Annotated in this window: 58 protein-coding genes and 1 riboswitch (1 of these 59 cut by a window edge); of the genes, 38 read left to right on the forward strand and 20 right to left on the reverse strand. The window is 44.4% G+C overall.

Annotated elements, in window-relative coordinates:
• Positions 1-114 precede the first annotated feature (114 nt).
• From L1076_RS02735 to L1076_RS02750, 4 genes are all read right to left on the reverse strand, one after another.
• Positions 115-729: a LysE family translocator gene (locus L1076_RS02735; RefSeq protein WP_105067979.1), complete on the reverse strand. Its 615-nt coding sequence runs from the start codon at positions 727-729 to the stop codon at positions 115-117.
• 108 nt (positions 730-837) lie between these two features.
• On the reverse strand, positions 838-1,752 hold the full coding sequence (locus L1076_RS02740) for a LysR family transcriptional regulator (protein ID WP_045404627.1): 915 nt from the start codon (positions 1,750-1,752) through the stop codon (positions 838-840).
• On the reverse strand, positions 1,742-2,119 hold the full coding sequence (locus L1076_RS02745) for a nuclear transport factor 2 family protein (RefSeq protein ID WP_038877641.1): 378 nt from the start codon (positions 2,117-2,119) through the stop codon (positions 1,742-1,744). The genes L1076_RS02740 and L1076_RS02745 overlap by 11 nt, the downstream gene beginning before the upstream one ends.
• Positions 2,116-2,571 (reverse strand): Lrp/AsnC family transcriptional regulator, encoded by a 456-nt coding sequence (locus L1076_RS02750; RefSeq protein WP_038877644.1) that lies wholly within the window; start codon positions 2,569-2,571, stop codon positions 2,116-2,118. The genes L1076_RS02745 and L1076_RS02750 overlap by 4 nt, the downstream gene beginning before the upstream one ends.
• A gap of 176 nt (positions 2,572-2,747) precedes the next feature.
• Here L1076_RS02750 and yjeH point away from each other — a divergent pair, with 176 nt between their 5' ends.
• Entirely contained in the window at positions 2,748-4,010 is a 1,263-nt protein-coding gene (gene yjeH / locus L1076_RS02755) for an L-methionine/branched-chain amino acid transporter (RefSeq protein WP_237303089.1), read from the forward strand.
• An 11-nt stretch (positions 4,011-4,021) separates the two neighbouring features.
• Here the strand turns inward: yjeH and L1076_RS02760 are convergent, their stop codons facing one another.
• Positions 4,022-5,455: a PLP-dependent aminotransferase family protein gene (locus L1076_RS02760; protein ID WP_237303090.1), complete on the reverse strand. Its 1,434-nt coding sequence runs from the start codon at positions 5,453-5,455 to the stop codon at positions 4,022-4,024.
• 80 nt (positions 5,456-5,535) lie between these two features.
• Between L1076_RS02760 and L1076_RS02765 the strand changes: the two genes are divergently transcribed.
• Entirely contained in the window at positions 5,536-6,192 is a 657-nt protein-coding gene (locus tag L1076_RS02765; RefSeq protein WP_038867344.1) for a pyridoxamine 5'-phosphate oxidase family protein, read from the forward strand.
• Here the strand turns inward: L1076_RS02765 and L1076_RS02770 are convergent.
• Both L1076_RS02770 and L1076_RS02775 read right to left on the reverse strand, forming a co-directional pair.
• Positions 6,173-7,495: an ATP-binding protein gene (locus L1076_RS02770; protein ID WP_237303091.1), complete on the reverse strand. Its 1,323-nt coding sequence runs from the start codon at positions 7,493-7,495 to the stop codon at positions 6,173-6,175. The genes L1076_RS02765 and L1076_RS02770 overlap by 20 nt on opposite strands.
• 2 nt (positions 7,496-7,497) lie before the next feature.
• Positions 7,498-8,190: a response regulator transcription factor gene (locus L1076_RS02775; RefSeq protein ID WP_039974976.1), complete on the reverse strand. Its 693-nt coding sequence runs from the start codon at positions 8,188-8,190 to the stop codon at positions 7,498-7,500.
• Positions 8,191-8,561: 371 nt separating this feature from the next.
• On the opposite strand from L1076_RS02775, the gene L1076_RS02780 reads away from it, so the two are divergent.
• Both L1076_RS02780 and L1076_RS02785 read left to right on the forward strand, forming a co-directional pair.
• Positions 8,562-10,097, forward strand: a complete 1,536-nt coding sequence (locus L1076_RS02780) for a hypothetical protein (protein ID WP_186176477.1) — start codon at positions 8,562-8,564, stop codon at positions 10,095-10,097.
• Between the two features lie 12 nt (positions 10,098-10,109).
• The gene (locus tag L1076_RS02785; protein WP_045404813.1) at positions 10,110-10,799 is read left to right on the forward strand and encodes a hypothetical protein; all 690 of its coding nucleotides are present in this window, start codon (positions 10,110-10,112) and stop codon (positions 10,797-10,799) included.
• A gap of 70 nt (positions 10,800-10,869) precedes the next feature.
• On the opposite strand, the gene L1076_RS02790 is transcribed toward L1076_RS02785, so the two are convergent.
• On the reverse strand, positions 10,870-11,871 hold the full coding sequence (locus L1076_RS02790; RefSeq protein ID WP_038867338.1) for an AraC family transcriptional regulator: 1,002 nt from the start codon (positions 11,869-11,871) through the stop codon (positions 10,870-10,872).
• 107 nt (positions 11,872-11,978) lie between these two features.
• On the opposite strand from L1076_RS02790, the gene L1076_RS02795 reads away from it, so the two are divergent.
• The 6 genes from L1076_RS02795 to L1076_RS02820 all read left to right on the forward strand — a co-directional run bounded on the left by L1076_RS02795 (position 11,979) and on the right by L1076_RS02820 (position 19,748).
• Positions 11,979-12,305: an MFS transporter gene (locus L1076_RS02795; RefSeq protein ID WP_005433326.1), complete on the forward strand. Its 327-nt coding sequence runs from the start codon at positions 11,979-11,981 to the stop codon at positions 12,303-12,305.
• Complete coding sequence (locus L1076_RS02800) at positions 12,305-13,528, forward strand: biotin/lipoyl-binding protein (protein WP_237303092.1); 1,224 nt, start codon at positions 12,305-12,307, stop codon at positions 13,526-13,528. The genes L1076_RS02795 and L1076_RS02800 overlap by 1 nt, the downstream gene beginning before the upstream one ends.
• 101 nt (positions 13,529-13,629) lie before the next feature.
• On the forward strand, positions 13,630-14,952 hold the full coding sequence (locus L1076_RS02805) for an AarF/ABC1/UbiB kinase family protein (protein WP_045404639.1): 1,323 nt from the start codon (positions 13,630-13,632) through the stop codon (positions 14,950-14,952).
• A gap of 74 nt (positions 14,953-15,026) precedes the next feature.
• A complete protein-coding gene (locus tag L1076_RS02810; protein WP_038867331.1) occupies positions 15,027-16,373 on the forward strand; it encodes a magnesium transporter in 1,347 nt (448 codons plus the stop codon).
• A gap of 849 nt (positions 16,374-17,222) precedes the next feature.
• The gene (codB, locus tag L1076_RS02815) at positions 17,223-18,461 is read left to right on the forward strand and encodes a cytosine permease (protein WP_042600193.1); all 1,239 of its coding nucleotides are present in this window, start codon (positions 17,223-17,225) and stop codon (positions 18,459-18,461) included.
• 9 nt (positions 18,462-18,470) lie between these two features.
• On the forward strand, positions 18,471-19,748 hold the full coding sequence (locus tag L1076_RS02820) for a cytosine deaminase (RefSeq protein WP_237303093.1): 1,278 nt from the start codon (positions 18,471-18,473) through the stop codon (positions 19,746-19,748).
• A gap of 50 nt (positions 19,749-19,798) precedes the next feature.
• On the opposite strand, the gene L1076_RS02825 is transcribed toward L1076_RS02820, so the two are convergent.
• A complete protein-coding gene (locus L1076_RS02825; RefSeq protein ID WP_009704791.1) occupies positions 19,799-19,981 on the reverse strand; it encodes a hypothetical protein in 183 nt (60 codons plus the stop codon).
• Positions 19,982-20,516: 535 nt separating this feature from the next.
• Here L1076_RS02825 and L1076_RS02830 point away from each other — a divergent pair.
• The 10 genes from L1076_RS02830 to L1076_RS02875 all read left to right on the forward strand — a co-directional run bounded on the left by L1076_RS02830 (position 20,517) and on the right by L1076_RS02875 (position 28,479).
• Entirely contained in the window at positions 20,517-21,287 is a 771-nt protein-coding gene (locus tag L1076_RS02830; RefSeq protein WP_104046335.1) for a hypothetical protein, read from the forward strand.
• A gap of 106 nt (positions 21,288-21,393) precedes the next feature.
• Positions 21,394-22,047 carry an HD domain-containing protein gene (locus L1076_RS02835; RefSeq protein ID WP_237303094.1) on the forward strand — a complete coding sequence of 218 codons (654 nt, stop codon included), beginning with the start codon at positions 21,394-21,396 and terminating at the stop codon, positions 22,045-22,047.
• Between the two features lies 1 nt (position 22,048).
• Complete coding sequence (locus L1076_RS02840; RefSeq protein ID WP_237303095.1) at positions 22,049-22,786, forward strand: helix-turn-helix transcriptional regulator; 738 nt, start codon at positions 22,049-22,051, stop codon at positions 22,784-22,786.
• Between the two features lie 10 nt (positions 22,787-22,796).
• The gene (locus L1076_RS02845) at positions 22,797-23,156 is read left to right on the forward strand and encodes a hypothetical protein (RefSeq protein ID WP_105067968.1); all 360 of its coding nucleotides are present in this window, start codon (positions 22,797-22,799) and stop codon (positions 23,154-23,156) included.
• A 182-nt stretch (positions 23,157-23,338) separates the two neighbouring features.
• Positions 23,339-25,195, forward strand: a complete 1,857-nt coding sequence (locus L1076_RS02850; RefSeq protein WP_237303096.1) for an MFS transporter — start codon at positions 23,339-23,341, stop codon at positions 25,193-25,195.
• Between the two features lie 59 nt (positions 25,196-25,254).
• The gene (locus L1076_RS02855; protein ID WP_039974990.1) at positions 25,255-25,872 is read left to right on the forward strand and encodes a cob(I)alamin adenolsyltransferase/cobinamide ATP-dependent adenolsyltransferase; all 618 of its coding nucleotides are present in this window, start codon (positions 25,255-25,257) and stop codon (positions 25,870-25,872) included.
• Positions 25,873-25,994: 122 nt separating this feature from the next.
• Positions 25,995-26,135, forward strand: a riboswitch (FMN riboswitch).
• 174 nt (positions 26,136-26,309) lie between these two features.
• On the forward strand, positions 26,310-26,966 hold the full coding sequence (ribB, locus tag L1076_RS02860) for a 3,4-dihydroxy-2-butanone-4-phosphate synthase (protein ID WP_005433496.1): 657 nt from the start codon (positions 26,310-26,312) through the stop codon (positions 26,964-26,966).
• A gap of 109 nt (positions 26,967-27,075) precedes the next feature.
• Positions 27,076-27,621 (forward strand): glutathione peroxidase, encoded by a 546-nt coding sequence (locus tag L1076_RS02865; RefSeq protein WP_039974991.1) that lies wholly within the window; start codon positions 27,076-27,078, stop codon positions 27,619-27,621.
• An 11-nt stretch (positions 27,622-27,632) separates the two neighbouring features.
• Complete coding sequence (locus L1076_RS02870; protein ID WP_054755206.1) at positions 27,633-28,079, forward strand: DUF3429 domain-containing protein; 447 nt, start codon at positions 27,633-27,635, stop codon at positions 28,077-28,079.
• A gap of 154 nt (positions 28,080-28,233) precedes the next feature.
• On the forward strand, positions 28,234-28,479 hold the full coding sequence (locus L1076_RS02875; protein WP_005433479.1) for a hypothetical protein: 246 nt from the start codon (positions 28,234-28,236) through the stop codon (positions 28,477-28,479).
• Positions 28,480-28,539: 60 nt separating this feature from the next.
• On the opposite strand, the gene L1076_RS02880 is transcribed toward L1076_RS02875, so the two are convergent.
• On the reverse strand, positions 28,540-29,139 hold the full coding sequence (locus L1076_RS02880; RefSeq protein ID WP_054755204.1) for a thiol:disulfide interchange protein DsbA/DsbL: 600 nt from the start codon (positions 29,137-29,139) through the stop codon (positions 28,540-28,542).
• An 82-nt stretch (positions 29,140-29,221) separates the two neighbouring features.
• A complete protein-coding gene (locus L1076_RS02885) occupies positions 29,222-29,599 on the reverse strand; it encodes a hypothetical protein (RefSeq protein WP_045404657.1) in 378 nt (125 codons plus the stop codon).
• 193 nt (positions 29,600-29,792) lie between these two features.
• On the opposite strand from L1076_RS02885, the gene L1076_RS02890 reads away from it, so the two are divergent.
• Both L1076_RS02890 and L1076_RS02895 read left to right on the forward strand, forming a co-directional pair.
• Positions 29,793-30,098 (forward strand): isoamylase early set domain-containing protein, encoded by a 306-nt coding sequence (locus L1076_RS02890; protein WP_038867314.1) that lies wholly within the window; start codon positions 29,793-29,795, stop codon positions 30,096-30,098.
• A 229-nt stretch (positions 30,099-30,327) separates the two neighbouring features.
• Entirely contained in the window at positions 30,328-31,047 is a 720-nt protein-coding gene (locus L1076_RS02895) for an SDR family oxidoreductase (protein WP_038877685.1), read from the forward strand.
• An 85-nt stretch (positions 31,048-31,132) separates the two neighbouring features.
• Here the strand turns inward: L1076_RS02895 and L1076_RS02900 are convergent, their stop codons facing one another.
• Positions 31,133-31,786 (reverse strand): GntR family transcriptional regulator, encoded by a 654-nt coding sequence (locus tag L1076_RS02900; protein WP_010451199.1) that lies wholly within the window; start codon positions 31,784-31,786, stop codon positions 31,133-31,135.
• Positions 31,787-31,934: 148 nt separating this feature from the next.
• Here L1076_RS02900 and L1076_RS02905 point away from each other — a divergent pair, with 148 nt between their 5' ends.
• The 3 genes from L1076_RS02905 to L1076_RS02915 all read left to right on the forward strand — a co-directional run bounded on the left by L1076_RS02905 (position 31,935) and on the right by L1076_RS02915 (position 36,217).
• On the forward strand, positions 31,935-33,290 hold the full coding sequence (locus L1076_RS02905; RefSeq protein ID WP_054755203.1) for an FAD-dependent oxidoreductase: 1,356 nt from the start codon (positions 31,935-31,937) through the stop codon (positions 33,288-33,290).
• A 10-nt stretch (positions 33,291-33,300) separates the two neighbouring features.
• Positions 33,301-34,425 (forward strand): mandelate racemase/muconate lactonizing enzyme family protein, encoded by a 1,125-nt coding sequence (locus L1076_RS02910; protein ID WP_045404660.1) that lies wholly within the window; start codon positions 33,301-33,303, stop codon positions 34,423-34,425.
• A 187-nt stretch (positions 34,426-34,612) separates the two neighbouring features.
• Positions 34,613-36,217, forward strand: a complete 1,605-nt coding sequence (locus tag L1076_RS02915) for a BCCT family transporter (protein WP_038877692.1) — start codon at positions 34,613-34,615, stop codon at positions 36,215-36,217.
• Between the two features lie 101 nt (positions 36,218-36,318).
• On the opposite strand, the gene L1076_RS02920 is transcribed toward L1076_RS02915, so the two are convergent.
• Both L1076_RS02920 and L1076_RS02925 read right to left on the reverse strand, forming a co-directional pair.
• Positions 36,319-37,554: a hypothetical protein gene (locus tag L1076_RS02920; protein WP_237303097.1), complete on the reverse strand. Its 1,236-nt coding sequence runs from the start codon at positions 37,552-37,554 to the stop codon at positions 36,319-36,321.
• 227 nt (positions 37,555-37,781) lie between these two features.
• The gene (locus tag L1076_RS02925; RefSeq protein ID WP_054755200.1) at positions 37,782-38,969 is read right to left on the reverse strand and encodes a hypothetical protein; all 1,188 of its coding nucleotides are present in this window, start codon (positions 38,967-38,969) and stop codon (positions 37,782-37,784) included.
• 582 nt (positions 38,970-39,551) lie between these two features.
• Here L1076_RS02925 and L1076_RS02930 point away from each other — a divergent pair.
• The 6 genes from L1076_RS02930 to L1076_RS02955 all read left to right on the forward strand — a co-directional run bounded on the left by L1076_RS02930 (position 39,552) and on the right by L1076_RS02955 (position 45,339).
• A complete protein-coding gene (locus L1076_RS02930; RefSeq protein WP_042604941.1) occupies positions 39,552-40,265 on the forward strand; it encodes a response regulator in 714 nt (237 codons plus the stop codon).
• A complete protein-coding gene (locus tag L1076_RS02935; protein WP_237303098.1) occupies positions 40,265-41,551 on the forward strand; it encodes an ATP-binding protein in 1,287 nt (428 codons plus the stop codon). The genes L1076_RS02930 and L1076_RS02935 overlap by 1 nt, the downstream gene beginning before the upstream one ends.
• 133 nt (positions 41,552-41,684) lie before the next feature.
• Complete coding sequence (locus L1076_RS02940; protein WP_038877700.1) at positions 41,685-42,077, forward strand: glycine zipper family protein; 393 nt, start codon at positions 41,685-41,687, stop codon at positions 42,075-42,077.
• A 171-nt stretch (positions 42,078-42,248) separates the two neighbouring features.
• Positions 42,249-42,605 (forward strand): diacylglycerol kinase, encoded by a 357-nt coding sequence (locus L1076_RS02945; protein WP_054755197.1) that lies wholly within the window; start codon positions 42,249-42,251, stop codon positions 42,603-42,605.
• Between the two features lie 21 nt (positions 42,606-42,626).
• Entirely contained in the window at positions 42,627-44,279 is a 1,653-nt protein-coding gene (locus tag L1076_RS02950) for a phosphoethanolamine--lipid A transferase (protein ID WP_237303099.1), read from the forward strand.
• A 127-nt stretch (positions 44,280-44,406) separates the two neighbouring features.
• Positions 44,407-45,339, forward strand: coding sequence for a Gfo/Idh/MocA family oxidoreductase (locus L1076_RS02955; RefSeq protein ID WP_104034380.1), 933 nt, complete (start codon positions 44,407-44,409; stop codon positions 45,337-45,339).
• On the opposite strand, the gene L1076_RS02960 is transcribed toward L1076_RS02955, so the two are convergent.
• A complete protein-coding gene (locus tag L1076_RS02960) occupies positions 45,340-46,263 on the reverse strand; it encodes a helix-turn-helix domain-containing protein (RefSeq protein WP_237303100.1) in 924 nt (307 codons plus the stop codon).
• Positions 46,264-46,383: 120 nt separating this feature from the next.
• Here L1076_RS02960 and L1076_RS02965 point away from each other — a divergent pair, with 120 nt between their 5' ends.
• From L1076_RS02965 to L1076_RS02985, 5 genes are all read left to right on the forward strand, one after another.
• Positions 46,384-46,902: a cysteine hydrolase family protein gene (locus L1076_RS02965; RefSeq protein WP_104038456.1), complete on the forward strand. Its 519-nt coding sequence runs from the start codon at positions 46,384-46,386 to the stop codon at positions 46,900-46,902.
• A gap of 106 nt (positions 46,903-47,008) precedes the next feature.
• Positions 47,009-47,731: a hypothetical protein gene (locus L1076_RS02970; RefSeq protein WP_104038455.1), complete on the forward strand. Its 723-nt coding sequence runs from the start codon at positions 47,009-47,011 to the stop codon at positions 47,729-47,731.
• 172 nt (positions 47,732-47,903) lie between these two features.
• Positions 47,904-48,056: a hypothetical protein gene (locus L1076_RS02975; RefSeq protein WP_005535284.1), complete on the forward strand. Its 153-nt coding sequence runs from the start codon at positions 47,904-47,906 to the stop codon at positions 48,054-48,056.
• 12 nt (positions 48,057-48,068) lie between these two features.
• The gene (locus L1076_RS02980; RefSeq protein ID WP_045404674.1) at positions 48,069-49,283 is read left to right on the forward strand and encodes an MFS transporter; all 1,215 of its coding nucleotides are present in this window, start codon (positions 48,069-48,071) and stop codon (positions 49,281-49,283) included.
• A 193-nt stretch (positions 49,284-49,476) separates the two neighbouring features.
• Entirely contained in the window at positions 49,477-49,908 is a 432-nt protein-coding gene (locus tag L1076_RS02985; protein ID WP_009704819.1) for a YccF domain-containing protein, read from the forward strand.
• A gap of 113 nt (positions 49,909-50,021) precedes the next feature.
• Here L1076_RS02985 and L1076_RS02990 read toward each other — a convergent pair whose 3' ends face one another.
• The 3 genes from L1076_RS02990 to L1076_RS03000 form a co-directional block, all read right to left on the reverse strand.
• Complete coding sequence (locus L1076_RS02990) at positions 50,022-50,672, reverse strand: hypothetical protein (protein ID WP_237303101.1); 651 nt, start codon at positions 50,670-50,672, stop codon at positions 50,022-50,024.
• 87 nt (positions 50,673-50,759) lie between these two features.
• Entirely contained in the window at positions 50,760-51,716 is a 957-nt protein-coding gene (locus L1076_RS02995; RefSeq protein ID WP_237303102.1) for a hypothetical protein, read from the reverse strand.
• Positions 51,717-51,901: 185 nt separating this feature from the next.
• Entirely contained in the window at positions 51,902-52,837 is a 936-nt protein-coding gene (locus L1076_RS03000) for a LysR family transcriptional regulator (protein WP_054755402.1), read from the reverse strand.
• A gap of 664 nt (positions 52,838-53,501) precedes the next feature.
• Between L1076_RS03000 and L1076_RS03005 the strand changes: the two genes are divergently transcribed.
• A complete protein-coding gene (locus L1076_RS03005) occupies positions 53,502-54,119 on the forward strand; it encodes an NAD(P)H-dependent oxidoreductase (RefSeq protein WP_039975008.1) in 618 nt (205 codons plus the stop codon).
• Complete coding sequence (locus L1076_RS03010; RefSeq protein WP_039975009.1) at positions 54,116-56,071, forward strand: monovalent cation:proton antiporter-2 (CPA2) family protein; 1,956 nt, start codon at positions 54,116-54,118, stop codon at positions 56,069-56,071. Before L1076_RS03005 ends, L1076_RS03010 begins: the two co-directional genes overlap by 4 nt.
• A 77-nt stretch (positions 56,072-56,148) precedes the next feature.
• On the opposite strand, the gene L1076_RS03015 is transcribed toward L1076_RS03010, so the two are convergent.
• Together L1076_RS03015 and L1076_RS03020 are read right to left on the reverse strand one after the other, a co-directional pair.
• Complete coding sequence (locus L1076_RS03015; protein ID WP_054755194.1) at positions 56,149-56,442, reverse strand: hypothetical protein; 294 nt, start codon at positions 56,440-56,442, stop codon at positions 56,149-56,151.
• A gap of 152 nt (positions 56,443-56,594) precedes the next feature.
• A protein-coding gene (locus L1076_RS03020) for a LysR family transcriptional regulator (protein WP_054755193.1) crosses the window boundary here: on the reverse strand, positions 56,595-57,110 show its 3' portion. It continues 351 nt past the right edge of the window; the window shows 516 of its 867 coding nt (coding positions 352-867); the start codon falls outside the window, past its right edge; the stop codon is at positions 56,595-56,597.

Raw genomic sequence — 57,110 nt, forward strand, 5'->3', positions numbered from 1 at the left:
TCTTTGCTGACATCCTATCTCGTTAAGAGTTAGGATGTTTTTTTGTCTGCCATATACAAGAAAGGCTACCATCGCGGTAGCCTTTCTGCTTTTTAAACAATGCGTTCAGCTTAATTAAATCGTCACAACCACTCGCACAGCTAATAGCATCAAAACGATGCCGGATAGTCGGTCAATCAGCACTGCCTTTGAGCGAATACGGTCAACAACATGCGAGTTAGACAGCACCAAGGTAATAAAGGTGTACCACAAACCATCGACAACAAATGGCGTCGCGACGATGATCATTTGGTTGCTTAGATCGTTACCAAGTGCAACAAATTGGCTGAACAATGCAATAAAGAACAGTGCGATTTTCGGGCTTAGAATCGAAATAAGAAAACCTTCTCGCGCCGATTGTAAAACCGTCGTCTCTTCACCAGATTCTAGCTTCGCTGCTACACCACCTTTTGAACGTAAAGCATTGAAACCGAGATACGCCAAGTAAGCTGCACCTGCCAAACTGATCGTCTTAAATAGCAACGGGCTTTGTTGAAGTACCACTGCCAAACCTATCAAGGTAATGAACGCATAAATACCAATACCAAACGCGTGCGCCCATGCGGTAGCCAAACCATTCACGCGGCCACCAGCTAACGAGTGCTTAGCAACAATCGCTAAACTTGGACCTGGCGACATTGCCCCTAATAAACACACGGTAAAAAGTGATAACCAAACTGTTAGTGTCATAAGAATCTCCCCTCTTTGACGCTAATCTATCAACGGAACAGGTATAATTAGAAATCAAAGTTTTTCATACTAACCATGATTTCAAATCATAACTAAATAATGCATTTATTATCGAATGGAATATTCTGAAATCTGCATGACCGAACGAATCTCTTCCCGCACCCATCTATGCGCCGGATCCGTATCGTATTTTGGATGCCACATTAACCAATACTGATGAATAGGCGTTTCGAGAGGCAGTGCTTTATGGGCCAAGTCCCAATGCTTCGCAAGATTGACCGCAATATGCTCTGGAACCACCATCAGATGTTCACTAGAAACTAAGCGATTGATGGCAGCAGAGAAAAAAGGCACTTTGAACGTAATATGACGTGTTTGCCCTAGTTCTCTTAATGCTAAGTCGGTGTACGAATCTTTGTCCCCACCACCCGTAACTTTAATGTGAGAGTAAGAAATTAAATCTTCAACACTGATACTGTCTTGCTTTGCTAACGGATGAGAAGCTTTCATCAAACAAACTGATGAGTCTTCACCAATCTTCACACTGGATACGCCCTGAGGCTTCTCTGGATACATGGAAGATGCGATATGGATGCCAGTCTCATGAAGCTTATCTAGAAAATCTGGCTGCCACAGTCGGTACGCCATATCTAAATGAGGAGCAAAGCCACTCAGATGAGAGGCAATATCAGGGAGGACGTATTGGGCGACATAATCACTCGATGCAAATACTAACTCCGCTTTCCAATCCTCAGGTTCAAAAGGCTTGTCATCAAGAAGGTGATCGAATTCTGCTAACAAGTCATCCAACTTCTCTTTAAGAAGTAGCGCTCTTGGTGTTGGAATCAGTTGGTTACCCTGTCGAACCAATAAAGGGTCGCCGCACAATTCACGTAACTGCGCTAATTGACGGCTTACCGCCGATTGGGTGATGTGCAAACGCTCAGCAGTTCTGCTCACATGGCACTCTTCAAGTAGGACATGTAAAGAGCGCAGTAGATTCAGGTTGATGTTATTCAGCACGCTCAACCCATTGAGCACGCCAATCTGCCGCGGCGTAATCTTCCGGCCAGTATTCCACTTGTTTGCAAATCAGGCCATCACGGACAGTATGAAAAGTAATTACCCTATCCGAACGTACACCATCGCTAACGATCACATCGGTAACGACTTGATCAGCATCAGCCACGATGCGTTCGATAGTAAAGGTCCATTTCCCGTCCGCAGGATAAGCTGAATTGAGCTCTGCAAAGTTTTTTCTACCTCGAATCACTTCTTTAGTTAATGGCCAAATCACGGCGCAGTCAGCTGACAAACACTCTGCCGCCGCATAGAAGTCATTGCTTGCCATTACGTTCCAAAAATTGAGGACGATGTCTTTTTCGTTCATTTTACAAACTTACTCCCTGTGGTATTGAAAAACTCCGTTAACACGGTATGTGTCATCACGTTACGAAGCTCTGGATAGCTTTGGATATAATCTCGAATCTCGTTGAGACGCGCGATATTAGGCACTTCGACAAACAGCATCATATCGGTTTCACCACTAATAGCGTGACACCATTTAACACCATCGATTTTATACAGGTCATTAGCGTAATTATCGCAATGATGGCTAGAAGCGGAGGTATCAAATTTGAGTGCCATGTAAGCACAAATCGTCGACTCTTTAGATATCGCAATATCGGCATGATAGCCAAGGATGACTTGGTCATTTTCAAGCTTTTTGATCCGAGCTGTCACAGCTGAACGTGACAGGCTAACTTGCTCTGAGATTTCAGTAATAGAGAGACGGGCGTTCTGCCGTAATAGGTCTATGATCTGATGATCAAATTTGTCCATAACATCACCAAGCTTTCCTTAATTTTGCCATTCTACTCAATTACAACTTATTGAAAACCGACAATTTGCGGTTTATCGGCAAAACAACCGTCATTTTGACGGTCGACAACATCATTTTGCTGTGCAGAATTTAGATATGCTTGTGGCTCGCATTACCTAGACGTTCAGAGGTCGTTATGGAACAACTCAAAAAAGACATTACGCTGATATCCGGAATCGGTCAGCTCTCAACTACCTTAATGGGCACGGGTCTATTTATGATCCCAGCGATTGCCGCTGGCATTGCAGGTCACTTCTCACTTTGGGCTTGGATTATTTTATTCATTGCCATTTGCCCTATCGCGCTTACCTTCGCTCAGTTAGGCAAACGCTATCCAAGTGCTGGTGGTACAGCATTTTTCGTCCGTAAAGCCTTTAATAGTAAGCTAGAAAGCAGCGTGGCGTGGTTGTTCGTTAGCGTTATTCCTGTTGGTGTGCCTGCTGCTGTCGCACTTGCTGCAGGCTTTTTACAACAACTGTTACCAGAGTCCATTAGTAATCACCTTTTCGCTCAAATTCTCACGGTCGCTCTGTTAATGGTGGTCAACTTGCTCGGCACAAAATCTTCTGGTCGCTTACAAACCATTATCGCACTGAGCATTTTTGCTCTGGTCGGTGCATTTCTGTGGAAAGGCGATGTTGGTTCTGCCGATTTAACCATGCCTGTCATTACGATGGATTCAACTTGGTCGATTGCAGCGGCTTTGGGCGTGATGTTCTGGTGTTTTGTGGGAATAGAAGCTTTTGCTCATATGGGCGAAGAGTTTAAGAACCCACAACGGGACTTCCCGATTGCCATCATCGTTGGTTGTTTTGTTGCAGGAATCACTTACTGGGCATGTTCGGTCGTCATTCTAAAATTTGGTGCTTACGGCAATGCCCAATTCGATAGTGCATCGATCCCTTGGCTGAGCGCCCACCTATTTGGTGAAAACGCTAAATGGATAATCAGCGTGGTTGGCTTTTCTGCATGCTTTGCCAGCGTAAACCTTTATACGCAAAGCCTTTCTCGAATGGTATGGGCGCAAGCAAGAGAACATAAACCAAATAGTGCGATTGCAAGAGTATCTGTGCGCGGTGTACCCGCAAATGCCACTCTCGTTGTTGGTGTTATTTTGCTAGTTTCGTGCGTTATTGGGTCACTATCTGGTTTAGAGCTGGAGTTTTTCCTCAAACTCGCGAATGGTATTTTTGTTCTGGTCTATCTATTGGCAATGCTTGCTGCTTACAAATTGCTACAAGGTTGGGGAAAGATCCTCGCGGGCATTTCTCTTGTGTTGTGCACCGCGGTATTCATTTGTTTAGGTTGGTCTATGCTTTACGCCGTTACTATTTTTGTCGTGCTCTCTTTACCGTGGAGGCAATGGCGAAAAAAGCACATTAGACGGATAACTGAATAAGACCCTACTCCTTATTCAAACAACTGAGAGAGTTGCTCAACCAACGCATCAATATCTACTAACGCGACATTGCCATAGCCTAGTACAGCGCCTTGCCAATCTCGCGTTCTAAAACCTGAATGCTCATAAAAACTCATCGGACGCAGCACAATACCTTTTGACTGAGCGCGCTGCGTCCATTCATGTTCATCAATTCCCTGCTGCCACTTTAAAGTAATATGGAGACCAGCAGCCTGACTGATCACCGCAACTCTATCGCCAAAGTGCTTTTCAACCGCCAAACACATTTGTTCATGCTTAATTTTGTACAGTCGGCGCATTTTTCGGATATGACGCAATAACCCACCTTCAGTGATAAAATCTGCCAACGCTTCTTGTGCGTGCGTAGGTGAATCACCACTTAACGCATCTTTAACCACCAAACATTGTTCCACTAAACGTTCAGGAACCACAAGGTAGCCAAGCCGCAATCCGTTAAACATGACTTTACTGAAAGAACCCACATACAACACGCGATCATCTCGACCCATTTGAGCCGCTAGCCCTTGTAGGCTGGTATAGGGGCGATGAGCAAACTGGAATTCGCTGTCATAATCGTCCTCGATGATCCAACGTGATTGCTCAACTGCCCAGTTGATGATCTTTCCTCTTTGCTCGGTATTGAGTGTGGTGCCCATCGGATATTGATTACTTGGGGTGATATACAGCGCATCGGCATCACTTGTGGTCACCGCTTCCACATCAAAACCTAGTTTCTCTCGTACGAACAAAGGCTCAAATTGATACTGCTGAAATTGAATCAACTTACGCATTTGTGCGTAGCCCGGTTGCTCCATCAGAACCTTATCACCTTGCTTGAGAACAACCATCGTCGCAATCGACAACGCCTGCTGCGCCCCAGAAGTAATAATGATGCGCTCTGGGGAGCAATTCACAGAGCGGCTTGATGCAAGGTAGTCAGCTAAAGCACAGCGTAATGTCCAACTGCCCTGGATATCTTGATTGCCGAGCAAACAGGAACGGGAGAGATGGCGAGCAAGTAACTTTTGCCATTGCGCCATCGGAAACGCTTCCAAATCAGGCACACCCGGTGCAAATGCGCGGTTGATGTCAAAGTTGCTTTTCGGTGAAGAGTCCGTCTTGATTGAACTAGGCTCAGGTAAATACTGCTCCGGCAGTTCTACGGCAACATAAAAGCCTGAACCTTTTTGACTATTCAAATACCCTTCCGCCACTAGCTGCTCGTAGGCAGAAATCACGGTATTCCTGCTGAGATGAAGCTCTTGTGATAGTTTTCGTGTAGAGGGTAGCTTGCCATTCTTCGCCCACAATCCTTGAACAATCTTCTCGCGGATAGCAAAAAACAACGCTTGCTGACGCGTTCCATCACTTTCTTTTAAATGCAGGTCACCGATATCAATCAAAGACAAACTGGATCCATCCATTAGTTAAAACTGGCTCTCTTTAAGCTACCAGTTAAACGCTACATTGCAATCAAAGATTGAGGAGCAAATAAGGAGAGAAAATGTTATCCAATACTAATAGAACGGAAATTAAGAAAGGCGTACATAAAGCCGTCTCTGATGTTAGCAAACTGCACGCCATCATAGATGAAAGCCTGATTGCTCATATTGCAATAACAAACGAGTCTGGCCCTGTAGTCATCCCCATGTTGGCATGGCGTGTCGATGATTACGTGTATATCCATGGTGCCAACAACAGTCGATTGTTACGCTCACTCAAACAAGGAGTGCAAACGTGCCTTACCTTTACTTTGTTTGATGGTTGGGTATTGGCTCGCAGTGCGTTTCACCATAGCGCGCATTATCGTAGTGCCGTGGTCTTTGGGCAATTTGAGATGGTGGAGAATAACCAAGAGAAAGACAGGTTACTGAATCACTTTATCGAACAGATCGCTCCGGGGAGAACCGAAGAAGTTCGTTTGAGTAATGAGAAAGAACTCAAAGCCACCATGCTACTGCGTATTCCACTGACCGAAGCATCGGTAAAAATAAGCAATTTTGGCGTCAACGACGATTCAGAAGACATGGATATTCCCGTTTGGGCTGGCGTATTACCGTACCGAACGGTTGTAGGCCCACTTGAACCGTGTAACGATTTATATGAGGGTATTCAATCGCCCGATTACCGCCAAGCCTACCCTAATCGCTGGTCGGAATAAGCACGGTAAATCGCGCGCCACCTAAATGACTTTCTCCAACAGAAAGATCCCAGTGGAGCAGCCTCGCGGCGCTGGTTGTTATCGCGAGGCCCAACCCGAATCCTTTGATATCAGCGTTACGGCTTTTATCCAATCGAGAAAACGGCAAAAATATTTCCTCTCTTTTCTCTTCTGGTATACCAGGTCCATCATCTTCAATATCAACTATCCAAAAATGCTCAACCTGTCTCAACGTCACAGTCACTTTACCGTCACCATATCGCTTGGCGTTTTGCAGTAAGTTATCAATAACCAAATTTCCTAGCGTCGGTTGCAAACCAATCATAGGGTCTTCTTTTGCTTCTTCAGCCAACAACAGCACTGCCCCTAAATTATGATAGTGCAGTCGATGTTTTAACCATTGAGGTAAGTGCACCAACTCATACGTTTCGTTCATCAAATGATTATTCGAATTCAATCGAGATAACATCACAATATCGGAGGTGAGATGGTTGACTACGTCGACATACCGTTCAATATCATCATGCAATTCAGCTTGCTGCGCCCCCTCACAACGTCGTGCTAGATCGGTCGCGAGCTGAATACGGCTTAATGGTGTACGCACTTCATGAGGAATAGCTTGAGTGAAAATCACACTCTGTCGAACCTGTCTTTCAATGTCTTCCGCCATGGTATTAAAACCACAAGCCAATTCGCGTATTGGAGCGGAGAAATCCTTTAGCTCAACGCGCTTACTCAGTTCTCCCGCACCAAACTGTTGTTGAGTCGCAGTTAAATGACGAATCTGATTTTCCAACTTTCGAACCGGAATATAAACCATCACGCCTAAGCTAAGAATCACGGCGATAATCAATGTTACGACGAAGATGATCTCTGAATCCTCGTCCCAATCTATATCGGGACTGAAAAAATCACCTTTCTCTTTAAAGACTAAGCTTTCTGATGTGTTGGGCAGAGGAAAAACGGCGGCGTACAACGTATCATCAACCAAATAAACGGGAATACCTTGTAAGTGATACAACAATTCGCAATGGTGGCACGGTGCTGAGCCATCCCAATCATGAAGCAAAGTCAGGTCGAAGATAAAGAAATCTTGTTTTCCTTTTTCGGTGAGGTTTTTGTAAAGCGAGTCTTCTGTCCCACGTTGCTCTATGTACTGATCAACAAAGTAAGCGCCGTCTTCAAGGAATATCCCCACTTCCGTTTTACGCATGAACTCTTCGCCCATAAAAATAAACAAAGTGATCGTCAGAGCTAACCCAGAAATGATACCTACGTATAAACGAGTAAACGTCGAGAACATCGTTATTTACCCGTCAGCATGTAACCTCGGTTACGGACAGTTTTAATGGTAGCAGTATGAATATGGGCTTTGGAAAACTTCTTTCTTAAGGAAGAGATTCGCATATCAATCGAACGATCAGTAATGCAATACTCGATGCCTCTTGCTAATCGACAACAAGATTCCCGCGAGACAGGTTTATCAACGTTAAGCATTAACAGTTCGAGTATTTCAAACTCAGAGTCAGTTAAGTCTATATCTTGTTCCAAATAGAAAGCTTTAGAACGGCGAGTACACAAGTCAATTCCGTAACGGCTTAATTCCACGGTTTCAACCATGTCCACTTGACGACGATACCGACGCAGAGCAGCTTCAATGCGAGCGAGAAGGATATTGCCTTTAATCGGCTTGGTTAAGTAATCGTCAGCACCGAATTTGAGCAGGCTAACTTCACTCATTTCATCATCAGTTGCCGTCAACACAATAATAACGCCCTGATAAAAACCGCGCGCTTCTTGGCAAATCATCGCGCCGTCTTTACCGGGAAGCATAAGATCGAGTAAGACTAAATCAGGTTTAAACGCTTTGATGCTGTCTAACGCATTCAAGCCATCATCAACAATAGTGACAAGATAGCCTTCTGCTTCTAGATACATCTTGGTTAGTCGAGCGATCTCAGAGTCATCCTCTACGAGCAAGATTTTATTGCTAACCATGATTTATTCACTCCATCTATAAAACAGAAGAAGTATATCGTCCGATTTGTAGGGTGCAACCCACTCTATTGACACTTTTTCCTACAAGAAATGCCTTACAAACACTTACAAACCATACATTTATAAAAACACGCACAGCTAATAAAACCAGAAATGGAATTACCAACCACATAATTAGAATTAAAAAGTTTTTTAAGCTAGAACTTAATACAAATTTAACACATAAATCCATTATTGTTTTAGATTAGTCGAATTAAAAACCTTACAAGAATTCATTCCTAACAGTTATGACTTCATTTGCCCATATAGACAGAAATTCCTGTTACTCATAGATTCTCGGGCGAACCTTCAGTCAGTGAGTAATACAAAAAATGAAATTCGCTCAATTATCCCCTTTGGCAATATTGTGCGCGGTAAGCCTTACGGCTTGCGGTGGTAGTGACTCCAGCTCGAAAACATCGAAAACGACTACGCCACCAGCCCCAGTATTGAGCACCGTTATCATCCCTAATGTCGTTTCTACAGCGTTTCCTACTGAGTTGAAGGTAGCTGCTGATGCTGGCTTCACCCACTATGTAAAAATCTCGCTTTCTGAAGCCAACAATGATGATGCATTTCATATTGTTGCGGTTGACGATGGTGTGAACAATGAAAAAATCTTTCGTGCCGCAAAAATTATCCAGCACCTACTCACAACCCAACCGAATTCTAAATACGGTACCGACAAATCTCGCATCGCTAAGACACTAGCAGCACGTGACGCGACATTGATGTTGACTAAAAACGACGATCAAAATGATGAGATGCTGACAAAAATTTTCGTCAGTGAGCTTATTCGTCAAGGCAAGTTGAACCACGCAATTGCTGATTCAGGTCTAACGCACACTTTTGATACCAGTTCTTTAGAAAAGTTTGTGGAAGACATGATGGCACTTAGCGAAGAGGACTTAGATTCACTTGTCGATTCGATTGCAACAACCTTAATGAACAGCGCAGACACACCAAACTGGTTGATGAACAGTCAATCTTTAATGTATCGCGAATTGACCGTTGAAGGCGATTGCCATTACATGAGCAACTTTGCCGATTACTGCGCTAATCTGGGTGAGCATGCTGACCGAGACGCTGCTTTTGAAGAGATTCTACATTTGGTTCAAGCGCAAGGCATTGCGCCTAACGCGTCGACTACGTCACTGCAAAACGGCATTCAAGCACATGCACTGAGTATCTATTCCGATATGCAAGCTGGCAAGCCCACCGTGTGGCGTCCTACACAAAGAGACTGGGAAGATTGGGAGTCGGACGACTTCGACCCGGAGCGTGTTAAGAAAACCGGCCCTTCTTACTCTCATGAATATTTTGCTGCTGCTTTTGAAGCTTACATGGGTGTAGCAAAAGCAAACGGGCAAGGCCTAGACGGCTACCAAGCTTTAACGCGTGAGGAAATGCAAAGCCAAGACCCGCAAGCGGTTGATTGGATTAGCGGCTTATTCCACGGATATTTGCAATACACCGCGAACATCGACTCTGCTGGCGTCAAACTCTACACGGAGAAGACGAATCCAGGCACAGTGCCTACCTTCCGTATGGCACCAAACAAAGACGATTTGGTAGAAGCATACACCTACAAATCTCAGTGGCTCACAAGGGTAAAGATCGTTGGCGACCAAGCAATCAATGTCATCGGTAACGATCAAGACAACACCTTCGAAGGCAACAACAAAGATAACAGTATTTACGGTGAAGGAGGCATCAACACCTACATCGTGCCACACAAACTGGCGGAATGTATCGTTATCAAAGCGAAGAATGTAACTGTTGAGTGCCCTAGCACAGGCTCTGATGAGTTGTACGACATCCAAAATATCAAATTCACCGACAAAACTTTAGACGTAACGAAGCTATAAACGATGAAAAACATGAAGAAACTTACTCTACTTGCTCCCCTATTCCTTGTTGGCTGTGGTGGCCTTGCCGTCATGGATCGTACTGATGCAGTAAAAGCGCAACCAGAAATGTTGGTAAAAACCGACGGCGATTTTTGGGGATTCGGAGCCGATGGTCGATTTGATTTTGCCGGTAAGTACAAAGGTAAATACTCGCGCAGTGCTTCGAACTCAAGCTGGTTCAATCGCATCTCGTTCAAAGAAGGCGCAATGGGTGCAGAGGTGACTCGCGTAGACAGCGGCGAAACCTGGTTACTAAGCTGCACAGGTGGTGGTATGTCAGTGAACTACATGGGTGTTGATTTTGGTGGAAACGACCCTTACACGTGCCAAATCACCCAAGACGGTGTCAAAGTCGGTGAGTTTGCAATGAAGCCAAAATCGGCACTGATCGATATCAGTCTAGAAAAGAAAGAGACTGGCAGCGTTCGCGTTGGCAACACGCATTTCAACGTAGAAACCGTGCACACAAGCCCTGATTCAATGATGGCGGTAGATATTCCATTGGGTTACAGCTTCAAGCAAGGCACACAAGAAATCGCTGCGGTACAAACCAACGGTACAATCGCAGTGCAAATGCTTCCCGAGCTTAGCGATCAACAAAAAGACGTGGTGGCTATTGGTGCCGTTGCGAGCGCACTGAGCTGGCGTCCCGAAGAATAAGCGCTTAACAACATAGAAGAACCAAAGCCCTCAACCTAGAGGGCTTTTTGTTAATACATGATTTGTCACGCTATTTTTCTAGGCGCGCCGCGTACTGCTTTGGAGTCAAACCACGATGTTTTTTGAACATGCGATTGAAACTCGCCACATTGGTATAACCAAGGCGTACAGAAATATCATCAATACTCACGCGTTTGCTCAATAACCCTGCCGCAACATTACTCAATACATAGCCTGATACCGTCGAGAAGTTGAGCCCTAATTTGTGCAAACGGCGTTGAAACTGCTGATCAGATAAACCAAGCAGAGAAGATACTCGCTCTAACGTTGGTAACCCGTAATGACTGCTGTAGTGCACCACTTCATATATCACTTTCAGTTCATCTTCTGGATCGGGCATATTGAGCAAATCATCCAAGTCGGAAAAGCTCATCGCTAAACGGTTGTCTTCACGATGAGTTACCTGCCGAGAAGCAAGACGGTCATCACCGTTAATCCATATTTCTGTCTTGGGTTGGCTCCAATCGATATCGCACCCGAAATAATCTTTATACAAATCATGATTCTTCCTTGAACCAGAAACCAATACGCGAAGCGGTTTATAATCTTTACCTAGAAATTCTCGAAGAATTTTAATCATAAAAATGGCGCTACGAATACTATCGTGAACCTTTATATTGGTATCAATAAAGGGATTGTCGTACGTCCACTTAATGATCTTGCCCGATTGTGCTCCAGCAAAGAACGCCCCAGACTGAAGGTTACTCACGCCATAGTTCACACGTCGAATCGTGCTGGCTAGATCATTACCAGAAAACAACCAACGCCCAACAGGTCCAAGTTTTTGCAAATCGATATCTCGGCTGACATTCAATATTACGTCTGGATCACCACTCATCCTTTCAATCCGTTGATACCATTCACTGACCGCTTTCAACGGAATCAAGGTCATAGGGTTATGGAAGACTGAAGACGGAATCCCAAGCTCATCAGACGTCAAATTGTATTTAGATAACGCAAGGTTATGCATGTTTAAAATGCCCATCGCGCGAATGAATCGAACTGTTTTCATAACCAATCACATCAAAATTCATCTTGTAGTGATTGAATGTGTCACAAAGACTCATCCATTTCAATTCCTGCTCAAAATAAGCCAACAGTTTGATAGAGGAGTGTTTAATGAGTTTACTGAGTGTCCCATTTGTCGGAACAGGCGCAGATACTGCGTTACATGTTGTCGCTGCCGTCGTTTTAATCGCGAGTGTTGCAGGCGCGTGTTACGGCTTTTGGAAAATCCATGAGTTGCCTATTAATAAGGCGCACAGCAAGGACCATCATCAGATAGGGCTTATCACTGCCCTCACCTGGATAGGATTTGTCTGGCACTGGGTATGGGTGCTAGCCGTGATCTTTGCATTCGTTGATATGGAAAAAGCCATCATCAATCTGCGTGATACATGGAAAAGTAAACCGCAAACAGAAACACAGCCACAAGAGGAGGCATAATGTTAGAAGGTTTAGCGGTATGGGCACTCTTCATCTATCTGCTCCGTTTAGTCGGTATGCCTTGGAACAAAGCGACCAAATCGTTCGCTTACCTTGGCGGTTTGGGTTGGCTGATGTTCGTATGGGTGGGCTTGATTAACTTCACTCCGATGGATTTGTCCGGCGGTTCAGTGGTGCAATCTCCTCATGTTCAATTGCGCCCAGATTCAACTAGCGTGAAGGGCAAAGTTGACCACATATACATCAAGCCAAATCAACAAGTTGAGAAAGGTCAGCTCATTTACGAACTCGACCCAACGCAATATGAAATCGCACTGAATCAAGCACGTGTATCGGCGGACTCTGCCAAAGTGGCTCTGGCAACAGCGAAAGGTGACATCGCCATAGAAGAAGCGAACCATGAAGCGCTTGTTCAAGATTTAGAAACATCAAAGAGTCAGTTGGAAGCAGCGAAAGTTGACCACAAATTGCAGAAAAAGATGCTCGATCGTTATGTTGAGCAAAACCGAGTGGTGCAAAACACCATCACGGAAAGCGACATTGATAAACAATCGAGCACTGTCGATATGGCTCGCCATAACGTGTTGACGCTTGAATCTCAAATAAAGAAGAAACAAGTCGATATCTCACGTGCAAAGTTGGCGATTCATAAAGCGGAGTTAGCGGTTGAGACTAAGCAAGCAGAATTACGCCAAGCCAATGAGCAAATTGCAAAAGCACAATGGGACTTAAACAGCACCAAAGTGCACGCACCAAGCGATGGCTTTGTGACAAACTTTATCCTCCGTGAGGGTCAGCGTGTATCGGCGATGCCACGTATCAATATGTACACCAACGAGAAGTACGTACTGATGCGAGTAAATCACCAAGCGATTCGTAACGTCAAACCGGGTCAACCTGCGGAATTCTCCTCTTCGGTTTATCCAGGTAAGATCTTCTCAGCAACCGTTGAAGGTATTGTTGAGGCAACAGGTGAATCACAAGGTAACTTAATGGGTTTCGATGACTCTGTTCGCGTGACAACTGGTAAAAACTTGCAGAACAAACACCACTTTGTTCGCCTTAAGATTGATGAGCCAGAAGGCTACGACATCCCTGTGGGCTCTGTTGGCCTCGCATGGGTCAGCGGTGAAAAACCGATAGGCTTCATGGCCTTCTTAGATGTGATCCGCGGGATCATCATCCGAATGAAGTCTCAACTGTACTTCTTCTACTCTATCTAAACTCACAAACCGCCAGTTCCGCTGGCGGTTTTCTTTTCATTTGTATCCAAGCACGTACTTTTCCCGTATAACAATTGGTTAGTAAACAACGGAGAAGATTCATGTCGGCAAAGGAAAGAAGCCTACCCACCCATCGCATCTCAAGATTCAGTAAGTTCGCTTCACTTGCTACCCGTGTCGCAGGCAATGTGATTGCAGAAGGCACGAAGCAGATCGCCAAAGGCAACAAACCAAAAGCGAAAGACCTATTGCTGACGCCGCAGAACATCGCGCGCTTAACCGACCAACTAGCGCACTTACGTGGTGCTGCAATGAAGCTCGGTCAAATGCTGTCAATGGATGCTGGTGATGTTTTAGAACCTGAACTCGCCGATATTCTCTCCCGTCTTCGCTCCAACGCAGACCCAATGCCAGCAAAGCAACTGAACGGCGTCATGGAAGGTTCGCTTGGTGCTAACTGGAAAGCCGAGTTCCTCTCCTTTAACTTTAAGCCTATTGCCAGCGCCTCAATAGGACAAGTGCATCAGGCTTATAGCGATGCAGGTGATAATCTAGCCGTCAAAGTGCAATATCCGGGCATAAGAAAAAGTATCGATAGCGACGTCGATAATGTCGGCACACTACTCAAAGTCGTTGGGTTGATTCCGGAGTCCGTCGACTACAAAGGACTGCTCGAAGAAGCGAAAAAGCAACTGCATGATGAAGCCGATTACGCACGAGAAGCGCAATTTGCCATTCGTTATCATGACGCTTTGAAAGAGCACCCTCATTTTGTTGTACCAAAGATCCATACTGAAAGTTGCTCCGATTCCGTTCTCGCGATGGAATTCATTGATGGTAGCCCAATTGAGCAAATCGAACATTATGATCAGAGTACGCGAGATTTTGTCATGCATAGCCTACTCGAATTACTGTTCAGAGAACTGTTCGAATTCAAGATGGTACAAACCGACCCAAACTTTGCTAACTACTTATATATCGAAAACACTCGTCAAATCGGCTTGCTAGACTTTGGGGCGACTCGCGAATACAGCGAACAATTTAGTACTGGCTACCGCCAAGCCTTTGCATCTGTCGTGAATAATGACGAACAAGGCTTGAATGACGCGCTTGAACAGATTGGCTTCTTCAGCCAAACCATCCTGCCAGCACAGCGCCAAGCAATTCTCGACTTAGTTAAAATGGCGTGTGAACCCATGTTGGTTGATGAACCTTACGACTTCAAAGCCAGTGGCCTAGCTCAGAAACTCCGAGAAGCCGGTACCATTCTAAGCATGGAGCAAGAGTACTGGCACACCCCACCAGCGGATGCACTATTCCTGCACAGAAAAATCGGCGGTATGTACTTGCTCGCCGCTCGTATTGGCGCAAAAGTAAACATTCGCCAACTGGTCTCACCTTACCTACAGATTATTGACGAATAGGCTATTGTTTTTCTGCTACTTTCGAGTACCTTGATCCGCTGCCTATAAGAATAATCTGACTGTCGGGGTGCTCGTTGAGTAAGTTTCAAGACCTTTCTACTCTAATTGAACAAATTGTCCAAGCAGAAGAAGCGGAGCAAATCACCGCTCTCAATGATTCTATCGAATGCGGCCTCGAACCCGGTGCGGTTGCGCTGATTCTCGAAGCCTTTCCGATCGATGATCGTGTGAGATTGTGGCGCGCATTGCCCATGGAGTTGCACATCGATGTACTAACAGAAATGCGTGCAGAAGTACGTCTTTCGATCATCGAAGCACTTTCTGAAGTTGAGCTAAAGCTTACCTTAGCCAAGCTAGATAACTTGTCTCTGATCGAATGGGCAGACTCTCTGCCTGAAGAGTTTATCAATGAAGCGTTAGAGTTGATTGAGAAAGATGAACTCGACCTCTACGATCAAGCCAACGAATACGAAGACGAAGAACTTGGCCGCTGGGCTGAGCGTAAGATCATCACTCTCCCTTTTAATATCACGGTTGGTAAAGCTCGACGCCTAATGGAGCGTTACAGTTACGACACACCGCAGCAGGTGTATCTCATCAACCGTAAGAAACAGTTTCGTGGCGCGGTGAACTACTATGAAATCTTGCGTAGTGAGGAAGACGTTCGCCTTAAAACCTTAGCGATAGAAACCGTCACAGTACTCGACAGTAAAATGGAATTGTCTGAGGCCGTAGAAGCGTTGGAGCATAGCCCCCTGCCAGCGTTGCCAGTAACGGATACCGACCAAACCTTAATCGGTGAAGTGGATTGGCAATTCGCATTAAGCACGCAGCGTGAAATATACGAAGCGCGTTTAATGGCTGGTACGGGTATGGATGAAGGCGATGACTTATTTGCTCCGGTATTAAAAAGCTCTCAAAAGCGTGGGGTTTGGCTGGGCATCAACTTGCTAACCGCTATTTTAGCCTCTGTCACTATCGGGTTGTTTGAAGACGTAATTTCACAAGTGGTTGCTCTCGCCGTTCTCATGCCAATCGTTGCCTCTATGGGTGGTATCGCGGGCAGTCAGACACTTACTCTTATGATTCGCGCTATGGCGTTAAACCAGATCACTCCGGGTAACCGTTTTGCACTCTTGAAAAACGAGCTTGGTATTGGCTCTTTGAACGGCTTACTTTGGGCGCTGATCATCGGTGGGCTGGCGGGTTTATGGTTCCAATCAACCGTACTGGGCGGCACCATCGCATTAGCCATCATCGTAAATATCATAACGGCAGCCCTATTTGGTGTTTTGATCCCTATCGTACTTGATAAATTGAAACTCGATCCTGCTTTAGCTGGTTCCGTCATTTTGACTACCGTGACAGATGTGGTCGGCTTCTTCGCTTTTTTAGGAACAGCAAGCCTAGTAATGTTGTAAAAACGATTGCTCTAGTTAATTAATTCATCATTAGCATTATAATTACAAATTGCAAAACGAAATTGCATTTTGCAATAAGTGAGGAATTTTAGGCAACCTATGTCACAGAAACCGCGATTTTTAGGCGATTATAAAGTTGGCACACTAACTGCATTAGTATGGCTGACCCTTCTTAAGCCGAGGGTCACCTAGCCAACTGACGTTGTTAGTGAACTTGAATTTGTTCACAAGTATATAAGCCAATCGCACTCTTTGCGGTTGGCTATTTTTTTATCTGTGTTTTTCTGATTCCTTTCTTCGCCTTCCTCCTTCTCGCACTCAGTACTCTCTATTCAAGCTGCAGCAAAATCCCAGTATCAAAGTCAAAAGCCCAAAAACTTACAAACGATTTCACTCCATATTTCGCCAAGTTAACCACCAAAAATAGCCACTTGAGGCTACATTCCTTATTTAAGCCACATAAACATCAGTGATTAAACTTAATTATGTTTAATTTATGCGCAACACAACACCCAATTAGAAAGAAAACGTTTGCTTTAAAAGCATAAGAGACAAGAATGGTTGAGTTTATAAAGAAAGCGTGTAAAGCAAAGGTGATATAAGAAAGTGCCCAATGATACCGATTTCATGACAAATTACTCTTGCATGAAGCAATCAATTAACAAACTTTTTTGCTCTTCAAATAAAATATAACCTTATGTTTTTAATGAAATAAAAAAACACAAAGGCTTGAGTAAACGTTTAAATGACAAAAAACTCATTGACTATGAGATTTACATCACGATAATACGCGCCGTTTGCCCAGAAATTGGGATCTATAATTAGTTTTAATTTTTTGCGGAGGTAAAAATGGCTGCAGACAATAACTACAGTCTCGGACCGGTTCCTAACACTGCCAGAAAAGGCGTGGCATCATTAACCATGGTTATGTTGGGACTCACTTTCTTCTCCGCAAGTATGTGGACGGGCGGCTCGCTCGGTACTGGCCTTTCTTTTGATGATTTCTTCCTCGCTGTTCTCATTGGTAACCTAATCCTCGGTATCTACACTTCTTTCCTCGGTTACATCGGCGCTTCTACTGGTCTCTCCACTCACCTCCTTGCTCGTTTCTCTTTTGGCTCTAAAGGCTCTTGGCTTCCTTCCGCACTTCTTGGCGGCACACAAGTTGGTTGGTTTGGTGTTGGCGTAGCGATGTTTGCGATTCCAGTGAACAAGGCAACAGGCATCGATACAAACACGCTTATCATCATTTCTGGTCTACTCATGACCGCAACGGTTTACTTTGGTATCTCTGCACTTATGGTGTTATCGGCGATTGCAGTACCAGCAATTGCCCTACTAGGCGGTTACTCGGTAGTGGAAGCAGTAAATAGCGTTGGTGGCGTAGCAGAACTTCAAAAAGTACAACCTTCGCAGCCAATCGATTTCTCTGTCGCTCTTGCTATGGTCGTAGGCTCATTTGTCAGTGCGGGTACGTTAACCGCAGACTTCGTACGATTCGGCAAAAAGCCAAAAGGCGCAGTGATGGTCACCATGGTGGCGTTCTTTATCGGTAACTCACTGATGTTCATCTTTGGCGCAGCTGGTGCAGCGGTAACGGGTCAATCAGACATTTCGGAAGTAATGATTGCACAAGGCCTTCTTATCCCAGCCATCATCGTACTTGGCCTGAACATCTGGACAACCAACGACAACGCGCTTTACGCATCGGGTCTGGGCTTCTCCAACATCACTGGTCTGCCAAGTAAATACATCTCAATGGCGAACGGTTTAGTAGGTACATTGTGTGCACTATGGTTGTACAATAACTTTGTAGGCTGGTTAACCTTCCTATCGGTTGCAATTCCACCAATTGGTGGCGTAATCATTGCGGATTTTTTCATGAACCGTAAACGTTACACAAATTTCGCAGCAGCAGAGTTCCAAACGGTTAACTGGGCTGGCATTATCGCTGTGGCGATTGGTGTTGCAGCAGGTCACTTCCTTCCGGGTATCGTGCCTGTGAATGCGGTACTAGGCGGCACAATCAGCTACCTGATTCTAAATCCTATTCTTAATAAAAAGACACTGGCACAACAGCCAGCGTAAGGAACCATCATGACGACACTATTGATCAAGAACGCAACGCTAAAGGGACAGGAAGGTCTCCAGCAAATTTTGATTGAGGATGGTCAATTCAAGCGTATTGAAGACAATAATGTAGAACTAAATTACACAGGTGATGTTCTTGATGCGGAGGGCGGCATGGCTGTCGCTCCTTTCTGTGAGCCGCACATTCACCTAGACACCACGCAAACCGCCGGTGAGCCAAGCTGGAACATCTCTGGCACGCTTTTCGAAGGTATCGAGCGTTGGGCTGAGCGTAAAGAGACGCTGTCGATTGAAGACGTGAAATCACGCGCAAAGCAGACGCTTAAGTGGCAAATTGCAAACGGTGTGCAGTACGTTCGTACTCACGTTGACGTTTCTGACCCTACCCTAATTGCCCTAAAAGCGATGGTAGAAGTTCGTGAAGAAATGAAAGAGTGGGTAGACATCCAAATCGTTGCGTTTCCACAAGAAGGCATTCTCTCTTACCCGAATGGTAAAGAATTGCTAGAAGAAGCGATTCAGATGGGTGCTGATGTTATTGGTGCAATCCCTCACTTTGAATTCACTCGTGAGTACGGCATCGAGTCTCTGCACTACGTTTTCGAACTGGCACAGAAATACGACCGTTTGATCGACGTACACTGTGACGAGATCGATGACGAGCAATCACGTTTTGTTGAAACGCTTGCAGCGCTAGCGCACAAATTCAACATGGGTCACAAGGTAACCGCAAGCCATACGACCGCTATGGGCTCTTACAATGGTGCTTACGCATCTCGCCTGTTCCGTCTGCTACGCATGTCTGGCATCAACTTCGTTGCAAACCCATTGGTGAACATCCACCTTCAAGGCCGCTTCGATGATTACCCGAAACGTCGTGGTGTGACTCGTGTGAAAGAAATGCTGAATGCGAACATCAACGTGTGTTTTGGTCACGATGATGTCTTCGATCCTTGGTACCCACTAGGCACTGCAAACATGCTACAAGTGCTGCATATGGGTCTGCACGTGTGTCAGGTGATGGGTTACGACCAAATCAACAACTCACTGGATCTGATCAGCACGAATTCAGCACGTACACTGAACATTCAAGACAAGCACGGCATTGAAACAGGTAAGCCAGGTAGTTTACTGATTCTTCCTGCAGAAAATGGTTTTGACGCAGTACGTCGTCAAGTGCCAGTTCGTTACTCTGTTCGTCACGGTAAAGTGATTGCAGAAACACAGCCTGCGACAACACACATTCACCTTGGTGAGCAAGAGCAAGTGACTTACAAACGCTAATCACTGAGCTTTTAAATAAAAGAAGGGTCTGATTGAATCAGACCCTTCTTTTATTTCTTCACGCGCTGTGTTAGGTGTCTACGGCAACTAATGACATTCCTTAGCAACGAAGGCGTATTCCCTAAATAAACAACCTTGCCATCTTCATCAACAATGGCAGGTACAACCTTTAAGCCTTTCATATCTGCGCCGTATTCCACCAACTTACGTTCTAGCTCATATAAATCCTGCATATCTCGGACTCAATTTATAATTATCAATTTTCGCGTGAATGCTATCCCTCTAAAGAGATATCAATACTGATCTGGATCATGAAAGATAGATCCTAATTATGGTGGGCTCAAACTTGAGACACTTCATGGTTTGAATGTGTTTTTGAATGTGAAATTTTGTGAATTGCATTCAAATTAAATTTCATAATATAGACAATTTGCGTAATAAACATTTGCACTCCTTCGTAACAAACACTAAAGTTAGGGAGTTAGTTGAGCTTTATACTAAAAAACCACAAATCGCCCAAACACAGATTTAACACTAACAACGTCAAAATTAGTGCTTATAAAATAAAGAATAAAATAAAACCTAGGGTCAGCAGCAATGTTGACCCTTTTCTTTGCCTCCCTCAAATCGAGCCAAACAGAAAAATCTTGAGCCTTATAGTAAACAAAACTTTTGCGTGATAACTGTCGGTTATCAGCGAGATAAGTGGATTCCTAATCAAACAGCGTTCAATAATAGCTTCGAACCAAACATCTCGGAGTGAAATACATGAACATTTTCAACAAAACTACATTGGTCGCGGCGCTGTCTCTTCCCCTACTTGCAGGATGCGTGACTCCGGGAGAAGATGATCCAAACGCATTAACAAAACAAGGCGCTGCAGGTGGTGCACTTTTAGGTCTGACGATGGGCGCTTTGACGGGTGATGCTGAGCTTGCCGTGAAAGGCGCAGTTGCGGGTGGTGTCGCCGGTGGTGTCGCAGGTGCTGGCGCGGATATTCACAATAACCGTGACAACATTCGCCACGACAGCCGCAATGACGCGATTAGTGGTATTAACGGTGGTCAGAACACAGCTGCAACCAATGCCTCGCAGCAGTGGCAAGAGATCGATAACTTTGTAGGCGATTGGAACGTAAATATCCAGAACCATAATCGTGACTTTAAAGGTTTAGAAGGTCTATCTGCACACGGCTCGCTAGCAAAAACAACAGAAGCAAATGTTAAGGTGACCAACTCGCAAGGCGTTGACCTTAATGCCGCGTTCACGTTCGATCCACAAGCAGGCTACCAATTGACGCTGACCAATGAAGCAAAAGATGTATCGGTTGCTTTTGCTGGTGAACAACAATCACAAAACCATCGCTACAACTTCTACCCGATGAACATTAACGACGTCATTTACCAAGGTATTCCGACGGGTGATGTGCGTGTCGAGCTAGGTTTTGCAGGTCCAAACGTTTGGACCATCGATAGCTACGCTTACATCGACGGAGCAGAGCAAAAAGTACAAACGTTCCGATTCACTCGCACCCAATAAAACAACCAGGCTTTCTTCGCAACATCTCAATAACAACGTCTCATTTGGCAATTTAATAAAGGCTTAGGCATACTCTGTCTAAGCCTTTATTTTTTAGAAGAAATCCATGTCTCAACTCAACCTAGCAGAGCTCAGCCAATTTGAGCCTCAGTTCCTACACTTTATGCAGCAAGAGATGCAAACTGATGCCGCTCACGACCTCAGTCACGTACAACGCGTAGTCAAAACCGCTCGTCAACTAGCAGAACAAGAAGGCGCAGATTTAGCCGTTGTATTACCAGCTGCGTATCTGCACGATTGCTTTACTTACCCAAAAGATCACCCGAACCGCAAACAAAGCTCAACGATTGCCGCAACCAAAGCGATTTCGTTTCTAGAAAGCATCGACTATCCTGCTCAATACCATGACGCTATCGCCCACGCGATCGAATCTCACAGCTTTAGCGCCAACATTACACCTAATACTTTGGAAGCTCAGATCGTCCAAGACGCAGACCGCTTAGACGCGCTTGGCGCAATTGGTGTGACACGCTGTATTCAAGTGAGCACGTTATTTGATGCTGCCTTATATAACGAACAGGACATGTTTGCAGAGCATCGAGAATTGGAAGATAAACGATTCACCATCGATCATTTCCAAACCAAATTGTTTAAAATTGTCGAGACGATGAACACCAAAGCAGCATATGAAGAAGGTTTGAAGCGTAAAGCGTTTATGCAGTCTTACCTAGAGCAGTTGCGCCAAGAAGTAGAAGGTTAATATGTCGGAAAGTCACGACCTAATTAAAGAGCTCAAACGCCAACTCAAGCAATCTGGCTTGCACTATGTCGATGTCGCGCAGCACTTGGAACTGAGCGAGGGCTCGGTAAAGCGCTTATTGGCAGAAGGCAGTCAAATCAGCCTCGACCGCTTGGAGCGTATCTGTCAGCTGATTGGGTTAGAAATGGCAGAGCTATTTAAACTGGCAGCAGCACACAACAAAGGGCTGGAGTCGCTCACGCTAGGACAAGAAAAACAACTGGTTGAAGATAAAGGCTTATTGTTGGTTGCGGTTTGTGTGGTCAATGGTTATCGCTTCGAACAAATCATCGAGCAATACACCTTTGATGAGTTAGAGCTGATACAAAAGCTCGCCCAACTCGATCGTCTCAATATCATCGACTTGCTGCCAGGTAACAAGATTCGTCTGCGTATCTCCCCGACTTTCAAGTGGCACACAGGTGGCCCTATTCAGCGTTTCTTCCAGCAACAAGTTCAAGAAGCTTTCTTCCAGAGCTATTTCTCTGCTGAAGATGAAAAGCTAGTGATGGCAACGGGCTTAATGAGCTTGCCAACCAACAAAAAGATGCAGCAAAAGCTACAAAAGGTCATTGATGAGTTTTATCAGATCTGTCAGAGCGACGATTCACTGGATATGGACGAGAAGCACGGAACCTCTCTGGTGATTGCGATGCGTCGTTGGACATTCCCGCTGTTTAACCCTTGGGAACGCAAATAGGTACTACCTGATGCTCGATAAACTCAAAAGCCTATCTATCAAGACAAGACCTATTCTCCCTTTGTTCGTACTCATTGCGTTTGCTGGTTTTGCGGTGTTCATTGCCACACTCTTGCAACTTTCTGATGTGGTTAAGGAGTCTTATCTTATTCCGAGTGGCGTAACCGCGTTGTGGGCGCTTGCCGCTTGGGTGATGATCTCGAGCTTTCAGCATGTTCCTGAACTTACGCCAAGCCTCGGTTTTTTCAAACGAATGAAAGCTCGCTTGGTGCGTCTGTTCTTTTATTTGGTGACATTAGGCTTTATTGGGCTGTCTGGCTTTATCTTGTTCGTTACATTGAGAATGCTCAGCGTCTGGTTCCGACACTAAGCTCATCTCGTAACGTATAGAAGCACCAACCCGTGCAATATCACAAATTAATGAAACAAAAAGTATCGCAAAGTGTTACTTTTGGTTTCTCATAACGTAACTCTTTTCTTCACACTGGTTTCCTAAAACGCAACCTTTAAAGTGCTCCCATCTCAACGCGATTTTGCAATTACGGAGCCAGCATGTTTCTCACTAAACGATTCTTTCCCTATTTCGTGACTCAGTGCCTTGGTGCACTGAACGACAATATCTACAAGAATGTTCTCTTGTTGATGGTGACCTACAGCCAAATTGACTCACTACCGATGTCGGTCGATCTTTTTGTTAACCTTGCGGCTGGCTTATTTATTCTTCCCTTCTTTCTGTTTTCTGCCCACGCCGGTGCGATTGCCGACAACATGGACAAAGCCAAGTTAATCCGCCGCTTAAAACTTGTTGAGTTAGTGATCATGAGCTGTGCAGCGACGGCTATCATGACGCAGAGTGCCATTCTAATGCTGGTTCTACTCTTCATGACTGGTACTCAATCGGCTTACTTCGGCCCAGTGAAATACGCTCTACTTCCTCAAGCGCTAAAATCTGATGAGCTAGTGAAAGGTAATGCTTGGGTTGAGATGGGGACTTTCCTTTCTATCCTGATTGGTACATTAAGCGCAGGTCTATTGCTTGCGATTCCAAATGGTATGCTTATCGCCTCTTGCATTGTGATTACGCTGTCACTACTGGGCTTCTTGAGCAGCGCTAACATCCCTTCTCTACCGAGTAAGAAAAACAATAAGGTTACATTCGAACCCATCACTGGCTTGAAAAAAACACTCAAACTGGCACAAAAACAACGCGGTATTTGGATGTCGATTCTAGCGATCAGTTGGTTCTGGTTTATGGGTGCGACTTACCTGACTCAATTCCCAAATTTTGCTCGTGAACACCTATTTGCAGACAGCACAGTGGTTTCTCTGTTGCTGGCTCTGTTCTCAGTTGGTATCGCGACAGGCTCATGGTTATGTGAAAAGCTGTCTTTCAATCAAGTTGAACTGGGTATTCTGCCATTTGGTATTTTGGGCTTAACGATTTTCAGTGCCGACCTACTATGGGCAGTTCCTGCAATCGAATCTTTCCCAAGTCACTATTACGACGTACAAAGCTTTGTTGCTCAGCCTTCGCATATTAGAGTAATGATCGACTTGTTCTTGGTTGGTGTGAGCGGAGGCGTGTTTATTGTTCCCCTTTATGCGTTTATCCAATCGCGCTCAGAAGAAGACGAATGCGCTCAATCTATTGCAGCAAACAACATCATGAACGCACTGTTTATGGTCGCTTCCGCTGCTGTTTCAATCTTGGTATTAAGTGTTTTAGAGTTCTCTATTGTTGAGTTATTTGCCATTTTGGCCGTCGGTAACTTCATCGTGGCTATCTACGTTTACCGTCAAGTACCTGAGTTTACTCAGCGCTTTATTAGCTACTTGCTAAGCCACTGTCTGTACCGAGTTTCGGTAACCGGTCGTCAGCATATCCCAGAACAAGGCGCAGCCCTGATTGTGGTAAACCATGTGAGCTATGTGGACGCTTTGATTCTAATGGGTACATCAACCCGCCCAGTTCGATTTGTGATGGACAAGTCAATCAGTGAACTGCCTATTCTTAAATATGTTTTTCGTCATGCCGGCGTTATCCCAATCTGCTCGCCACGCAAATGCGCAGAGACTTACAAAAGAGCTTTCGAACAGATTGAGCAGGCGCTTAATAACGATGAAGTAGTTTGTATCTTCCCAGAGGGTCGCTTGACCTCAAATGGCGAACTGGGCGAGTTCCGACCGGGTGTTGAGAAGATTTTAAAGCGTACACCTGTACCTGTGATTCCGATGGCGCTAAAAGGCTTATGGGGCTCTTTCTTCAGCCACAAAAATGGACACGCGTTAACGAAGCGCCCTACTCGCTTCTGGTCTCGTATCGAAGTCAATATTGGTGAGCTATTGCAACCAACCACGTTAGATCGCCATTTGTTACAAAAAGAAGTGCAAGATTTGCTAATTCGCTGACAGTAGTCTCGTGGAGAATCTAGTAGGATAAAATCAACGTCATAAATCTAGGAGGTATTATGAAAATCATCATCTTACATGGTCTTTATATGCATGGGCTGGTCATGCAGCCTCTTAGCCAAAAGCTGAGAAAACTGGGCTACGAGACCCAAGTGTTGAGTTACAACACGGTTTCAATTAACGAAGAATCGCTGTTTGATTCGATCGACAAGGCGCTCAACCCACTCACTGTAAATGTGTTGGTGGGTCATAGCCTAGGTGGTTTGATGATTAAACGATACCTCGCGAACAGAAAGCCATCGACAAGTCTGGTGTCCCACGTTATCGCAATTGGCTCGCCACTGAAAGGCGCATCTATCGTCACTCGCATTCAAGATTTGGGATTCGGTGCGATGCTTGGTAACTCACCGTATCACGGCCTTAACAAGCACGAAGATGTTTGGACTTTCCCACAAAAACTCGGCAGCATCGCAGGCACAATGGGCATTGGCGCAAGGCCGATTCTCATGCACAAAGACAACACAATGTCTGATGGCACAGTGACCGTAGATGAAACACGTTTAGAAGGCATGCAAGATCATATAGAGACGAAACAGACTCACACTAGTCTTATCTACAACACCTATGTACCTGGTCAGATTGATCACTTTATCAAAACTGATCACTTCAGCAGATAGCGCACTTTTCCATCAAGTAGTTGCAATCTACTTTTCAAGCCAAGGCGTTCGCAGTACTATCTCTACTCCGACCACTCATTTGAGTGTCGGAGTTTTTTACTTCTAACCATATTGGTTGGATTCAATGTTCTCAGGGCGGGGCGAAATTCCCCACCGGCGGTATACTCTTTTGAGTGAGCCCGCGAGCGCTCGATTCGTCGAGGTCAGCAGATCTGGTGAGATGCCAGAGCCGACGGTTATAGTCCGGATGAAAGAGAATAAGAAAACATCAGCGGTTTCCTCAACGTTCTGTGTTGATGAACACTGGTGCACTTCTTTTTGGATCGCATTTTTTATTGCGTGGGTTTGTGTCATCTTACTGTTGGTGACTCATTGCATGCATAGAATGTGACGATCCCTCATACCGCCCTGATTCTGGTGATATTTAGGAGTTAACCATGAATCAGTCATCACTACTTGCCGAATTTGGCGACCCAATTACTCGCGTTGAAAACGCACTTATCGCATTAAAAGAAGGCCGTGGCGTGCTTCTTCTTGACGATGAAGATCGTGAAAACGAAGGCGACATCATTTATTCCGTAGAGCACCTGACTAATGAGCAAATGGCTCTGATGATCCGCGAGTGCAGCGGCATTGTGTGCCTATGCCTGACAGACGCTCAAGCAGACAAATTGGAACTGCCACCAATGGTTGTGAACAACAACAGCGCAAACCAAACGGCTTTCACGGTTTCTATTGAAGCAAAGCAAGGCGTAACAACTGGCGTTTCTGCCGCTGACCGTGTAACAACCATCAAAACAGCAGCAAACCCAAATGCAAAACCAGATGACTTAGCTCGTCCTGGTCATGTATTCCCTTTGCGTGCTCGCCCTGGTGGCGTCATGACTCGTCGTGGTCACACAGAAGGCACTATCGATCTGATGCAAATGGCCGGTTTGCAGCCCGCAGGTGTACTATGCGAGGTGACAAACCCAGATGGCACCATGGCAAAAGCACCTGAGATTGTCGCGTTTGGTCGTTTACACAACATGCCAGTGCTGACCATCGAAGACATGGTTGCTTACCGTAATCAATTTGATTTGAAGCTAGCGTAATCAACACGTATTTGCCCTAGTCAAAAGCCGCTGAACTCAGCGGCTTTTTTGATCGATTTGATTCCTTTGCGAGTAGTTATACTTAGTAAAAACAAAAGGAATCAACACCATGAAGGGAATCACTCGCAGCGCACTTACCGCAACACTACTCTCCACTAGCTGTTTGGCTTTTGCATCGAGCTGTCCAGATATCTTGCAAGGAAAGCAAAGGCTTCTCAATTCAACGGAAGAAATAGAGCTTTGTGACGCCTTCAAAGGCAAAACGCTACTGGTCGTGAACACCGCAAGCCAGTGTGGCTTTACCCCTCAATTCGAGCAATTAGAGCAGTTGCATCAAACTTACAAAGACCAAAACTTTGCCGTTGTGGGCTTTCCAAGTAACGACTTTCGTCAAGACCGTGGCAGTGAAGAAAAAACCGCTAAAATTTGCTATCTCGACTACGGTGTTACCTTCCCTATGATGGCGCGAACCTCTGTTCTTGGCGAGGGTGCAAACCCAGTATTTGCCGAGATCAGTACTCAAGCGGGCATTACTCCGAAATGGAACTTCTACAAGTTCTTGATCGACAAAGAAGGTAAAGTCGTTGCGACCTTCCCAAGTTCAACCTCTCCAACAAGTACTACGCTTACTAACATGATTGAACAGCAACTGTAAGGAAGGCTGCTATGACGACCACACGTACGACAATGCTGCAATTGGGTTATTTAGGACTGCTGCCCTTTCTGTTCAGCTTAGTTCTCATCGTTACAGAAAGGACTTTGTTTAACTTATCTGGGGAGCAGTTTTTTATTGCTTACAGTGCGGTGATTCTGAGTTTTCTTTCCGGGGTACTTTGGGGCAACGCCATTGATCATTTCTACCATCGATTGAGTCGAAATGCCTTGGTGCTAAGTAACTTATTCGTATTGCTTGCTTGGGGAGCATTGCTGCAAGGTAACAAGCATTATGTCACCGCGACTCTGTTATTGGCAGCTGGCTACATTGCCGTTTGGTACGCGGAAAAGCTGATTCGAAGAGTAGAAAAAGAGGCGGAGCCAAAAGGGTATCAGATGATGCGAGGCAAGCTCACGACAGGTGTGGTACTAATACATGGGTTGGTTTTAATTGCTTAAACTGGTCTGTCCACCTACCAGATCACAAAACTCACCAAGTTATATAAAACAATGTTCATTTCGTGAAGTGGGCGTAATTTTGAACACCGTTTTGTTTTAATTATGAATGAATGGTCATATAAATATCTCAAAAGCATTCACAAAGGATATGAATATGTTTTTTCGTAAACTTCTTTTTAGTACCGCAGTTATCAATGCAACAGCGGGTTGCGTGTCTTATCAAGCACAACAGGCTGCGGTCAATACGGTGAATACCACTGGAGTGGTTCTTAACAACGTAGTGAAAACCACCATCGCTCAGCCTTGTAACGTTGCCGTCACTGTTGCCAGCTTGTTTTATCCAAATGCGATCTTTATGACTGATATGCCAACCGCAGCTTGTACGGCTGTTCTCCGCTAACGCAAAATGAACATAAAAAATGGCGACCTCGATGGTCGCCATTTTTATTTTTCTCAAAAACTATAGTGTCAGTAGGTAATTCACTAACTCGTTGTATTCATCATAAGTACGAATCTCATTAGGGATAACGATGTACTTATCGTTGACCAATACACCTGGAACACCCGTTAATGTGCTTTGTTTGAACTGCTTATCAAAGCCCTTCTGCATTGAGTTAACGGCAAAGCTGTTGTAAGCCGCATCAAACTTCTTCGCATCGACACCGTTATCAACGAAAATCTGCTTGAGTTCAGATTCATCTTTTGGCGCTTGGCGCTTTTGATGAATTTGAGCAAACATCGCCGGTACCATCTTCTTCTCTACGCCCAAAGACACCATTGTTGCGTATGACTTAGCCATTGGAACGGCCATATCGCTGCCCATAAAAGCAACATGAACTTTCTCAAAACTTGCACCTTTCGGTAATGCTGGCTTCATGTTGTCAATCACAGCTTCAAACTTGTAACAATGGGGGCAATAAAAAGAGAAGAATTCCGTCACTGTCGGTTTGCTGGCCTTGTCTACATCTAAGACCTTGTAGTGCTTACCTTCTTCAAATTGTGCTGCGTGGGCAGTAAATGCCAATAAAAGGGTGCTGCATAGCGCGAGTAGCTTTTTCATGTTTGATTCCTTTAGGCACACCTGTGCCATTCTCATTAATAAATAAAACGCCAGTTGGGCTGGTCAATGATTGAGGCGGGAATCAGACAATTGGAGGACGGTAAGGCTTATAAATAACGAGCACCGCTTTCGGAGTGAGCGCTTTGTCGATCAAAGCAAGACGATGAGGGAGTTGTATCTGTTCATCTTGCAAAAGGTTCGTGGGAATTTTAACGAGGCATGAAGAGGTACAACTGGTATGTGGTTGCTGTCCTTTCTCTAAGACATGCACATCTTGATGAGACTCAACACAATCCGTTCGTTCAGTACCTAATGGATGATGAAAGCCATCAGAAGCCGTTTGTAACGTATGATGTTCAATCGGTGCCGTAGCCGCACGTACACTTGACGCAACGCCCGTTAGCAACATGGCTAATAGACAGAGCATTGTCGTCATAAATGTACGGTTAAAACTCAGCATATAACTTCTTCAAAATACGGTGAATCTTCATCATACAGAATCCTTCTTTTCATACAAGCCAATCACTTAATGCTAGGTTCACAAACAAGACGATTCTGACACTCGATACCGACTGCAATGCCGATAACACTTGAAATCACTATGAAACCTGAGTAATAGTTAGATCAGTTTTTGTACAAACAAGGAAAGATTAATGCTTAAAAAGAGATTCTTTAAAACAAAAGATGAAGTCGAAGTCACGTTCGAGCTAGACAAAAACCAGTGGGAGTCGATTCAAATTGCAGGCGATTTTAACAACTGGCAACCGGAACCAATGAAGCTCGTGAAAAAAAGTGGACAATTTAAATTTAAAACGCGCTTGCCGAAGGAACAAAATATCCAGTTCCGTTACCTATTTGACGAAGCTGAATGGGAGAACGATCCGCAAGCAGACGCATACGTGCCTAATGGATTTGGTAGCGACAATAGCGTCGTTTGTACCCAAGAGCAGCCAGCTTAATCACTAAATACACAAACTAAGGTGCACTAGTGCGCCTTTTTTATTGCCTAATTTTCATAAAGTTACCGCGAATTGTTGTTATATAGCAACAGTGTTTTACCTAAAGCGATATATATCAACAAACACCATTTCCTTAATATACCCACATCGCAGCAAAACAGGTGTTCTTGACTAAAAGCTGCTCTCATACAAAAACTATTCTCAAAAGAAGAGATGAAGGAAACAAAAGATGAAAAAACTGATTGTAATCACAGGTGCAAGTTCTGGTATTGGTGAAGCTATCGCACGCCGTCTAAGCGATGAAGGTCACCCACTTCTTCTTCTTGCTCGTCGTGTAGAGCGCTTAGAAGCACTAAACCTGCCAAACACGCTATGTGAAAAAGTAGACGTTACTGAAAAAGCTTCGTTTGAAGCGGCAATTGCTAAAGCAGAAGAGAAATTTGGCCCTGCTGATGCACTAGTAAACAACGCAGGCGTGATGCTACTAGGTCAAATCGATACACAAGATGCATCAGAGTGGAAACGTATGTTCGACGTGAACGTACTTGGTTTGCTAAACGGCATGCAGTCTGTGCTAGCACCAATGAAAGCGCGTAACAGCGGTACTATCATCAACATCAGCTCAATCGCAGGTAAAAAGACGTTCCCAGACCATGCGGCTTACTGTGGTACTAAATTCGCGGTTCACGCAATTTCTGAAAACGTTCGTGAAGAAGTAGCAGCATCAAACGTTCGCGTAACAACAATCGCACCAGGCGCAGTAGAAACTGAACTGCTTTCTCACACTACATCGCAAGAAATCAAAGATGGTTACGGTGCGTGGAAAGAAGATATGGGCGGCGTGCTAGCTGCTGATGACATCGCACGTGCGGTTCTGTTTGCTTATCAGCAACCACAAAACGTTTGTATCCGTGAGATCGCTCTAGCACCAACTAAGCAACAGCCTTAATCCCTGCGATTCTAAGACGAAGAAATCAAAAAAGCGGCTCAATGCCGCTTTTTTGTTGCTGTAATCAAACGGACCTAAAACGGCATTACTTCCTCGGTTTAATCGTTCGATAAGCCACATCAGTTAGGTAGTCATTGAGACGATGTGATGCCGCGACCGCTTCCTCGGCATCAGTATGGCTGACAGCACGTAAAACGGCAGCATGAAGAGAAGACGCTTCAACCAAATCTGAGTCTTGGTTTTTAAATGCAAACCAAAAGCGGCGGGATAAGCCTTGTAGTGGTGCCATTGCTAGCTGCAGATACTCATTACATGCAGCTTTGACGAGCAAGGTATGGATTTCTTTAAGTAAAGACGCGTAAAGCAGATCATCTTTGTTTTCTGCACAAGCTTCTAACTGCTCAGCCAACATTAACATCTGCTGTTTCTCTTCAACACTTGCTCGCGAGGCAGCGTAGTTGACACATAAGGCTTCAATGTCGCGACGGACTTCTAAGATCTTTAGTTGGCTCTCGACAGAGATTGCTGGGATTTGAATTCCACGTCGCGGGTGGATCTCAACCATACATTCATAAGCCAATCTTTGTAACGCTTCTCGAACTGGCGTTCGCCCAAGTTCTAATTCTTCTGCCAACTGTTTTTCACTGACCATACTCCCTGGTTCTAATTCGCGGAAGATGATCATTTTTTCAAGTTTGCTGTATGCAACTTCTGTCTTATTGACTGAATTTACGGTCATTCTCGTTCCTATTCCATTGATCAATCTTTTAGTGAGCAATCTCACGATAAGAAGTTTTGCCATTGTACCAAAAAAAGAAATCCGAATATATTAAAAACATACAACTGATATATCAGATGAACATCAGTAATCTATTAGTGAGGTAAGAATGAAATCTTGGAACATTATCCGTCGTTATGAACACACTCCTGACCTACCTGTTTTGGCTGAAGTAGAAGTGTTAGTCATTGGCGGAGGTCCTGCTGGTGTTGCCGCAGCTGAAACGGCTGGTCGTCTAGGTAAGAACACTTGGCTAATTGAGAAATACGGTTTTTGCGGTGGTGCTGCCGTCGCGGGCTTATCTGGCACTATTTGCGGTATGTACATGGCATCGGACGATGAAAATGCACAACCAGAACAAGTAGTATTCGGTTTTACAGAACGTTTTCGTCAAGCATTAGAAAACAAAGGTGGTGTCACTGCTCCACAGCGCTACGGTAAAACGTACACAGTGACGCACGATCCTTTGATGTGGCGTGAAGTTGCTGATGATTTCCTAGAGCAAGCAAATGTCAAAACTCTATTCCATACGTCAGTCACTGGCGTGATCATGGAAGGCGATGCATTTAAAGGCGTGGTCATCGAATCAAACGCAGGTCAAAGTATCATCTTAAGTCAACAGATCATCGATGCTTCTGGTGATGCTGCTGTGGTAGCTCGTGCGGGTATGGATTATTACTTTGGCGACAATGGTCGTATTCAAAACCCAACCATGTTCTTCCGTTTTGGCGGTGTCGATATGGACACTTACCTTGACTACTACGGCAACGACACGATCTGCCCTTCGAAAGTCACCGAAAACATTCTCGCAGCCAACGAAAGCGGCGAATACCAGTTGCCACGTCATAAGATTTGGATTTTTCCGACCACGCGAGCGAATGAATTGATGGTCAATGCGACACGACTTGCAGGTCAAGATGGACGCATGCTGAACGTTATTGATCCTGAAGATTTCACAGAAGCTGAAGTGTTTGGTCGTCGCCAAGTTCGTGAGTACGCCCGTTTCTTGAACAACTTTGTTCCAGGTTGTGAACAAGCATTCGTTGTCGACACCGGTGTAGAAGTCGGCATTCGTCAAACGCGCTCTATTGTTGGTGTCGAAACGCTAACTAATGAAGACGTTGTTAACTGTCGCAAGCGTGAAGACGGTATTTGCCGTACCCCTTGGCCTATTGAATTGCACTCCGGCGACAAACCAAAACTGCACTGGCTAATTAACGATTACTACGACATCCCATTCCACACGCTAGTGCCAGTGGTTGGTGAAAATATCATTGTTGCTGGTCGATGCTTGAGCGCCGAACACGAAGCCCTTGCTTCTGCTCGCGTCACCGCGCAATGCTTTGAGCTTGGTCATGCAGCGGGCATTGCTGCTGCACAAGCGATTGATACAAATACGGCGATTCGTGACCTAAATGTCGCGGAGATTCGCGCCACCATGATTAAAAATGGCTCACGCCTGTAAGGACTGAAAAATGACCGATCTAAAAATTGAACGTGTAGAACTTTACGCTGTAGCAGACCGCGATGCAGCACCTGTACCATGGGCAGATAACCAAGAACCTTTGTTATACACCAATAACATCGTCCGTCTAATTTGTAACGATGGTACAGAGGGGTTAGGCGCAACAATCAGCTATACAGAGAATGATTTTGACCGTTGCATTATCGAATCTCAACGCACCATAGTTCCAGGTTTACTGGGTAAAAATCCATTGGCAACTCAAGAGCTCTACAACTGGTTAATGGCGCGTTGTACTTGGGGTGGTCTGCCAGCTAAAGCGCCAATTGATATCGCAGCATGGGACATCAAAGGCAAAAAAGCGGGCATGCCTCTTTACATGCTTTTAGGTGGCGCTCGAAACAAAATGTTGTCTTATGCATCGACGCCAATGTTCGACACCGTAGATGAGTACTTCCCGTACCTAGACGACTGTATTGCACACGGCTTTAAAGCAATCAAGCTTCACTGCTACTGCGTGTACGAAAAGGACGTTGCCCTTGTTGACGCAGTTCAGGCTCGTTACGGGAAAACTGGCATTCGATTCATGCTTGATACGGCAACCTTCTACACGCCAGAACAAGCAATGGCAATGGCAAAACGTCTAGAAAGCTACCACTGGGAGTGGTTAGAAGCACCGGTTTCTGATTACGACTACAACACTTATAAACGCCTAGTTAAAAATACCGACCTTGAGATTTCTAGCCATGGTAACTGCTTGTTAACACTGCAAGAAGTGACCTATGCCTTATCACAAGAGATGTGGTCTGACATTCGCCAAGACGCGACGGTTTGTGGTGGTATTACGCCTCTAAACAAATGCTTCCACATTGCAGAGGGCTTCTCTAAGAACCTAGAGATCCAATCAATGGGTTACACGCTAACGCAAGCCGCAAACCTGCACGTCGCTCTTGCGCATAACAACTGTAAATTCTTTGAACAATTCTACCCTTACGAAGACTTTGAGCTAGCGTCGAAAACCGTTATCCGCACCGACAAAGAAGGTTATGTCCGTGCTCCTGAAGGCAACGGCTTAGGTGTTGAAATGGATTGGGACAAAGTGAAAGAAATGTCTGTGGCATCGTACGTGTTCGAATAAACCGCAGCTTCAAGACAAAAACAATTAATACAGAGACAGCAAAAGACTGACATCCCTCTAACCCTACACTGTCTGCCTTTCTAATTACTCGTATGGGAACGGGAGAAAGGCAGACGCCCTGAGTGTCAGTGACAATAAACAAGGCCGTCCGAGTATTCTCATTAATAGACAATATTGGAAAGTCACAATGAAATTGAATACTTCAGAAATCGACTGGAAACTTACTTTTGGCAGTTTTGGATTTGTACTGCTTCTAGGTATTCTTGCAGTGGTATACCCAGAAGCCGTAAAAAGCACCATGAGCGGCATGCTAGATTTTACCGTCATTAACTTCGGTTCTGGTTTCCTTTGGTACACACTTTTCGCAACAGGTGCCCTATTGTTCCTCGCCTTTTCTAAATATGGCGATATTCGTATGGGCGACACCAAACCTAAGTTTACGAAATTCCAACTGTTCGCAATGGCATTGTCTGCGGGCATGGGCGCAAGCACCATGTACTGGGGCTTTATTGAAGCGGTATACTACTTCATGGACCCTCAGTTCGGTATTACAGATAAAGCCATGGCAATGGAATACGCTACGGCTTACAACATGTTCCACTGGGGCGCTGCAGGCTGGTTTATCTACCTCATTGTAGCCATCCCATTCGCCGTCGTATTCTACCTAAAGAAAAGCCGACGCATGAGCCTAAGTGGTGTTATCAACTCACTTTTTAATGATCGCCTTCCAGTTTGGGCTCAGAAGTTTATTGACCTACTGTTCATCATCACCACGCTTGCCGCAACCGCATTAACATTAGGTTTGGGCATCCCGATGATTTCCTCTAACCTAGCGAGCTTAACAGGCATTCCAGACAATTTAATGTTGGGTATTGGCGTTATCCTTGGATTGTCAGTGATCTTCTCTCTCAGCTCTTACATCGGCATTGAGAAAGGCATGGCCCGCCTATCTAGTGCAACCATTTATATCTGTGCAGCGTTTGTTGGTATCATCTTCATCATCGGGCCATCAGCTCTGATCATGAACAACTTAACCAATGGCATTGGTATCATGTTGACTGAATACATCCGCATGAGCACCAACACAGATCCATATGGCACAACGTTGTTCCCTCAATACTGGACGGTATTTTTCCTAGCGAACTGGATTTCTTACTCACCGGGTGTAGGTGTCTTCATCACTAAGATCATCCAAGGTCAGAAGCTAAAAGACGTGGTTCTAATCCTAGTGATTGGCGGCACAATGGGCTCTGCGGTTATCTTCGGTGTATGTGGCACCTTCTCAATGGATCTTGTAAACAACGGCGTCGTTGATGGTGTCAAACTGATTGGAGAAGGTCAGCCAACTGAGTTGGTGAAGCAAGTATTTGACTCAACATCTATTCCAATGTTGCTAACTGCTATCTACCTAGTCACGATGATTCTGTTTACAGTAACAACACTAGATGGCACCTCGTATTCACTAGCAGGCATCGCAACTAAACAGCTAGATGAAGAAGCAAACGTAAACCCAATGTTTCGTCTGTTCTGGTGCTTATTGCTAACAGCACTACCAATCATCTTCTTACTGATTAATGCTGACTTGAATATCCTTAAAGCGTTCCCTGTACTGATCATCGTATTGATCGTGCCAGTGTTCTTCATCGCGGCGGTTAAAACACTCCAATACCTTAAGCAAAACTACGAACAAATTATGGAGCATCAACGCAAACAAGATGAAATCCTTGCCAAGGAAGTACAACAAGAACAAACCGAGGTTACCAACCAGCAACCTGCTCCACAGGCTAGTTAGTCACCTTTAGGCAATTAAAAAAGCTCCGATTAATCTCGGAGCTTTTTTGTTTTGACTGACCCGTCCTGAAATGTGTCTTCACATTGTGTGACGAATTACAACTACTTCACCCAGATCCTTGCAGCTTTATCATTGTAGTGACTTGAAGAGTGCCAGATTCGTGTCCATCGGTAACAACCATAGTAATGGTGTTTACCGCGTTTTTTACCCAACTTGATTTTGTAGCCACGAGTTAGACGTGGAGATATTGTCATCGCGGAAAACGTGTAGATGTAATTATCACTCAAGTCGTATACCGCTTTCTTTGGTGCAACACATAAACGCTTACCTGTAAAGTCATCATTTTCGTAAAAACAGGCAAGACTATCATCAGGTTCAATCAATATCATAGATGTCTTATCATTCAGATACTTAACAAACCTTTCATCCTTGTAATAAGTCCTATATTTAGTTTTTCGACCAAATTCATAGTCAGAAACTAAAGTCACACGATACCCATTACGAATAGTGAAAGATGACGTGATGTCGTTAAAGTCAGCAGGAAGTTTCAAAGGTTTGTTTATATCTTTGGTGGAGTAGCAAAGACTTCGCCCTTTATAGTGTGCATGCTCGTAAAGACACAAGGCTGTCTCACCTACCCCATCATCAACTTGATACGAAGGAGAACAATCACTTACAAGAGTCGGATTACCAATTGAAAAACCACCCACAGCACAAGCTTTAATAGAGCTTGTTTCGTTAGTAACAGCTTTGCCTATCAATGTTTGTTCATTGACAAAATAACTAATCGTATTGTCCAGTACGCGTTCATTTTGATCCAAGTGCTCTTGGTAAATGAACGAAAACACTCCCGCCCCATCAATAGACTGAGAGTAGGACTCTGGTTGTACACCCACCATAAGGTTATCACTGTCAACAAAATCGATTTCAATACCGCCTGTATTCTCAATGATCTGTCTAGTACTTACAGGACTGCTCACATACTCAGAACACTGAACCTTCAAGTTGTTATCAATACAAAATCGTACTTTATTGGTTTCAATAGTGTTACTGGTTAAGTAAACTTTGCTACTCAGTTTGACACCATTCTCAGCTTGCCAGTAGATATCTTGAGAGTTCCCTTGTTTATCAAAGTTCGTCGCCAACTCACCATCAACATAGGAAAAAAGTACATACTGCCCAGATGTACCCATGCTTTGTCGCGTTATAGAGAAGCTTTCGGAGACTATTTCTAGATTACCTAAATTGTCTAGCGCTGATGCTGACGTTCCGGATAGTGCTTTCTGGGGTATTGAACCCACTAATATATAAAACAAAATAAATGAAAACTTTTTCATAATACCTTTCCGTTTGTTCGTTACCTTATTTCATTAAGTAATAGGTTTTTAAATCTTCTGATGAGCTATAATTAAGAAGCTCAGTTTCCTATGTAAAATGAAACAGATTAAAATTGGTTAGCAAGAATTTAAAAAGTAAAACATCTCGCTAACCAACACTTATTAAATAGAACAAACTATTGCTAGCATTTCTTGTAAAAATAAAGCAATAGTGCTAACAATAAATATTAATCCGTATTTTTCTTACAGATATAATATCCTTTATAGAAAGAGCGAGGTGCTTTTTGAACGGAAAGATCATCACTTAGCATAGTGACTTCTCCCCACCCACCAGTGACAGCGAAACCGGATTCGATGTGATTGCTTGACCAGTACCCTGTTTCTCCAGGCCAAGTCGCATCAATCTCATCCATATCTTCATTGACAAGGGTTTGCATATCGGCCGCAGAAAGTGCACTTATCTTGCCACCTAGTGCTTTACAATATGAATTTAGAAGATGCTCATCTCCTTCAAAAGACGGGGCTGCTGTGTAAGTTTTTTTCGCAGTTTTATCTGCATTCCAAACATCCTCTTCATGTTTGAACGATGTCGAAGGGAAAAGAACATCAAACTGTTGTTTAGTAGGTGGACGGCAGTACGGATCACAATCAGATTCAGCAACAATCCTAGTAGTACACGCATTCCAAGTTGTGCTACCTACATCAAAGTAAACATCCTCACATATCTCTACCACATTTACTGGAGCCAAATTAAGGCTCTTCAATTCGTAATATGCTTGAACGTCTACCTTTTTCCCACTTAGATCCGGAGTATTGGTGCCCTCACTTACCTGAGTTGCTATAACTTTTTTATCAACTTTATCTTGTATCAGACTCAACCATAAGCCAATACCAACTTTTGAACCTTCTTCGTCATCCCCAGTAGGTCCGATATATGAAAAATCCACTGTAATGCCGATATCGCTATCTGCACTCAGTACAACATTATCTTGAACTGTTTGACTCACAGACCACCAGTCTCGATAATCAATAAAATCATTAGCAGTTTTTAACCGATCAGGAGAGTTCACATAAACGGAAGCAGAACACAACGAGTCTAAACATAGAGAAATGCTTCTCCCAGCATCAACTTGTTTCGGTGTATACAAGATACCATCCATCAATCGTTCGTTACTTGTAGCGTCAATCCAATAGTAATTGTTCCTCTCCCCCTTTGCAGAATAAAGGTTCAATCCCATGCTTCCATTAACGCTTCCCGTAATACTTTGCCCAACGTTAACAACTCCACTTTGATGCAAAGTCGGTATTTCAATTTTTTCAACTGATGCATTACTTTTCAGTGGTAAAAAAGAAGCTAAGAATAAAACTGGGACACTATACTTATGTTTGAATTTTTCTCTAAATAATAAATGCATTTACTAAATCTCATGTAACCAATGGAAATAGGAAATATTCATCATTATTTTATAATTTAAAAGTTCCCACCTCATAATTCTTCTTATACTATTTGATAAGAGAGCTAATTATTTTTAATTTTATGTCATTCATTCACACAATAGCTTGTCATAAATTACATATAAATGGACGAAAATCTCAGTACCATTTTTACTAATTACATTAAATACTTTCTGATCACAATCCCATGCAGCCTAATAACGTAAATGCGCTTCCCTCTTCAAGTGATCTTACATCAAGCTCAACTTGCCAATTGATCAACGAACTAAGAAGTAAAAGAAATAGAATTAATATGAGCCAAGAAGACTTAGCGTCATTTTGTGATACATCAGCGAGCCATATCAGCAAGATCGAAAACCTTAGAGTTGTTCCTAGGCTAGATACGTTTTTAAGAATGTGTTTAGCCTTAAACGTAGAAGTCACCATACTAACAAGGTAAAAAACTTTTAGGATAACAAGTCATCAATGCAAATGCGTTTATTGAAATCCCTGACAAATTTGTTTAAGTTTCAGGGATAATTCCTACAAGATGCATCACTGCTATGAACGTACAAGACACTAAGCAATCCCTTATCATCGTGGAAGACGATCCCAAACTGCAGGCTATGCTGAGCGAATACTTTGCAGAGCAGGGCTTTGAAGTCAGTTGTTTCGACAATGGGACCGATGCACCCGAGGCAATTCTTGAAAGCCAGCCAGATCTCGTTCTTTTAGATTTGATGCTGCCGGGGCAAGATGGATTGAGTGTTTGCCGCCAGATCCGCGAATGCTACAAAGGCAAAGTGCTGATGCTTACCGCAAGTGATGATGATTTTGACCATGTTGCTGCGCTTGAAATTGGTGCCGATGATTTCGTAACTAAGCCGATTAAACCGCGTGTTCTGCTTGCTCGTATTCGTATGTTGTTACGCCGCAAGGAAACCACAGCTTCAGACTCCGATACCTGCCTTGAAATCGGTGTGTTATGCCTAAACCGATTACGCAAAGCTTGTAATCTAAATCATGAGCCGATTGCACTCACCGATGGTGAATTCGATTTACTTTGGGTACTCGCTAGCCATCCTGAACAAACCCTTTCTCGCGAGTGGCTTACCAAAACGTTGCGTGGAATCGAATACGATGGCACTGACCGTACGATTGACAACCGAATTGTAACGTTAAGGAAAAAGCTTAGCGATAGCACAACTCCCCCACAAAAAATCATTACTGTCCGTGGTAAAGGCTACCTCTTTATGCCTGATGCTTGGAACGCGTAATGAAACGAATTTATCTGGAAAGTTTTTTAGGTCTGATCATTCTTTTCGTCGCCAGTTTGGTTGGATATGAAGTCATTGTTTATCAATTAAATACGGACTATGACTACTTACTTGAAGAACACGAGGCACAAGCTTTCCATGAATTGATCTACCCTATTTACCAAGATAAAGGAGAAGATTACACCATTCAGCAGCTAGAGAAGTTTGCGACATCAAGCCACATGTTGCTGATAGCGCAAGAGATGACGAGCCTCCCTCCTGAAGTTGAGAAAGTTTTTGATGAAGATCCTTTCGTTAATACGGCCTTCGATGATGAGAGAGATTTATGGTTTCGCTTTGAACCTGGATCCCCAATTTTTAAACTGAGCGAAAACCCCAACAGCCCTATCATTCAAGCCATTAACTTTGATGACAACATTGTTTGGCTTTTCTTTCTAGCTGGTTTCGCGCTTTACTGTGTCTTATTGATTTGGTTCCTTAGCCGCCGTGTTCGAGCACTTGAGAAGGTCACTGTAGATTTTGCCTCTGGTGATTTTAATGCTCGAGCCGATACGTCTAGTGCCAAATCCGTGGGTACTCTGAACAAAAGCTTTAACCATATGGCAGAGAAAGTGTCTCGCCTGATCACGACCAACAAGATGCTTACCAATGCTGTCGCGCATGAACTACGTACACCGATCTTTCGGCTACAATGGCAAGCGGATCTCTTAGCTGACTCGACACTTAACAAACAACAAGAGAAATACATAAAGAGCATCGTAGAAGACATTGATGAAATGGAAAATATGGTCGAAGAGCTGCTCTACTATGCAAAAATGGAGCGACCAAATGCCGAGATTCAAACTTCCTCTGTCACCTTATCAAGCTTTGCTAAATCGTTTTTACCCAAGTGGCAACGTGACACCCAACTTTCAATCTCGATTGACGACACAAGTTCTCAGCAGACGGTCATTGATGCTGACCCGAAACTGCTTAAACGTGCCTTAGATAACCTACTTCGCAATGCAATGCGTTATGCACAAAGCCAAATCGTGCTAGAGATTGTAGAGACGCCTGAGAAGTCTTGTATTCGCATACACGACGACGGCTGTGGTGTCGAAGAGAAAGAGTGGCCTCATTTGTTTGACGCGTTTTATAGTGCTGACAAATCACGTAACAAGAGCACCAGTGGCTTCGGTTTGGGGCTTGCCATCGTCAAACAGATCGTTGAATTACAGAACGGCGAAGTCTATGTCTCACACAGCCCGTACGGCGGTGCGTGTTTTACAATCTGCTTTCCCAAGTAAATTCATAAACTTATCAATACTCCCGTAAACACCATTACAAAAGGCGACACTTCAATACAATTGGCCGACAGAGCACCACAATAAAACAGTGTACATTTAATCCATAAATTCACAGCAATAATGGATCAACGCAATGTATAAACCTCTTCTTCTCGTCACCCTTTCTTCCACACTTGCTGCTTGTGCTTACAACCAAGAACCTGTTGTCGATATGACCAATGTTGACCAAGCCCAATACGAACAAGATTTTACTTACTGCCAAGGTTACGCAGAAAAAGTAGATAAAGGTGAAGCCGCTAAAACGGAAGCACAAAATGGAGCGGTTACTGGAGCATTGGTCGGTGCCGTTGCTGGAGCATTAGAAGATGGCATCGGCGGGGCTGCTGTGGGTGCGGTTGCGGGCACCGCTGTCGGAGCAGGCGCCGGTGCTGTTGGTGGTGCTAGTGATTCAACCAAAACTCAAGCATTGGTTCTTCGTAAATGCCTAGCTAACAAAGGCTACACAGTATACGACCTTGAATCATAAAGTATAAATTCTCATCAATTGCATAAATAATTGAGTTTATAGCTGTGAATTTCACAAATGTTTCACGATCACTATTCTACTCTCCAAGCGTAATTAGATGCCTTTTCTTTAGGGGGCTTGATCCCTCATTGCCCTCTCTTTTTTTTGGCTTAGTCGTATAAGGCCCTCATTTTGAAACCAGGTAAAACAGGCATTCGCCGGATATTGGACGCAACCGGCTATTCACTTCAAGGATTGAAAGCAGCATGGACTCATGAAGCCGCTTTCAGACAGGAACTAATACTCACTCTCGTACTTTCTATATGCGCATTCTTGCTTCCTGTCACCACCTTAGAACGCATCATGATGATCAGCAGCCTTCTGTTGGTCGTGATTGTTGAATTGATTAATTCCGCCATCGAAGCGGTTGTCGATCGTGTCAGCGATGACTGGCATGAACTCAGTGGAAGAGCCAAAGACATTGGCTCCGCAGCAGTTTTTGTTGCGCTTTTTCTCGCCCTTTTTGTTTGGGCGTCGATTTTACTTTAGACCAACCGAAGAATGTCACTTATGAAGACAATTGAATCCCCAGCTAAAGGTATCTCTTATATTACCTTCACGCTTTTGCTTGCATTGTATTTCGCTCTCGTAGTGAATATTCCTATCTACAAAGAGCTCGTTCATATTTTTTCAGGATTGGATCAAGTTAAAATAGGTTTCATCATAACGATTCCTATCTTCTTCTTTGCTGCGCTGAACTTCTTATTTAACCTATTCAGTTGGCCCTGGATCGGCAAGCCATTCTTCATTTTCCTGCTTATCACGTCGGGCATGGTGAGTTACGCAAGCTACAACTACGGCACCTTGTTTGACACAGACATGATCACCAATATCGTAGAGACAGACACCAGTGAAGCCAGCTCTTACCTGAGTACCTATTCGGTCATTTGGACTGTCATCATGGGTGTCATCCCCGCTTTACTTGTTTTCAAACTGAAGTTCAAACCACTCAAAGATCAATGGCTTCGCTTTGCGCTAACCAAAATAGTATCTATGCTGGCATCGCTGGTTGTTATCGCAATCATCGCAGGGCTTTATTATCAAGACTATGCGTCGGTTGGTCGCAACAATAGTTACCTAAAAAAAGTCATCATCCCGACTCAATACGTGTACGCGATCTCTAGCTATGTAAAAGAAAACTACTTAACGACGCCAGAGCCCTATCGTGAGATTGGTACGGATGCGAAACAATCCCACCTTGCACTAGAGCAAGCAAAAGAGAAGCCGACGCTGCTTGTCTTTGTATTAGGTGAAACGGCACGAACTCAGAATTATCAAATCAACGGCTATGAACGACAGACCAACCCATACACCAGCAAGTTAGATGTCATCTCGTTCCAAGACGTTTCTTCCTGTGGTACCGCAACGGCGGTTTCTGTGCCCTGTATGTTCTCTCAATTACCACGCCACGACTTCGATCGCAGTAAAGCAGACAACCAAGATAACGCATTGGACATCATGCAGCGCGCTGGCATTGATTTGATGTGGAAAGACAACGACGGTGGTGACAAGGGTGTTGCTCATAAGATCAATAAGATGGATGTTGCACGCGGCAAACAAAACACACTTTGCAACGGCAATACCTGCTACGACATGGCGCTGCTAGACAATTTGGACGACCAAATCGCGAGCATGAAAGGTAACCGAGTTGTGGCGCTTCACCTGATTGGCAGCCATGGTCCGACTTACTTTCAGCGCTACCCAAAAGACAAAGCGTTTTTCCAACCAGACTGCCCTCGCGCAGATATTGAAAACTGCAGTGTGGAGCAAATTGTTAACTCTTATGACAACACGATCCGCTATACAGACTTCGTCTTGGATCAAACCATTGCGAAACTGAAAACGTTGGAAGATAAATACAACACGGCGATGGTCTACGTCTCTGACCACGGCGAGTCTCTGGGCGAAAACGGGTTGTTCTTACATGGTATGCCTTATGGTTTAGCACCGAATTTCCAAAAGCGTGTTCCTATGATGCTTTGGATGTCACCAGGCTTTAAACAAGCCAAACATGTCAACACTGATTGCTTGGAACAAGAAGCGCAGCAAACCGCAACGCACTCACACGATAATGTCTTCCATTCGTTGTTGGGCATTATGGATGTAGAAACCAATGCTTACGACGGCGCCTTAGATATCTTTAAGACTTGCAGAACGTCTTAGTCGAAAACAAATACCTAAAAGCCTGACACATTAACGTGAGTCAGGCTTTTTTATGGCATTTCACTCCCAAAAATCATTCTTGTTCCAGTTATAATATTGGTCTTGCTAACAAACAAAGTAGAACCAGATGAAAATTGGCATCATTGGCTTGGGCGACATTGCTCAAAAAGCTTACCTTCCTGTTATCACTCAGCTTCCAAATGTTGAGTTGGTATTTTGTACCCGCAATGCAAACACACTCAATTCACTCGCTCAACAGTATCGAATCGCAGAAACCTGCCAAGACTATCAGCAACTGGTTGGCATGGGCGTAGATGCAGTAATGATTCACGCCGCTACTAGCGTTCACCCTCAAATCGCGTCTTTCTTTTTAGAACAAGGCATCCCGACATTCGTTGATAAGCCTTTGGCAGACAGCGCTGCTGAAGTAGAAAACCTATATGAACTGGCAGAACGCGTGAAACAGCCTCTGTATGTTGGTTTCAATCGCCGTCATATTCCGCTCTACAATCAACATATGCCGAGCATCCAGAAAGGTGAACTTTCAGGCTTGAAATCTCTGCGTTGGGAGAAAAACCGTCATCAATTACCGGGGGATATCCGCACCTTCATTTTTGATGATTTTATCCACCCTCTTGATAGTGTGAACATCACGGCCAGAGCAGATCTGAAAGACGCTTACATTACACATCAAATGGATGGTGACCAACTGGCTCGTTTGGATATCCAATGGCAGCATGGTGAGACACTGCTTCACGCATCCATGAACCGCCATTTTGGGATCACCACAGAGCGTGTCCAAGCGTGCTATTCAAACAAAGCGATGGAGTTTGATTCGTTTGTTGAAGGGAAACTGTGGCAAGACAATCAGGAGCAAAAGTTGAGCTTAAAAGACTGGACGCCGATGCTGACCAGTAAAGGTTTCCACTCAATGTTGTTGGATTGGTTTGAAGTCATTCAGTCAGGCAAAATCGCTTCTGAAATCGTAGCGCGCAATATCGCTAGCCACCAACTTGCCGAAGCGATTTGTCAGCACATTGAACAGTCAGTGCGTCGATAATTAAGCACTAAAACGAGCGCGGAACGCTTTGGGAGCCAATCCCATGGTTTTGATGAACACTTTGCGAAACGCGCTCGCGTCTTGATACCCAACTTGATAAGCGATGACTTCAAAAGCTAAGTTGCTCGACTCTAATAAATCACACGCCTTTTGCACACGAAGATGCTGCAGATACTGATTCAAATTCAAACCTATCGCTTTTTGAAAACGTCTCTGAAGCGTGCGCTCAGTTAAACAGCTGATCTCCGATAGAGCTTGGTTTGAAATCACATGTGAGAAATGATCAGCCATGTAGTGCTGAGCACTAAGAACGGCACTATCACCATGTTGAAAGTTAGGTGTGAATTGCTGATAAAAACGTTGCTCTCTGGCACCAGTATCGACCACCAGCATCTTTCCCAACAAACGCATCACTGCTGGTGTACTTAGCTGAGAAACCAGCTCCAACCCCAAATCAAGCCAAGACATCATGCCACCAGCGGTAATGATGCTGCCCTCGTTGATAAGGATGGACTCGGGCTTAAGCGTCACGTTAGGAAACCTATCTCGGAATAACCCTGCCAGCCCCCAGTGTGTTGTGCACGCTTTGTTATTCAATAAATCCGCGTGAGCGAGAACAAACGCCCCTGCACATGCAGACGCCACAACCGCACCGGCTTTGTGCTGCTCAAACAACCAAGACGTTAACGCCTCACTTGGCGAAAGGTAATATTGCTCCGCACCGCTTGGCGGCAGTATGACGACCGTGAACTCATCGGCTCGAATAACGCCTTCTTTCCAATCAATGATATCTACATGAAAGCGGCATTCAACATCCAGCTCAATCGAAGCGCGGTTTGCCATCTCAAAAAGCTCCTGCAAGCCATAGACTGACGCTTTTGAAGCCCCCGGATAGTTCACAATAGCAATGTTTATCTTGTTCATTCCAATTGTCGTTTTTGACCTGTTTTTTGTCATTTTAGACACTAAGCAAGACAAAAGAAAGCACGCATAATAGCTCCCGTACCAAAGCAGCCCATCCACTGAAAACAAAAGGAAAACACCATGAGCCAAGCAGCACTTCTTGTTATCGATCTACAAAACGACTACTTCCCTAACGGTAAATTCCCTCTATGGAATACAGAAGCAACACTAAACAACATCAAGAGCGCAATTGCTAAAGCGAATGAGAAAAATATTCCTGTCATTAATATTCAGCACATCGCCGACCCAGCAATGGGCATTGCGCCTTTCTTTAATGAAGGTTCTGAAGGCGCAGACATTCACCCTGAGATCTTCGCGCTAGCGCCAAATGCCGATGTGGTTATCAAACACTTTGCAGACAGCTTTGAACAAACAAACCTTGAAGAAGTACTACAAAAACATGGGGTAACAGAGCTATTAGTAAGTGGCATGATGACGCAAAACTGTGTCACTCATACTGCGATTTCTAAAGCGGCAGAAAAATACGACGTATCAATTCTTATGGACTGCTGTACAACGGTCGATGAAATGATCCACAACATCGCACTGCACGCTGTATCAACTCGCGTCCCACTAGTAACGGCAGAACAAAAACTGTAAGCCAGCGAGCATCCACTATACTGTCTTAATTAGAATGACCCGATGCGCCACGCGTCGGGTTCTGTTGGTTGGCACTGACTCTCATTAACTCTATAGGGACAGCACAATGAAGTGGATGTCAGTTTTATCAATTATCACCTTATCGAGCGCACTCACCGGTTGTGGAGGGAGCGACTCCTCAGCTCCAGAGATTGCGGTAAGAGCTCTCAACTTTCAGACCGTTAACTTCGTCAACCAAAACCCGAGCGGTGTTTCAGATATCAGTGTTCAAGCCAATTATGGCAGCCTGCAAGAAGATATTTATTCCAATCTGCCACTTTATGGTGCGACAGAAACAGGCTTGCTGTTGATTCAAGAAAACGCCAGTACTTTTGATATCACGTTTGATTTGATTGAAACCAATAGCCAGCAAACATTAGTCAGTGAGACACGTTCAATTGCTGTCTCTAATCCTCAAGTGGTCTTTGCTTTTGGTGACGCTAGCACAGGTTTTTATGACCTCGTCTTCCAAGACAAGCCCGACACGAGCAGTACAACCAATACTCAAGTCTCTGTATTCGTTATGGACGCTAGCCAACTCCAAGGCGGTATTAATAGTGATGTTTGGGTGGATGGGTCCCAACGAATCTTTAATCTGAGCAAAAGAACCCTGTCGAGCCAGATCATTGTGGGTGCGAATACCGCAAATGTTCCGATTGAAATCAGAGAAACAGGCACTACAACGGTGATAGACACGTGCAATGTTTCTACCGAAACCAGAGCCATCATGGTGATATTTGATCCATTGGGAAACTGTCGAGTGCTGTCTGTTTTAGACCCTGTTTTTTAAGCCAATTGTTGGTATTTTGGACACTCAATAAGGTATGCATAAAACGCATACCTCACTTCACTTTTTATCATTTGTGTCATCACAGACTTATCTCTACACTTCGCGCTCTTTTTTCTACTTGAGCGCACAATGCATGCTTTTTTCTCAAACCATTTTCGCTCAGGTGCTGAGAATGTCCGTCATGTTGGGCCTGTCGTTAATCATCGTCCATAACTCACCTAAGTTATTGGAAATATTGGCAGAGCAAGCCATCAACAGCGGTTGCCATCAAACCACTGGCGACGGCGAACACCAGGATCACTCTCATCACCACCATCACCATTAATAAGAGCAAATTATGAGTATTTTCCGATTTCCAATTCTTGTTTGGCTTGGAATAGGGATTTTGATTATCTGTCTAGGGATCAGACAATCGTTCGGCATTTTCATGATGCCAATTTCAGACCACTTCCAAACGGGCCGTGAGTTCTTTAGCTTTGCTATTGCCTTACAAAACCTGTTGTTTGGTGTATTCCAACCGTTTGTTGGTATGGCGTCAGACCGTTGGGGCGCGAAGCGTATAATCATTTTAGGTGCCATTTCTTACGCTTTGGGTCTTTACCTGACTTCTATCGCAGTTGAACCAACCATGATGTATTTGTCGCTGGGTGTGCTGGTTGGCTTCGGCTTAAGCGCGACCAGTTATGTGATCGTGCTAGGCGCAGTGGCGAAAGTTGTCCCTGCACAACACGCTGCAAAAGCATTTGGTTTGACAACTGCTGCGGGCTCATTCGGCATGTTTGCGATGATCCCCGGCGCACAAGCTCTATTAAGTGACTTTGGTTGGCAAGGCGCACTTCAGGTGTTTGCCGTATTGTGTAGCTTTATGGTGATGTTTGCGTTGTTCATGAGAACGGCAAAACCACAAACTAACAACGCCGCAAGTGCTCAAGAAGATACGCAAACTCTGAAAGAAGCGTTAAAAGAAGCTTTCGCACACAAAGGTTACTGGTTGATCCACGCTGGTTTCTTCGTGTGTGGCTTCCATGTCATGTTTATCGCTACTCATTTGCCAAGTTACTTGGCAGATAAAGATTTACCGGCTTCGACAGCGGCGATGGCACTGGCGTATGTTGGCATCTTCAACATCTTTGGCTCTTACTTCTGGGGCGTGATGGCAGACCGTTACAGCAAACGCCATGTAATGTCTGCTTTGTATTTGATGCGTACAGTCGTAATCGGTGCTTTTGTGACTTTACCTGTCACCGAACACACTGCTGCCATTTTTGGCGGTGCTATCGGCTTCTGTTGGTTAGGTACGGTTCCACTGACTTCCGGCTTGGTCCGCCAGATTTTTGGTGCTCGTTACCTTTCAACCTTGTACGGCTTGGTGTTCTTCACTCACCAAGTAGGCAGCTTCTTGGGGGCTTGGGTTGGTGGTCGCATTTACGATTACTACGGCTCTTACGATCCAATCTGGTGGTCAACAGTCGTGTTAGCATTTATCGCGGCTCTTATTCACCTGCCGATCAATGACAAACCGGTACCACGTTTGAACTTGGCAACCGCGTAATCAAAGAAGGCTCTTAACGTTATAGTTGGGAGCCTTTTCTCTTTTCTCCCCGCAACACGCTTTCTGTTTTCCCTCAATCGAATAGGCATTCTCATCAATGATTGCTTATTTAAGATAAAGTGCGTCCATTCATCCTCTGTTAAGATTCGTGTGACATACTTAACACAACGCTATAAATCAAAAAGGGTTTTAAATGAGAACACTCGGCAACATCATCTGGTTTGTATTCGGTGGCGTATTCATGGGTTTGCTATGGTGGTTCTTCGGACTACTGGCTTTCATCAGCATCATCGGCATTCCATGGGGACGCGCTTGTTTCGTGATGGGTAACTTCTCGTTCTTCCCATTCGGCAAAGAAGCGGTTTCACGAGATGAACTGACCAATGAAATGGACATCGGTACTAGCCCGCTTGGCGTGATTGGTAACGTGATTTGGTTTGTATTTGCAGGTATTTGGTTGGCAATCGGTCATATACTTTCTGCCGTAGCATGCTTCGTAACCATCATTGGTATTCCGTTCGCACTTCAACACCTGAAACTGGCGGTTATCTCTCTGGCTCCGATTGGTAAAACAGTCGTGACAACAGAAGAAGCGGCAATGGCTCGCTACAACATCAACCGTTAATTTTGTCGCCCTCTGAGCATCCTGCTTAGAGGGTTATTCCTGTCAAAAGTAAGCCCATAATTGCCACTGCATACTCAAGAATAATGGATTGAAAGTTCATACTCCCACCTTAGTTAAAAGTTAAAATTAATACCTAGTTCTACGCTGTTCTCTTCACTTATCTTGGTCGACCCCGGTGAAACTCGATGCTCACCAAATGTGTACTTCACATAAGGCTCTACCCATTTCGGTTTTAAAGTAATACGTACTTCGTGATTGGTTCGATGACCACCCTCAGTGAGTTTTTTATCGTAGTTATACGAATAACCAAGTCGGATAAAATCAATCGGTGTATAGCTTGCTCCAACGGTGTTTTTCCACTCCCTTTCTGTCTTTTCCAATGATGGGAATGACTTACCGATTGAGCTGGTTCTCCACTCATGAGAGCTATTGGCGAAAACCATCCAGTCATCCCCTAACGCGGTTCCGGTAAACACGCCCGCATCATAAACGTCGAACAGATCTGCGCGGCCATAGCTCATAAATGCTTCTGTGTAGAATTGCCCGAGCATAACGCCATATCCCGTCCCCAATTCTAAATACCCCGTAGAATCGACCTCAGCAGAAATGTTCCACTCTTCTGTTGCTTGTAAGTACCCTGAAGCAGTCACAATCCATTCATCATCTGCATTGGACACATCTAAACCAAACTCTGGCATTTTGTAGTCAGCAGAAAAACACGGCACGGCAAACAGCGCGCAAAGCAGCGTCAGAGATTTATTCATTGGAATACCTATCAGAAAGACTCGAAAAGAAAAAAGGAGCCACTTAAATCAAGCGGCTCCTTGCTACTTACCCTTATGCGATTTGGTTTACGAGCGCTCAACGCGGTCGCGAATCGCTCTTTTTATTTCCTGACGTTGCTCTTGTGATAGGGATTGAACCTTTTGCTTCAGCTCTGCACGCTGTTCTTTGGTTAATTGGTTTGTAGGCAAATTAGTGACATCTTCGATTGGGTGACTAATTTCTGGTTCGATTGGGTTAATTGGCAACGGCAGTTCAATCGGATGCATTGGAACCCCTTCAATTGGGTGGCTAATATCTGGACGGTTCGTGACTCCGGCAAATAAACGCCCATCCTCGTTGCGGAATACCACCTCTGTGCCATCTTCTAAGCGCACGATGTAGTTATCCCCTTCTTTTGATGTATGACCTACAATGTCACCGTCTTCATTTCTAATCTCGCTATCATTAACGGTGTAAAAAGCACCTGAATCACCAACAACAATGTTTACAGTGTCTGTTTCATCTTTACTGATGAATACATGATTCCCATTGTCACCAACGATTACTGCCGCACCTTCAAGTTCAATGATGTCACCATATGTCGGAACAACACCGCCTCCAAAGTCAGGATCTACATCTTCTTCAATAGGATGTTCAATCTTAGGTTTCACTTCTTCCACCACCAATCGACCATCTTCTACACTCAAGTGCACGAAACCCTTGTCATTCACAAACACCAACTCGTTATTGCGAACTTCGATGTTACCAACCACATTACCTGAAGCATCTTTCACGACATCACCGTCGGTGAAGTACAGTTCACCACCGACATTAAATACGGTGTTACCTTCTACGCCACGGATTGCGACTGTGTTGTACTCACCATTGTCGCCTTGAATTGCCATTCCATCGAAATGTTCACCTTCGAAGGTTTGTACCGATGCCACACCTGCTGGCTCACTAGGGGAGTCCGAAGAACTTGATGATGAACAACCAGCTAGAAAAGATGCTGCGATAACTGCACTCAGTAATTTAACTTTCATGATTTACTCTCTTAATTTGTCGAAATTCAGGGCTGCCTCTTGCAGGTTATGTGGACTCCCTGCCCGATGAAGAGAAGTATATTGAACAGTGTTTTTTGGTACTAATTGCTTAAAAGAAACCCGCACTTAACGGCGGGTTATTAATAAACAGAGGTATAAGGCGTGATAACTGAGGGTTATTATTGTTACGACTCTCGCTCTAGGTGTCCGGTAATAATCTCCGTTACAATATTGCGCAACCAGTGCACCATCTCATTATGTCGATTCTTGTGGTGGTAGTAAGCCAGCAGAGACGGTTCGATCACCATACCATCGAGCTCAATATCAAGCCTACGGAGCTTATACAACTTATCGACATTCACGGTTTTAGACGCCGGAAACACCATATCTGAATTTGCGACCACATCAATAATTGCTGACGGGAGTTCCGAGCGAAACGCAATGTTTGGCTCTACCCCTTTGATCTTCATTATTTTTTCTGAAAATGAGATATTAGAGTTCCAGTCAGCGGCAATCACGGTCGCAAACTCAAGATGCTGGCAATCTGACACTCGTAGGCAATCACCTTGCAAGGGGTGGTCTTTTCGAACATAAGCACAAAACGCATCTTTTACGATTTCTTTCGTCAAGAGCTCTTTGGGAGCGTGGTTGATTTCGTAGTTCACACCAAGCAGAACTTCATCCTTAATAATTTCATCCATGGTAGAGCGTGACCAGTTCAGTAAATGAATTTGCACATTGGGTGCCGCCTGTCTGATTGCTTGAAATATTTCGCTTGCATAGGAACTAAGGATAAAAGGAGCTAACGCAATCTTGACCGTCCCGTTCATCTCTAATGGGTTAAAGTCTTTTGAGCCATTTAACGTCATCGATATCTCATCAAGTAACGGCGCTAAGCTTTCCGCTAAATCATTCGCGTACTCGGTAGCTCGCAAGCCATGATGGGTTTTCACGAACAGCTCATCTTCGAAATGGTCTCTTAATCGCTGCAGTGCTTTACTTACAGCCGGCTGCGAGACAAACAAACGCTCAGCGGCTCTGCGCATATTGCGTTCTTGATGGAGGATAATAAACGTCCTCAACAAATTGAGGTCGAGATTAGAGAAAAGATCTTTGGCCATATTCCACATCGATAATAACTTGAGGTTATTATTCAGCATAAGAACAGATTTGTACACTTTCCAATCTCAACCTATGAATTATTTGCACTCTCTACGCCTCTATGACGAAAAAATAACAAAGATTGAGATCTAGTTGGCGTTTATAAAATTAGAAATACGCCGTTCCGATGAACACCCTGCTCTCAGTAAACGTTAATCTGCGGCATTCTTCGCTTATCACATTCGTCAAATTTATCATTTTACATGGCTTTGAAATAAGTCGTTTTGCTCATCCCTGTATCAACTCGGATGCAGGTTTCTAGATAACTTCTTTGATGCAGGTGTGAGGGTATCAAGTGTTCGCTTTTATGCGTTGATTCTCAAAAAATAGAGTAAAAAACCTAGTACATTAAACGAGATAACCCACACCAAATTTGTAGATTGAGAACTTCTGTTAAGTGCATCCATCTTTCTCTAATAAAGGAGCTGCTCAAGCGTTTATTAAGGAAGATAAAAAGCAGTGAACTTTGAAGATTTTTTATATCTCATTGAAAGTGATTTTAGCTTTTCAATGTTCAATCAGTAATGTAGATAGGTTAAGGTTTATGGGTTACAGTTTGATACAGCAACCAAAAGTCTTTCATTCTTATACCAAAAATGGTTTAGACGCATAGCAAGGATTCCTATGATAAATAAAAAAGTATTGATTCTCTTTGCGCATCCTTCCCAGCATCGCTCAGAGGTGAATACTCCCCTTTTTAAAGCAGCTAATACAATTGAAGGTGTCACTTGTGTCGATCTCTATGCCGAGTACCCGCACTTCAATATCAATATTGACCGAGAACAACAGCGTTTACGCGACCACGATGTGGTGATTTTTCAATTTCCGCTGTACTGGTATTCCACGCCAGCCATTTTAAAAGAGTGGCAAGATCTGGTTTTAGAATACGGCTTTGCTTATGGTTCGGAAGGTACAGAGCTTCATGGCAAAACCATGCTTTGTGTCTTATCCGCAGGTGGTAAAGAAGAGGCCTATAAAGCCGAAGGCTACAACCACTTCACCATCCGTGAGCTATTAGCTCCTATAGAGCAAATGTCGGCACTGACTGGGATGAACTACATTGCTCCACTTGCATTGTTTGGTTCCCGTACCGCTCAAGAAGAAGATCGAATTCCACAGCATGTCGAACGCTACAAAACGCTGCTCAATGCGTTGGTCAATGACACACTTGATCTTGAAGCAGCGGCATCGCTCATCAAACTCAACAGTGCATTACCACAACTGATTAAGGAAGCGTCATGACAGGGATATTCTTACAAGCCTTTGTTTACCTTATTGCCGCTGTCGTCGCCGTTCCTTTAGCAAAACGTCTAGGCTTAGGCTCGGTATTAGGTTACTTGATTGCGGGTGTGGTCATTGGTCCTATTATCGGCCTCGTAGGTGAAGAAACCACAACAATTCAACACTTTGCTGAATTTGGTGTGGTCATGATGTTGTTCCTCGTTGGTTTGGAGCTTGAACCTAAAATGCTGTGGGCAATGCGTAACCGCTTGATGGGCTTAGGTGGCTTACAAGTCGGTGGAACCGCTGCTCTGATCATGGCCATCGCGCTTTATTTTGGACAAACTTGGACCGTTGCATTGGCCATTGGTCTGATTTTCGCTCTATCATCAACAGCGATTGTTCTGCAAACCTTTAGCGAGAAAGGACTGACCAAAACAGAAGGTGGTCAGAACGCGTTCTCGGTGCTGCTTTTCCAAGATATCGCCGTAATTCCAATGTTGGCGTTTATTCCGCTATTGGCACTACCAGAGTTGGTAGAACAAGCGCAATCGGCAGCGCAAGCAGCTGCAGAACACCATGAGGAACTTAGCCTAGTGGCTGGACTTCCTGGCTGGGCTTACGGTCTAGTGATTACGGCTTCTATTGCTATCGTCGTTGTTGGCGGACATTTCCTAAGTCGTCCACTGTTCCGCTACGTAGCAAGCTCTGGTCTGCGTGAAATTTTTACTGCAACGGCATTGATGCTGGTGATCGGCATTGCAGCTTTGATGAGCCTAGTGGGTCTGTCCCCTGCGCTGGGTACGTTCTTAGCAGGCGTAGTACTGGCGAACAGTGAGTTCCGCCATGAGCTGGAATCAAATATTGAGCCGTTTAAAGGCTTGCTGCTTGGCCTGTTCTTTATCACGGTAGGTGCTGGCATCGACTTCTCAGTGCTGTTCAGCGACTTTGGTTTGATCATCGGTCTAACGCTTGGCGTGATGATTCTGAAAGCAGCGATTCTATTCGCACTTGCGTTTATCTTCCGTATCAAAGGCAGTAACCGTTGGTTGTTTACTTTGAGCTTGGCGCAAGCGGGTGAATTCGGCTTTGTGCTATTAAGCTTCTCGGTACAAAACCACGTAATCCCATTCGAGCTTTCACAAACACTGGCATTGGTTGTTGCGATCTCTATGTTCCTAACGCCTGGTCTATTCATTCTATTTGATAAAGTGATTCTTCCTCGCTTTGAAAGTGAATCGAATGAGCGCGAAAGTGACACCATTGAAGAGCAAGGCACCGTCATCATTGCAGGCATTGGTCGCTTTGGTCAGATCGTAAATCGCTTATTGGTATCTAATGGCGTGGAAACGGTTGTACTCGACCACCAAGCAAGCCAAGTCGACAACATGCGACAAATAGGCACTCGTGCCTACTTCGGGGACGCTATGCGCCCGGATATGCTACATACCGCTGGCATTGAGCACGCTGCCGCCATTGTCGTAGCCATCGACAATCAAGAAGCGAGTGTTGAACTGGTCAAATACGTCAAGCACACGTATCCGAAGGTGAAAATCATTGCGCGCGCCTTTGACCGTGGACATAGTTACTTACTTCGTCAAGCAGGCGCAGATATTATTGAATCTGAAACCTATCATTCAGCTTTGGAGATGGGCGGTCATGTTATGAAATCACTGGGCATTCACCCGTTCTATGTAGAGCAACAGAAAGCAACCTATAAACGCGTGGAAGACCGAAAGTCTGACATGTTATACGAAGCATGGGCAGACGATTCTGAAGGAGAGCGTTACGATAACAACTTCCGTCAACTGTTTATCCATCTTGAAGAAAAGATGGCAGAAGAGATGCAAAAGGATCGTCACGATAAGCTCTCCCGTTCTGAGCGTGGTTGGACACCTCCGCCGAAAGGGTATGCGGATGACTTCAACGAAGAAAACGTCCAAGAGCTGAACCCTTGCAAAGAACAACCTTAATAAACGCGAAAACCTCCCACGCTGGGAGGTTTTTTTAATGCGAGAAAGGGAGAAAGGGAGAAAGGGAGAATAATTACCTACGTCAGATCACTCATCAATGTCTCATACTCTTCATTCGCTTCATCAACTAAATGCGACAGTTCTAATGCGTCGGTTTTCGCTAAGTTGAACTGCCACGAAATGGTGTCTTCTTTCCCGCAAATACAAGTTTGAGCGCCACTACTTTCAAAAGAAAGATCATCAAACTCGGTGGTGTGGCGTTCTTGAAGCTCGACAATTTCAACTTCCAATTTACCGACGGGATTGACTTCAACATGGGCGTGTAAATCTGGGCTATTCGATAAACAATACTCTCGATGAACTGCAATCATGGCTGCCTCCTTGGTCTGCCAACTGACAACTCATCAAATAGTGTAGACGAGGCATTTTGAACGTGGGGTGAAATAATAATGAAGATTGATCCTGAATAAAAATTCATCAATTTTAATTCCAAACCAACTCTGAATGTTCGACTCGATAACCGTCAGTTTTTACATAAAATTACTTCGTCAATGCGCGATTCAATCGCCTTTATTGCTAATGTCACTGCCATCGGCACATGAGCTTGGTAAGGATGCAATACATAAATTGGGTTCACCTTTGACGCTTTCACACCGGGAACCGGTTCAAGAAACGAGTTCGACTCCAACATAAAATCAGGCAAGAGCCCAACGCCTAACCCCATTTCTAAAAGACTGGCCACATCAAAGACGGTATTCGCTCGGTGCTTCACTGGATATTGAATTTGATGTTCCAGCTCCTTGGAAGCAAACGCATGGACCACAGGTTCAAGCTGCCAATGTTGAGCAATATAAGGCGCACTTTCAAAATCAGTATGCGCGCCTTTCGCACGACACAAGACGTCACAAAACTGCCCTACTTTGCGCTGCTTAACGTTTGAATCACCAGAAGCCCCTACTCGTACGGCAAGATCGATATCCTGTTGAACGATATCTACATGCTTATCATCACTGATCAAATTCAACTGCACATCAGAGTA

The sequence above is a fragment of the Vibrio sp. MMG023 genome (genome assembly GCF_021654215.1).
Taxonomy (GTDB): domain Bacteria; phylum Pseudomonadota; class Gammaproteobacteria; order Enterobacterales; family Vibrionaceae; genus Vibrio; species Vibrio jasicida.

Excerpts from the sequence above, each read along its gene's own strand:
- L1076_RS02735 (WP_105067979.1), bottom strand. The coding sequence starts at position 729 with ATGACACTAACAGTTTGGTTATCACTTTTTACCGTGTGTTTATTAGGG.
- L1076_RS02745 (WP_038877641.1), bottom strand. The coding sequence starts at position 2,119 with ATGAACGAAAAAGACATCGTCCTCAATTTTTGGAACGTAATGGCAAGC.
- L1076_RS02750 (WP_038877644.1), bottom strand. The coding sequence starts at position 2,571 with ATGGACAAATTTGATCATCAGATCATAGACCTATTACGGCAGAACGCC.
- yjeH (WP_237303089.1), top strand. The coding sequence starts at position 2,748 with ATGGAACAACTCAAAAAAGACATTACGCTGATATCCGGAATCGGTCAG.
- L1076_RS02760 (WP_237303090.1), bottom strand. The coding sequence starts at position 5,455 with ATGGATGGATCCAGTTTGTCTTTGATTGATATCGGTGACCTGCATTTA.
- L1076_RS02765 (WP_038867344.1), top strand. The coding sequence starts at position 5,536 with ATGTTATCCAATACTAATAGAACGGAAATTAAGAAAGGCGTACATAAA.
- L1076_RS02770 (WP_237303091.1), bottom strand. The coding sequence starts at position 7,495 with ATGTTCTCGACGTTTACTCGTTTATACGTAGGTATCATTTCTGGGTTA.
- L1076_RS02775 (WP_039974976.1), bottom strand. The coding sequence starts at position 8,190 with ATGGTTAGCAATAAAATCTTGCTCGTAGAGGATGACTCTGAGATCGCT.
- L1076_RS02780 (WP_186176477.1), top strand. The coding sequence starts at position 8,562 with ATGAAATTCGCTCAATTATCCCCTTTGGCAATATTGTGCGCGGTAAGC.
- L1076_RS02785 (WP_045404813.1), top strand. The coding sequence starts at position 10,110 with ATGAAGAAACTTACTCTACTTGCTCCCCTATTCCTTGTTGGCTGTGGT.
- L1076_RS02790 (WP_038867338.1), bottom strand. The coding sequence starts at position 11,871 with ATGAAAACAGTTCGATTCATTCGCGCGATGGGCATTTTAAACATGCAT.
- L1076_RS02795 (WP_005433326.1), top strand. The coding sequence starts at position 11,979 with ATGAGTTTACTGAGTGTCCCATTTGTCGGAACAGGCGCAGATACTGCG.
- L1076_RS02800 (WP_237303092.1), top strand. The coding sequence starts at position 12,305 with ATGTTAGAAGGTTTAGCGGTATGGGCACTCTTCATCTATCTGCTCCGT.
- L1076_RS02805 (WP_045404639.1), top strand. The coding sequence starts at position 13,630 with ATGTCGGCAAAGGAAAGAAGCCTACCCACCCATCGCATCTCAAGATTC.
- codB (WP_042600193.1), top strand. The coding sequence starts at position 17,223 with ATGGCTGCAGACAATAACTACAGTCTCGGACCGGTTCCTAACACTGCC.
- L1076_RS02820 (WP_237303093.1), top strand. The coding sequence starts at position 18,471 with ATGACGACACTATTGATCAAGAACGCAACGCTAAAGGGACAGGAAGGT.
- L1076_RS02825 (WP_009704791.1), bottom strand. The coding sequence starts at position 19,981 with ATGCAGGATTTATATGAGCTAGAACGTAAGTTGGTGGAATACGGCGCA.
- L1076_RS02830 (WP_104046335.1), top strand. The coding sequence starts at position 20,517 with ATGAACATTTTCAACAAAACTACATTGGTCGCGGCGCTGTCTCTTCCC.
- L1076_RS02835 (WP_237303094.1), top strand. The coding sequence starts at position 21,394 with ATGTCTCAACTCAACCTAGCAGAGCTCAGCCAATTTGAGCCTCAGTTC.
- L1076_RS02840 (WP_237303095.1), top strand. The coding sequence starts at position 22,049 with ATGTCGGAAAGTCACGACCTAATTAAAGAGCTCAAACGCCAACTCAAG.
- L1076_RS02845 (WP_105067968.1), top strand. The coding sequence starts at position 22,797 with ATGCTCGATAAACTCAAAAGCCTATCTATCAAGACAAGACCTATTCTC.
- L1076_RS02850 (WP_237303096.1), top strand. The coding sequence starts at position 23,339 with ATGTTTCTCACTAAACGATTCTTTCCCTATTTCGTGACTCAGTGCCTT.
- L1076_RS02855 (WP_039974990.1), top strand. The coding sequence starts at position 25,255 with ATGAAAATCATCATCTTACATGGTCTTTATATGCATGGGCTGGTCATG.
- ribB (WP_005433496.1), top strand. The coding sequence starts at position 26,310 with ATGAATCAGTCATCACTACTTGCCGAATTTGGCGACCCAATTACTCGC.
- L1076_RS02865 (WP_039974991.1), top strand. The coding sequence starts at position 27,076 with ATGAAGGGAATCACTCGCAGCGCACTTACCGCAACACTACTCTCCACT.
- L1076_RS02870 (WP_054755206.1), top strand. The coding sequence starts at position 27,633 with ATGACGACCACACGTACGACAATGCTGCAATTGGGTTATTTAGGACTG.
- L1076_RS02875 (WP_005433479.1), top strand. The coding sequence starts at position 28,234 with ATGTTTTTTCGTAAACTTCTTTTTAGTACCGCAGTTATCAATGCAACA.
- L1076_RS02880 (WP_054755204.1), bottom strand. The coding sequence starts at position 29,139 with ATGAAAAAGCTACTCGCGCTATGCAGCACCCTTTTATTGGCATTTACT.
- L1076_RS02885 (WP_045404657.1), bottom strand. The coding sequence starts at position 29,599 with ATGCTGAGTTTTAACCGTACATTTATGACGACAATGCTCTGTCTATTA.
- L1076_RS02890 (WP_038867314.1), top strand. The coding sequence starts at position 29,793 with ATGCTTAAAAAGAGATTCTTTAAAACAAAAGATGAAGTCGAAGTCACG.
- L1076_RS02895 (WP_038877685.1), top strand. The coding sequence starts at position 30,328 with ATGAAAAAACTGATTGTAATCACAGGTGCAAGTTCTGGTATTGGTGAA.
- L1076_RS02900 (WP_010451199.1), bottom strand. The coding sequence starts at position 31,786 with ATGACCGTAAATTCAGTCAATAAGACAGAAGTTGCATACAGCAAACTT.
- L1076_RS02905 (WP_054755203.1), top strand. The coding sequence starts at position 31,935 with ATGAAATCTTGGAACATTATCCGTCGTTATGAACACACTCCTGACCTA.
- L1076_RS02910 (WP_045404660.1), top strand. The coding sequence starts at position 33,301 with ATGACCGATCTAAAAATTGAACGTGTAGAACTTTACGCTGTAGCAGAC.
- L1076_RS02915 (WP_038877692.1), top strand. The coding sequence starts at position 34,613 with ATGAAATTGAATACTTCAGAAATCGACTGGAAACTTACTTTTGGCAGT.
- L1076_RS02920 (WP_237303097.1), bottom strand. The coding sequence starts at position 37,554 with ATGAAAAAGTTTTCATTTATTTTGTTTTATATATTAGTGGGTTCAATA.
- L1076_RS02925 (WP_054755200.1), bottom strand. The coding sequence starts at position 38,969 with ATGCATTTATTATTTAGAGAAAAATTCAAACATAAGTATAGTGTCCCA.
- L1076_RS02930 (WP_042604941.1), top strand. The coding sequence starts at position 39,552 with ATGAACGTACAAGACACTAAGCAATCCCTTATCATCGTGGAAGACGAT.
- L1076_RS02935 (WP_237303098.1), top strand. The coding sequence starts at position 40,265 with ATGAAACGAATTTATCTGGAAAGTTTTTTAGGTCTGATCATTCTTTTC.
- L1076_RS02940 (WP_038877700.1), top strand. The coding sequence starts at position 41,685 with ATGTATAAACCTCTTCTTCTCGTCACCCTTTCTTCCACACTTGCTGCT.
- L1076_RS02950 (WP_237303099.1), top strand. The coding sequence starts at position 42,627 with ATGAAGACAATTGAATCCCCAGCTAAAGGTATCTCTTATATTACCTTC.
- L1076_RS02955 (WP_104034380.1), top strand. The coding sequence starts at position 44,407 with ATGAAAATTGGCATCATTGGCTTGGGCGACATTGCTCAAAAAGCTTAC.
- L1076_RS02960 (WP_237303100.1), bottom strand. The coding sequence starts at position 46,263 with ATGAACAAGATAAACATTGCTATTGTGAACTATCCGGGGGCTTCAAAA.
- L1076_RS02965 (WP_104038456.1), top strand. The coding sequence starts at position 46,384 with ATGAGCCAAGCAGCACTTCTTGTTATCGATCTACAAAACGACTACTTC.
- L1076_RS02970 (WP_104038455.1), top strand. The coding sequence starts at position 47,009 with ATGAAGTGGATGTCAGTTTTATCAATTATCACCTTATCGAGCGCACTC.
- L1076_RS02975 (WP_005535284.1), top strand. The coding sequence starts at position 47,904 with ATGTCCGTCATGTTGGGCCTGTCGTTAATCATCGTCCATAACTCACCT.
- L1076_RS02980 (WP_045404674.1), top strand. The coding sequence starts at position 48,069 with ATGAGTATTTTCCGATTTCCAATTCTTGTTTGGCTTGGAATAGGGATT.
- L1076_RS02985 (WP_009704819.1), top strand. The coding sequence starts at position 49,477 with ATGAGAACACTCGGCAACATCATCTGGTTTGTATTCGGTGGCGTATTC.
- L1076_RS02990 (WP_237303101.1), bottom strand. The coding sequence starts at position 50,672 with ATGAATAAATCTCTGACGCTGCTTTGCGCGCTGTTTGCCGTGCCGTGT.
- L1076_RS02995 (WP_237303102.1), bottom strand. The coding sequence starts at position 51,716 with ATGAAAGTTAAATTACTGAGTGCAGTTATCGCAGCATCTTTTCTAGCT.
- L1076_RS03000 (WP_054755402.1), bottom strand. The coding sequence starts at position 52,837 with ATGGCCAAAGATCTTTTCTCTAATCTCGACCTCAATTTGTTGAGGACG.
- L1076_RS03005 (WP_039975008.1), top strand. The coding sequence starts at position 53,502 with ATGATAAATAAAAAAGTATTGATTCTCTTTGCGCATCCTTCCCAGCAT.
- L1076_RS03010 (WP_039975009.1), top strand. The coding sequence starts at position 54,116 with ATGACAGGGATATTCTTACAAGCCTTTGTTTACCTTATTGCCGCTGTC.
- L1076_RS03015 (WP_054755194.1), bottom strand. The coding sequence starts at position 56,442 with ATGATTGCAGTTCATCGAGAGTATTGTTTATCGAATAGCCCAGATTTA.